This is a genomic window from Paenibacillus lemnae, assembly GCF_012933385.1.
Classification (GTDB): domain Bacteria; phylum Bacillota; class Bacilli; order Paenibacillales; family Paenibacillaceae; genus Paenibacillus_AQ; species Paenibacillus_AQ lemnae.
The window spans coordinates 1-54,813 of sequence record NZ_JABBPN010000024.1 but is presented as its reverse complement, the minus strand read 5'-3'; the positions used below and the strand labels follow the sequence as shown (position 1 = coordinate 54,813).

Here is a 54,813-nt window from a genome sequence, read left to right as displayed (position 1 = left end):
CCACGGCTTCATCCTCATCTGGCGAACCGAGGGACGTATGTCCCGAAGCGAAAATGTAATGTTATGCGTTGTTACTGCCTTCTTTGAGCTACTTAAACTTCCTTCATCGATTCACTACTCAAACCATGCTCTTCATCCGCGCCGCGAGCATCTTCGAATCCACTTCATAACCATGCTCTTTAACCGCGCCGCGAGCATCTCCGAGTTCACTTCGTAACCATGCCCTTTAACCGCGCCGCGAGCATCTCCGAGTTCACTTCGTAACCATGCTCTTCATCCGCGCCGCGAACATCTTCGAGTTCACTTCGTAACCATGCTCTTCATCCGCGCCGCGAACATCTCCGAATTCACTTCAAAACCATGCTCTTTATCCGCGCCGCGAACATCTTCGAATTCACTTCGTAAAAATGCTCTTTAACCGCGCCGCGAGCATCTTCGAATCCACTTCATAACCATGCTCTTTAACCGCGCCGCGAGCATCTCCGAGTTCACTTCATAACCATGCTCTTTAACCGCGCCGCGAGCATCTCCGAGTTCACTTCGTAACCATGCCCTTTATCCGCGCCGCGAACATCTTCGAATTCACTTCGTAAAAATGCTCTTTAACCGCGCCGCGAACATCTTCGAATTCACTTCGTATGTAGTATTATATCGGTATTTGACTTAATAGGATTGAGAAAGTTCATCATTGCCCTGCAGTAATTACGCATAACGTTCTCGCATTTACGAACCCGAAAGGCTTAAGGCGCGAATGCGCCGGGTGGCTCCGCCACTTAGCCTTGCAGGGTTGTTCGCCTGAATCCACCCGCGGCTTTACCTCTTCTGGCGAACCGAGGGACGCATGTCCTGAAGCGAAAATGTAATGTTATGTGATGTCTCTCCTACTTCTTCGCAAATCGCTTTTATCTTTATGTATCCCAGGCTGCTGGCTATGTCTCATTCCTTGAAGGAATCCTTACCAGACGTCGCTGCCCCTCAACCCTTATTTAACCCTTCCTTGCTGGAGAGATTTCACATAACGTTTCTGCATTTACGAACCCGAAAGGCTTAAGGCGCGAAAGCGCCGGGTGGCTTCGCCACTTAGCCTTGCAGGGTTGTTCGCCTGAATATACCCACGGCTTAACCTCATCTGGCGAACCAAGGGACGCATGTCCCGCAGCGAAAATGTATTGTTATGCGTTGTTACTGCCTTCTTTGAGCTACTATACTTCCTTCATCGATTCACTTCATAACCATGTCTTTACACCGCGCTGCGATCATCCTTGAATTCACTTCGAAACCATGCTCTTTACCGCGCCGCGAACATCTCCGAATTCACTTCAAAACCATGCTCTTTATCCGCGCCGCGAACATCTTCGAATTCACTTCGAAACCATGCTCTTTACCGTGCCGCGAACATCTCCGAATTCACTTCAAATCCGTGCTCTTTATCCGCGCCGCGAACATCTCCGAATTCACTTCAAAACCGTGCTCTTTATGCGCGCCGCGAACATCTTCGAGTTCACTTCGTGTATAGTATTATATCGGTATTTGACTTAATAGGATTGAGAAAGTTCATCATTGCCCTGCAGTAATTACGCATAACGTTCTCGCATTTACGAACCCGAAAGGCTTAAGGCGCGAATGCGCCGGGTGGCTTCGCCACTTAGCCTTGCAGGGTTGTTCGCCTGAATATCCTCACGGCTTTACCTCGTCTGGCGAACCAAGGGACGTATGTCCCGAAGCGAAAATGTAATGTTATAAGATGTCGGCGCTTCTTCGAATTGCTTACAAATCCGGCTCGATGGGTTTCCATCCGATTTTTTGACTCCATGAATTAGCCTTCTTTATAATATCCCAAACGATTTCAGTCTTGGCTTCTACATATTGTTCTCTTTGGTCTCTATACCGGTTTGCTAATTCATATTTCTTCCTAGCATATTGATCTCTATCTTCTTCTTGAGTTCTTAAATAATCTCGAAATAATAAATTGAATTGTTCCGACCAGCTACCTGCTTGCCTTACATGAATATGGGTTCTTCTTGTCCCTGGTGCTTCTCTGAAATATCTCTTCGTCAAATCATCATTATCTGAACGATAATGATATCCTAAAGATGCAAGTCCCGATATCAATGTCTCTATTTTGTTTAAATCTCTTACAGATATCTGAATATCAATAATGGGCTTAGCTGCTAAACCCGCTACTGCCGTCGATCCAATATGATCAATTCTATATGCATCAGAGCCAATTTTCGTTATGATTTGGGCTCTTAATTCGTTATAGAGACTTGGCCAAATGTCGCTGTACGGTTAATAATCACTGGATCCTTCATCGAGATCACCAACTTTAATGATTTTGTAACGCTCTTCGCCGATTTCTTATAACGTTCGTGCATTCACGAACCCTCACTGCCTTAAGTGACCAAAGGGAACGGCCGCGACGCGGTTAGGCAGTGCAGGGTTGTCCGGCTGAGTAATCTTCCCTGCTACTGAATCCACTTCTTCGAAACCTCTTCTTCCAGCTTCGGCCGGACCCAGGAGCGATAGCGACGCAGCGTGAATGTTGTGTTATCTGCTGTTCCTGCCTTCTTCGACTATTCTCCAAAAAGTTAACTAAAAGTCTTTAAGATCTTTTCATCCTTAATCTCTTTAGACGATCTCTTCAAAATGTTCCACTGTCGGAAATGGATCATAGAAATGATGTAATAAGTGTTTCCATTCTTGGTATTCCTCTGATCCCCGAAATCCTAGCGTGTGATCCTCAAGGGTTTCCCATCGCACTAATAAAATGTATTTGTTTCTATCCTCCATGCACTTCTGTAATTCATGATTTATATAGCCTTTCATTTTGGAGATGATTTGAGATGCCTTTTTAAAATTGATTTCAAAATCGTTTGTCATTCCAGCTTTCACTTGTAAAATTGCTACTTCAAGTATCATAGTCATTCCCTCTTTTTATTTTAGTTTTCATGCTCGAAGGGGCTTACAGAACTGCTCGCTGAAAGTATGGGTTTGCGTGTCGCGACTCGAAGGGGCTCACACTTGCCCTCGTTGTTGATTGCGACTAATTTGTAATGGATTTTAGGTTGTGAAGGATACAGTCTTTCAATGATTTTTAATCGCTTTGCAGGAATTGCAGATAACGTCTTATTCACGTACTTCGTGAACATCTCCATTTTACGCTATTATCTGCACTTGGTAAATAACTACAATTTCGCAGATTCTACCGTTCAAGTTGTATTTCCGAACTTCTTAAACCGTCTTTCGCATTCACGAACCCGAGAACCTTAAGGCACGAAGTGCCGGGTACGCTTGCGCAGTTAGGTTCGCAGGATTGTCCGTCTGACTCCGCTCCCCCTAATTTCATCCGGCGGACCAAGGGCCATCAGGACCAATGCGTGAGTAAGTTGTTATGTACTGTTCTACGCTTCTTCGAGTTTTCATCCACTATTCGTACTTCTCTTCTATTCTCCACGGAATGCTACTACTGAATTCCAATTGTAATATCGGTATCGGAAAATCTTCCGGTACACATGCAATATTATCGCTACCAAAAGCAAACTCGTAATTATCGATCTTGATTAAATTCATATGGTTCCATTTATCTGTTATTTTTGTTGGTCCAATTTTTATAACACCGACAATATGATAGAACCCCATATAATGCACTTCGCCATTATCATTTAGGCCAATATTCATAAACTCTCCTTCTTTTCTAGGATCAATTCTGAATCGATGGAAAAAGTGCATTAATTCTGAGCTCATGTACTCACAATTAACTCGATAATTATTGCATGCATTACAACTACAATCATCTTTGATATCATGCTCTGTGTAATACTGACCTGTCTTATGGAGATCGAGTTCAATAATCCAATCATTAAACTGAATTTCTTTTAACTTCAATGATTATCCCCTCACTTATTAAGTTTGCCGAACTTCGCGAACCAACCGCTTTCACCCACTCCCTCACAGACCACCTCATCCCCTCCTCAATCTAAACAAAAACCGCAGCAGCCCAGGCACAACAAAAAAGATACACAACGTGCGAAACAGCTGATAACTGGTGACCATGGACAGGTCGCCGTGCACTTCTTTTGCAATAATAGCCATTTGGTCCATGCCGCCTGGTGCAAGGCTGAGCATGGCGGTGGTCTCGGATATGGGATGCAGTCAGGTCAACAGCCAGCTGAGACCGAACGTGCTTAAGATGAGCAGTACTCCGCTGGCGACAGCCAGCAGCGAGATTTTTGTTTTATTCTTCAGGTTCTCAGGTTTAAGCAGCAGCCCGATATAGCCGCCCATCATCAACTGGGACATGTTCAGCAGGAGGGGTGGCAGCACTGGACCTGGAAACACGGTAAGATTCAAGGCAATGGTTCCAATCATCGGACCAAGAAGGTAAGCGGTGGGAAACTTGATTTTATCTCCTGCATAGGCCAGGATCGTACATACGACTGCAAAAATCAATAGATTCGGAAACAGCGCCACATCTCCAGCAGCCGATACGGCAGCCTCCACTCCAGAACCTTCATAACCGCCACTTGAAAATAGAGGGCTGAAGATCAGAAACGGCACACAGAAGATAATCATCATCAATCGCGATACCTGCAGATACGTTACTACTGTCAGATCGGTACCCTTTACCTCTTCAGCCAGGGTGATCATCTGACTTAATCCTCCGGGGATGCTTCCCATCAACGCCGTAGAGAATGGGAGCTTTGCAAGTACAGATAATCCGTAGGCTATCAAGCCGGAGCAAATCAGCAGCAGGGCCGTAAAGATCAGCATACTGGGGAGCTGTCTTCCAATCTGCTGAAATGTGGAAGCGGTAAAAGACAATCCCATCGCATACCCGATAATGATCATCCCGGTATTCCGGAAGGACTTCGGCCAGAATAGGGAAATGCTTGTCACCCATTTTGAGCCGATAAGCACAAAAATCATGGAACCCAGCAGCCACGGTATAGGCGTGTTCAGCAGGCTGAATACAAACCCGCCGAGCACGGCAAGGATACAGGTTACGATCCATTGAACCCATTTGTTATGTTTATATAGTTTCACATTCATCACATCTTTTCATTTCTCTAGTTAGTCTGGGCTATGATTTGTCCTGTCTATAAGCATACCATAATCTACATATCAAAATATTTCATAGAGTAAGCCCACCATTCCTCCCTTTCAACACACAATACAGAAAAAAGACAGACCGCACTTTCGCGGGCTGCCTCTGTCATTCCTATTTTTAAAGTACTTTATCCAAAAAGCTGATCGTACGCTCATGCTGCGGGCTGCCGAAGACCTGCTCCGGCGGACCTTCTTCGACGATGTACCCACCATCCATGAATATGACCCGATCAGCCACCTCACGAGCAAAGCCCATCTCATGGGTCACGATCATCATCGTCATGCCCTCTCTAGCCAAGTCGTTCATGACACCCAGCACTTCTCCGACCATTTCGGGATCCAGTGCCGAAGTCGGCTCATCGAAGAGCATGATGTCCGGGTTCATGGCGAGCGCACGCGCAATCGCTACACGCTGCTTCTGACCCCCGGAGAGCTGGCTTGGATAGGCATTTGCCTTATCCGAAAGCCCGACTCGATCCAATAGAGCCAGCGCATTTTCACGCGCTTCTTTCTCGGACTGCTTTCCAAGCTCCATCGGTGCGAACATGATGTTCTTCAACACATTGAAATGTGGGAACAGGTTGAAATGCTGAAATACCATGCCGATATTTTCACGCACTTTGTTAATGTCGGTCTTGGGATCATTAATGTTGTATTCATCGACAATGACTTTCCCGCCCGTAATATCATCTAGTCGGTTGATGCAGCGGAGGAATGTACTTTTACCGGAACCGGATGGTCCGATAACACATACAACCTCTCCTTCATTCACACTCACATCTATGCCTTTGAGTACTTCGTTTTTGCCGAAACTTTTCTTAAGTCCTTCAACGATGATTTTACCCATTGTGACCCACCTTTCTCTCCAGACGGTTCGCAATTCTCGTCAGTACCGTAATGACAACCAGATACATGATCGCTACCACCAGCCAGATGTCAAAAGACGAGAACGTCCTGGCAATGATGATTTTACCAGACTGCGTCAGCTCCACGAGACCGATAACGGACAGAATCGATGTATCCTTCAGCGTAATGACAAACTGGTTGATAAACGATGGAACCATCACTTTCACTGCTTGTGGAATGATAATCTTGAGCATCGCTTTCCGGTACGGAATACCCAGGGAACGAGCCGCTTCCATTTGTCCCCGATCGATGGACTGAATACCACCGCGGATAATTTCGGTCACATAAGCAGCTGCATTCAGCGTCAGTGTAAGCACCGCAGCCAGGAACAGCGGCATCGTAAAGCCGAAGGCTTGCGGAATCCCGAAATAGATGAAGAAGGCGAGTACAATCAAAGGTATCCCCCGGAATACATCGACAAATACGGTAGCAATACCGCGCAGCCATGGATTCCGTCCGACCTTCATAAAGCCGAAAATTAATCCGACAATAAAAGCAAAGATCAAGGAGATCAATGTATAAAATAAGGTGTTACCCAAACCTTTCAATAGAGATGGAAGAGAGACTTTGACTAACTCCCAGCGAGATAGGCTTGCTGATGTTTCCGCATTTTCACCCAGATATTTCGCTTTAATCTCTTCATATTGGCCGCTGGCCCGGAGGTTCGTCAAGCCGTCATTGAACATCTTCAGCAGTTCCTGATTCTGGCCCTTTCGGACAGCAAAGCCGTAAGATGCACCAGGTTCAGGATCTGTGACAACTTTCAATCCGTTATTCTGCTCTGTACCATATTTCAGAACGGCAAAATCATCGAAGCAGGCAGCCGAGTTACCAGTCACCACATCCTGATACATTTGCGCGGAATCATCAAAAGGTACGACGGTATAGCCGTATTTGGCAGCATTAGCTTCTGCGAAGCTGTAGCCTTCAGTTCCTGTCTTGACAGCAACTTTCTTCCCTTTTAAGTCCTCATAGCTCTTGATGTCATCGTTATCGTTACGGATCCCCATAACAACACCAGATTCAAAGTAACCTTCTGAAAAATCAAATTTCTGTTTGCGTTCATCGGTAATACTCATGCCGGCGATGACACCGTCAACCTGGTTGGCTTCCAGTGCCTGAACCGCTGCATTAAAGCCCATAGGCTTGATTTCATACTGGAATCCCTGATCTTCAGCAATCGCTTTGATCAAATCCATATCAATCCCGACAAATTCACCGTTTACATCCTCAAATTCGAATGGAGCAAACGTTACATCTGTCCCGATTTGATACACTTTGCCACCAGCTGGTGCAGCCGATGCGTAATTCTGGGTGTTTGGCAGACTGGTTGTTCCCAGCAGCAGAACACACATAAACACTAACAATCCCCTAAGTAATTTCATCGTAGACCTCCTCTATGTAGTATGTAAGAAACGTATTTAATTAGTTACCCATAACACACCAAAATCTAACATTCATCTGTCGTGATCATCCATTTGAGCCCTTATATAGGATTGACCATTTTGTCTTCAGGAATCCATATTAATGTACCACAATAGAAGAAATGTATTAAGGAACAAAATTTGGTTCTGCCATTACACAAAAAAAACCGCTGAAGCACATTCAGCGGAATGAGAAATTTCCTATTATTTTCGCATAAACAATCGGCGTATTCGCTCCGCAAACTCCGGGAGATTCATATTGGCAGGGTCCAGCCTGTAATATCCGTTCTTCACAGCCTCCAATACCCACAGCGGCAGCTTCTTTCCTTCGATCAACGGATAGACATGATCATACGCCCACATCAGATGCTCCCATCTCTGATCATTGCCTTCCTGGATATACTCCGATACATCCAGGACTTTCCCACGCCCGTCTTGCAGCAGCACGTTTTTTAAGTGGATGTCCCTAGGGTTTAAGCCCTGTTCACGGACATAAGAGCGGGCTTCTTCCACATCTTGGGTGACTTGGCGCGGAATCGAAATACCATACAGCAGACAATCATAGAGATTCATTCCGCTTTCGTGACTGATCACAACATAGCGTTCTCCATGTCCGTAATACACGGGAAAGAAAGGACTGCCTTTCAAAGCCTGGTACACTGTTACTTCTGCCTGGATTTTAGGAATTGCCTCGGTCGCATACAGTTTATACGCATAAAGTGGAAACGGATCATATAAAAATACAGCAGCATCTGTTCCGATACCAATGCACTGCAGGTCTTCCGCCTCTCCTTCAATCAGTACGGGATCATTGGTCCCCTGCTTAATAATTTGAATCGCAGACAATGCTTGTTCCGCCTGCTTCCACTCCTCATTTCTCATTCATTGACCTCTATGAACTTTCCTACATCTTCAGAGCGGATGTCCACGCGCTGTCCGGATGCGTCCATTAAATAAATATAGTCAGGCTCCTTCTGAACACTTTTTCCTCCGATAAGTAATGAATATTCTTTTTCGAGATCGTATTGACGTATATACAAACCTGAGCCCATCTCTTGGTAGGTGAACTGCTGAAAATCATCCCACGAGAGCGTCTTGCCAGCTTCCGATAATTCTGCAACCTTTTCTAACGTAAGTCCTTGAGAATCAGAGGATTCCTGCGTCTTCTGACATCCTGTTGTGAGAAGCAGTACGGTTAAGCACAGTAACATCATTTTTTTCATAAACGATTTCCTCCAAAAACTTGCTTAAAGTAGAGATGAATCCAAAAAACCGCGGAAAACCCGCGGCTTTTTGAATTTCACTTCCATCACCTAGTATCATCTTAGAACATTTATTGTCTTGCTGCCACAGGTTCAGGTCCTTCCAGCTCATCCTGAATGTCTCCAACAATCTCTTCAAGAATATCTTCCATGGTGACCATACCAATGGTTGCTCCTTTAGAATCGGTAACAGCCGCCATATGAATCCGGTTCTGCTGCATCTTGATCAGAATATCCTGGATCAAAGCTCCCTCCGGATAACGCGGCATTTCATGAATAAAATCATCCATTTTATACGTTCGGCCTGCTGCGAGATGCGTCAGGATTTCTTTGGTGTTGATCACACCGAGGTAGTGTCCGCCTTTCCCCGTCTGTTCGATCGGGTAACGAGTGTACACATAATCCTCTAACGCTTCGATCAGATCATTCATAGAAGTGTTCTTCTCAAATGTTGTAATCCGTGAACGCGGGATCATAATATCTTTGAGTGTCCGCTCATCAAAAGCAAAAATGTTTTTCAGGTAATCCAGCTCGGTCTGATTGATTTCGCCGCCTTCATAGCTCTGGGTCACAATCAGCTTGATCTCCTCTTCAGAGTGAGCGGAGTCGTGGCCGGCCGGTTTCACACCGAACATCTTTAACAAAAGACGGGCAGAACCATTCAGCGCATAAATGAAAGGATACATCAGTTTACCAAACCAATACAGCGGTGGTGCCAGCAGCAGTGTCATGCGCTCAGCAAATTGAATGGCCAGCGTCTTGGGTGCCAATTCACCAATAACGACATGAAGGAATGTAATGATCGACAGCGCAATGGCATAGGAAAGTACGGTTGAAAGTGCTGCTGAAACCTCAAAACGTTCAAACAGTGGATGTAGCAGCTTCTCCACCGTCGGCTCTCCCAGTGCACCAAGCACCAGAGCTGTAATCGTAATGCCCAGCTGGCAGGCAGACAAGTAGTAATCCAGATCCTGTGTAACTTTCTTGGCCATCAGCGCTTTTTTGCTGCCTTCTGCAATCAACTGATCAATTCGAGTCATACGCACTTTCAGAATGGCAAACTCAGCTCCAACAAAAAAGGCCGTCAGTCCTATAAATACAGCTACTAAAAATAAATTAAGCGCAATAATTCCGTCCAATGATTTCCCTCAATAAAGAGGGATTCACCTCCACATATCATTCAGATTTGATCTTCAATTATTCAGCAGTTCGTTCGGGCAGATCCAGCAGCACCTGCTTGATTTGATAATTATCCGTTTCCGTTACGGTCCATATACAATCAGCATATTCCAGAACGTCTCCATCCTGTACGGCAGTGCCTTTACGGTACTGAATCCATCCGCCAAGCGTGTCCATATTCCCATCTTCTTCAAATTGAATCCCGAACTGCTTCTCCAGATCTTCTAGAAGAACTCGGCCGTTGATCATATATTGCTGCTCCGACACGGGCTGGATATCTTCCACTTCATCTTCATCAAATTCATCCCGGATTTCTCCGACGATCTCTTCCAGGATATCCTCCATGGTCAAGATCCCGGAGGTACCGCCATATTCATCAATGACCAGTGCCATATGAACATGATTCTGCTGCATTTTCAGCAGGGCATCCTGGATGCGCGTAAACTCCGTTACGGTAGGTAGATCATGGATAAAATCATTCAAGCGCGGCTTTTTGCCTCCAACAATAAAGGGAAGCATCTTTTTAACATTCACCAAGCCTGTAATCCGGTCCTTATCCCCTTCTTCGGTCACAGGATATCTGGAGTAATTGTGTTCGTCCAGAATACTTATGATCCCCTGCTCATCCGTATGCTGATCAATCGTTACCAGCTCCGTACGCGGCACCATGATATCCTTGGCTACACGTTCATCGAAGGAAAAGACATTTTCCATGTAAGCGAGCTTGGTTTGTTGAATTTCACCCGCCTGGTAGCTCTGTGTCATAATAATCTTCACTTCATCTTCGGAATACACCTGTTCATGACCTGCAGGCTTTACACCAAACAGGCGGAGCAGGACACGAGAAGCACCGTTTAGTGCCCAGATGAAGGGATACATGATTTTGCCGAACCAATACAATGATGGCGAAAGCATCAGGGTCATCTTCTCAGCGAACTGAATCGCCAGTGTTTTTGGGGCCATCTCGCCGACCACCACATGCAGGAAGGTAACCAGAATAAAGGCAATGGCATAAGAAGCTACAGCTGAATTGCTCTCAGATACATTTAATGCCTCAAAGACAGGAGACATCACTTGCTCAACCGCTGGTTTACCCAGCGCACCGAGTCCAAGTGCTGTGACGGTAATCCCTAACTGACAAGCCGAAAGATAATAATCCAGATCAGTTGTAACCTTTTTGGCCAGAACTGCCTTTTTATTTCCTTCATCAATCAGTTGATCCAGCCTGGAGCCGCGAATCTTAACCACAGCAAATTCAGACGCGACGAAAAAAGCGGTCAGAGCAAGAAGAATGACCAGTATGATTAAGTTGACAATCGTAATAATGTCCAATAATTTCCCTCTTCGAGGGATTCACCTCCGGTGTAATAAATAACATTAATTTAGTGAGTAATTAAACATCCGACGAGGGAGATCGTGATTTGGAACCTTTATATCAGCCAGCTGACATGCATACAGAATCGCCTTCCCAAGTGAACGACCTCCCTTCCATTTAAATTAGAATTAAGTATAACATAATTGCTCTCAAACCATCCAGTTTCACGTTATGGTTAACACAGCCGGGTTCACCTTTACGCTTCTGCTATCCATATTCTGTCCAATTTTAAAACGAAAAAAAAACCGCGATAAACGCGGTTTTCTTAGGATCGCTCACCTTCTGAACACGCTAGTGTTAGACGCTGTGCAGCATGCTGAAGCAAAAGACAGAAGGAACGGTTATGCCCGATCAAAAACGAAGAAACATCATACCTGCTTGTGAGAGGCTCAAACGTAATAAGCACTCGCTTTCTCATAACCTGCTCCAATATCGAAATCAACCGCTCGGCAGCCTCACTCTTATAAAAGGTTACGTAAGCGTAAAGGGAATGGTCGATCGGTTCATCGAGCAGACTGACTCCTGCACAAGAGTGTTCCGTCTTTATCCCCGCTTGCTGCAGCAGGTTCAATGCGTTGTAGAGCTCTTCATCTACATGTACCCCGTTCTGCAGTGGTACAGTCCGTTTGAAATGCCTTCGCAGTTTTGGTCTCTCTACCCATTCGCCAAGCTCCTGTCTGCGACGTATCCACTGCTCCCTCGTATGTGAACTGATTTGGATTTCCTGTTCGTTATCTTGCAGTTCCATGTTAACGAGTTTCGCGATGAAGAGTCATCCGTTTTAAGCGCGGGCTGTACTTACGAAGCTCCATCCGCTCGGGATGATTACGTTTATTCTTGGTTGTTGTATAGTTCCGGTCTCCGGTTTCAGTGCATGCCAAGGTAACAATAACTCTCATGTGTTAGAACCTCCTGTTTATCTAATAGTAATGTTTACGATTAAACAAATTGTAGTTCATATCACGTTTTATGTCAAACATTTTGCTATCTTAATCAAAAAACATCCAGATGGCGATAAATGCGATAATCGAGATTGCATAAATAATGACCAGCTTGATGATATTTGCCTTTGTCTTTTTTTCATATTGCGGATTTGATGTTTTATTTTCTTGAGATACACCGACCAGCAGCGTTGCGATGAAACCAAACACGATTAAAGAAATGACGATCACGTACATCCACATAAAGCGTTCACCCTCCTTTGAAATTCTCTATATACTAATTTCTACATATTACCAGAGTGACATATCAACTATAATGGGTAATTTTATAATGACTACATCGAAGGAGGCCGTTAAACATGAACAATCTATCAGGCAAAATTGCCATTGTTACCGGAGGAGCATCCGGCATTGGCTTGGCAACCGCCAAAGCTTTCGCTGACAAAGGTGCTAAGATCGTACTGGCGGATTACAATGAAGAAGGCGGCCGTGCTGCAGAAAGCCAGCTGAAATCCAGTGGTGCAGACGTCAAATTCATTTTTACCAATGTAGCAGAAGAGACCTCTGTTCAGAAGCTTGTAGCAGACACGGTGTCGGCTTATGGACGTGTTGACATTATGGTAAACAATGCAGGCGTAGGTGTCCTGAAAGATACACACGAACTGACAAGTGAAGAATATCATCGCGTGATATCCATTAACCAGGACGGCATTTTCTACGGTTCGAAGTATGCTGTTCGTGAGATGCTTAAGACTGGCGGAGGATGTATAGTCAATACTGCCTCCATACTCGGCTTTGTCGGCGAAGCCGGAGCTTTTGCATACAATGCAAGCAAAGGCGCTACCAACCTCATGACAAAATCTCTCGCTGTGGAATATGCCAAGAAGAATATCCGGGTGAATTCCGTATGTCCAGGATACATTGAATCTGGCATGGTAAGTAAGGAGGCACTGGGCGATTTTTACGATGGCCTTGTCGCCAAGCATCCTTTAGGCAGACTTGGACAGCCGGAAGAAATCGCACATGCCATTGTCTTCCTGTGTGAAAATGATTTTGTAACAGGAACAACCCTGCTGGTCGATGGCGGTTATACATCCTTGTAATCATCGAACGCTGCCTGCAGGTTATATATCGAGGTCAAACCCGCTTATGCCAGACGGCGATCATGCTGCCTGGCTTTTTCTTGTTCCGATGCAGCACATTAAACTCCTCAGCAAGCCGATATGCTCATGTCAAAACTCTATTTGTACAGCAGCGTTACAGCATCAGATAACCAATCCTGATCCATCTGGAGTTCTGCCAATTCAGCATGTAAAGCCACAGTCTGGCTCTTAAGCACCTCAGGTTGATCTGTACCGTTCAAATATCTTCTCAAGAAATGTAAAAACACATCGACTTTTCTCAGCTGCAGCAGAATTGGTAACGCATTCACTTCATCCTCCCGCAGCTTCAGCACTTCACCGAATCCCCGGCAATAACGCTCAATCAGCTCCTGCTTACCTTCATAACCCAGCAGATCCGATATGGTGACCGCTGGTTCCATGACCCGTATATCCAGTGTACAAAATTCGAAATCGAGCACGGCTGTAACGATATCCGGATGCTGTGAATCCACCAGGATATTCGAAGGATTGAGATCACCATGCACCAGCTGCTTCGGAAGCGAACTCAAAGGTTTTAACCGCTTAGCCACTTCCGCATATGCAGCATACAGTGACAGCAAAGACCCCTGCACATCCTGGAACGCAGCCGGAGGGCGCTCACAGAAATCCCGGACTGCTTGGGGCGTACACTCAGGATAAGAAGCAGTCAGTTCAAAATATGGCGGATATACCGGCTTACGCTTGAGATCCAGTTCTCCCAGTTCTTTGCTGAGCCCAGCTGCTGTCTTCCCGAGCGAGTAAGCTGCCCCGAAGCTGTCAGTTTCAGGCCCGGCACCAGGTATGTAATCAAACACACACAAGCAGCGGCCCATCTCATCCGGAAGACGGACAGCTGTTTCTCCATTCACAGTGGGGACGATTTTTGGCGTCATAAATGGCAGCGATCGTTGTTGGAGCTGCTCCAGCACATGATGTTCAAATTGAATTTTTTCCATATCCTGATGTGTATTGTAAATGCGGATCACAGATGAGAAGTTTTCATTATGCAAGTAACGGGTTGTATTATTCCACCCGCTTCTGCCTTCTGTTATCTCACCGTCACGCCCTGGCCAGTGCTTGGAGATTATCGAATGAAGCTGTTCCATATGCCAATCTCCTTTAGAAAAAGTCCATCAGCATGGGCTGTGCAGCCGGTATCATGGATTGCAGCAAATGCACCTTCTGCGGATCCCCATTCAGCTTCCCTATGGCAAGCAGGTCCACAGGCTGGCGGTATCCCATCAAAATAGCCGACAAAATTCCGATGTCTAATGTGATGTCCGCGTTAAAGTTGTCATCTTCACTGGTTGCCATCTGGCGGACTTCAACACTTTGCTCTGGAGCAACATTCACAATCCATATCCCGTTGTTCCATGGTGCTGCATCATCCTTGACCCGAATACTTACTTCGGCTGCACTATCGCATTTGAACGCATACTGTTTCAGGAATGCATCCACATCTACTATGCGTGCCATGAAGTAAGGCACGTTCTCCTGCTTAATCCGCGGATCCGGCAGCATAAACGGCAGCTGATCGTCACCAGGCACCATCGTCAGCGTCACTTGCTCAATCCGGGAGTCATGATTGGCAAAATACGTCCACAGCGCTAGGCGGGCCATCTCATTCAAATAGACGAACTCATCGCACACCAGCTCTTTGTCCTTTAATTCATACATAACATAACCTTCAGCTGCTCCCGATTCCGAATAATACATAGCAATATAGGTAGTGCCGTTTAACGTTTTGTTCCACCACTCCGTGTCTCTGACCAGCGTCCCGTTATAGTGTGAGGCAAACTGCGTATATACGTTGTCCAGCTGCTTGATGTCTCTAACTTCCCTCACCACGCTGCCGGGAACCGCTGTCTTGGGCGGAAATTGATTAACCGTAATGGTATATTTCTTGTAATCGGTAAACAGCTCCCATCCGAATTTACGATAAAACGGGATGGAAAACGGATGCAGGAAAGAGACGGTTTGTCCCTCATGTTTCATATGCTGAAGCGCATGTGTGAGCAATTTTGCGACGTGCCCCTTACGACGGTTCTCCGGCCAAGTGGCTACACCCGCGATCCCTCCCATATTCAGCTGTTTGCCATGAAGATGGATTTGACAAGGCAGAATGGTCAGCTTCGCCTGAAGCTGATTGTCTTCAAAGGCCCCCCAATATTGTTCAGGCTTAAAGTTCTTGCGCCCTTCCTCCTTCTGTTTCTCCGTCAGCGTATAATGAAATGCATATTCCGATAGACTTGAGCTCTTATCAAACTCGTCCATATGCAGATTTCTAATTACCATGTTTGCCTGCTCCTCCTCGCGTAAAATCATGAATAGATCATTCCATACCTCATTCTTATGCCAAGTCACGGTCTAAGTCAATGACAATCCAAAAAACTCCCCACCGCCAGCTCATTGAAAGCTGAAGATGGGGAGACGAGGATTCAACACTTAAGATTCAATATCCAGTTTCAATGGCACCTGTTTGCTCTGATTGTTGAGCTTGAATTTCACATGCACCACATGTTTTCTTTCCGGCAAAGAATCGAGGAATGTGCGGGTAAAGTCCACCCGTGCTTGATTTACCGTATAATCGATGCCTTCTTTAAGCTGCATGTTCTTATAACGGATTCCGCTAAATTCATAACCGTTCTGCTCCAGGAAGAACATCGTGGACGTGTTGCGATCCAGCGCACTCTTTGAGTAGCTTAGTGTGGAGATATCCAGTCCCGGCTTCATCGGTGTACGGTCGTACAGCTCCATTTCATTAAATGGCAGCGTTCCTTCGGCCCGCACAGATGTCACATTCATACGGAAGTACCTTCCTCTAACCTGGTCAAAATCGAGAACATAATCCCGAATACCGGCCAAGGTTCCGTTTTTCACTTCACTCCATGTTGTTCCATCAGTTGAATACTCCAGTGTGTAATTCTCGATCTTCGGCTCCTGCTGATGAATGACAAAGCGGCCGAAGTTCTTAGGAGATCCCAGATCAAAGGTTACAGAAGCCGGTTGTCCAGGAACTGGATCACCCTGCATCTGCCACCGGGTATCCAGATCCCCGTCAACCAGATGTTTATTGTTCTGACCTTCAACAGGGTTCGATGCTGAAACGTCTGAGGCATCCAGTTTAAGCAGCAAATTATCCGGGCGTGCATAGCTCAGCTGCGGCTGGTAGTCATAGATTTCCCGGTCTTCCGGTGCTGTATAGCTGCCGATCTGCACCTCATGGATCCCGATATCAATGCCGCCATCCCGATAGTTCGGATTCCCGTAGTAATCCTGCCCGCCGACCTGTGGCACGTAACGCCCTTTGTTAATCAATGGGGAGGTTTCCTTCAGCTTGTAGCTTTGGGTACCTTCATATAAGCCGGTGTCGTATTGCTGCGGATCACCCACAAACTGAGGGTCTTCCGTGATCTTATACAAATCTACCGGTTCATGCTCCCCTCTCTTGCCGCTTGCTTCATAAATCGCATTGTTCTGGAACACCATATTCTGCGTTCCCGGAATACCTCCCGATACCCGGCGAGCCCAAGTCGTCGGCGTTTCCGTATTGTAGTTATAGAATATATTATTGTAGAAATACATAGGCGATTTAATCTCTTCATCATGAACCTCAGCCAATGCTCCATCATAGATAAAGACGTTGTTTACGAAGTAGGCTGGTGTCCAGTTGACATGAAGCTGGTTTTTAATCAGAACACCATTGTCATTGACGCTCAGATTATAACGGGCGACATTGCCTGCGGCACGGCCCATGTAGGCCATCCAGCCGGCAGGATTGTCATGCGTGTAGTTGTATTGGTACACGACGTTCTTGCTTGTGAATTCAAAATCAAATGCCGTCCCGTCGTAAAATGCCGATGTTCCGCCATACACCTCATTATACTGATGAATGACATCCTGGCTGCACCAGGCATACAGTCCGGCCGAGATCGAGTCGTACCGCTGCAAAAACCCATTAACAACATTGTACTCCACCGTCATGTTTTTCGTATTGGCCAGCTGGATTGCACCTTGTCCGATGCTTTCCGCATAGTTGTGACCGATATAGACATCGCGGCTGTACATGTTTTTGCTCCAGATCCAGTCCTGTTCCCAATTTCCTTTGTCATTGAACCAGTTGAAGGCAAACTGAACAGCATGCAGCTCGGTTTTATAAAAATGGTTATTCTCAATTCTTACATCCTGGAAGTAGTATGCGTTATCTTCGTATTGATCATAGTCCTTGGCTCCGAAGACCTGGAAATTGACGCCGCCATAATGCATTCGCTGCCAGGTCGTCACGCCGTCAATGTCATGAATATAATTATCCGAAATCCGGAAATAGTTCATAACCTTGTCATCCTCGTCTTTCATCAGATCCGCATGAATGGAAATACTGATGCCATCTCTGACCACCTGGCGCTCCGTTCCCGGCACGTCAATGTCGTTCTCAAAATCATCATCATTGGAAATTTCCAAATTGCGGATTTCAAAATACTGCTGGTTAATCAGGACCACAGCTCCGGTTTTGCCCACCTTGTCATAGTCCTTCTTCCAGGTCGTCCCTTCCAGATATACCGGGGTCGGTACATTGCCGTTCACCGCGATGTACGGTTTGCCCAGCTCCGGGTCGCCATACCGGTCGATGATGATCGGCGCTCCTTCAGATCCGCTGCCTTTCGGCCACAGCTGCTGGTCCTCCCATACTTCGCCGCCTTTCAGAAGAATACGGTCCCCTGGTTTAAATACTTTCACATTCACCGGCTCAAAGGACTGCCATGCGCTGTCCGGTGATGTTCCTGCATTGCTGTCACTGCCGGAAGTAGCATCCACATAGTAATCTGTGCCAATCTGATTGACCGTCTGCACGGCCTGCTTCTGCGGCTTCTGCCCCTGCAGCGGTTCTCCGCTCACCGCTCCCGACGCACCGAACAGTGAAGTACTTACCAGGACCATGGTTAGCATGGTGCTTAAAGCTTTTTTCATTACATCAATCCCCTTTCCATACTGAGCTGAATGTGTTTTCCTGGACATCGATGCTTGCCGACTTCATGAGCTTCTGAATATACACCTCGTACTTTTCATCCACTGCACTTCTGCGAATGCTCTCCAGGTTATTCTCGTATCCATCACCTCCTTCATCACTGCGGCTGATGAGTTGTATAACATCCCAGCTCCCGCCGCTGTCCAGCGGCTCCGGATAGATTTCACCCGCTTCAAGCACCTGCAGTACGGCCAGAATATGATGCGAGGAGCGGATATCCTCTTTGTACGTATCAGGTGTAAACTGCTGGGTCATCAAATGTCCTGGACTGCTCCATGACGCCTTCGTCACAGACTTCTTTTCACGTTTCATTCGATTCATGTGCTGAACAGCTTCTTTAGCCTCCATCAGCTTCTTTTCCTGATCTTTGCTCCCGTCATACGAAAATGAAATCTTTACAATGGCCGTTTCCTCCAAACGGCCTGTCCATTTCGCTTCCTGGTCCTCATACTGCTGGCGCAGTTCCTCTTCACTGGTGTACAGCGGATCCTGAGATGTCTTGCTCAACATTTCTTTCAGCCGGATGCGAATATTACTTACCAGGTAGTTATAATACTCGTTTTCACTATAAGATTTCGGCCCATATATCACTTCACCACGGCTTACCGCTTCTTCTCTTCGCTGATTCTCTTCCTTCCAGGCCTGTAAGAAATCTTCATAAGATGAAAATGGAATCAATCCATGCTCCTGTGCCAGCTTCATCTCCAGATTTCGCCGGACCGTCTCCTGGAGCGCCCGGTCCAGCAGCATCTGGCGCGGCTGTTCACCCTGGTAGGTCTGTTCCCAGAAATCCGGGGATCCGGCTGACAAGCCTCGTTTGCTGAAATCATTCATGACCTCTGCTTTCAGACGGGTGATCTGAAGCTGAACTTCTCGTGCAGAGACCGGCTCTCCATTCACTGTGGCAACCACCTCCGGCTCTTGGGAGAAAGCTTTTGGCATCATCATGATCAGTCCTATGATCAGCAGCACGGAGAACAACCCCCAGATCACCAGCTGTCCCTTTCCACTCACACGGCGCAGGCTCATCCTTTCAGACCTCCCATATTCAGTCCGGCTGTAATCCGATTTTGCAGCAGTGCGTACACAATGAGGGTCGGAACCATGACCACCACGAGTCCTGCGAACAAGGCTCCCCAATCTGTAGCATACCGCTGCACTTCCATCAGATAAGCTAGACCCAGCGTTAACGTCCGTTTGCTCTCTGTCGTAATAAATGACAAGGCATAAATGTATTCGTTCCAGAAGTTCATCACATTAAAGATGGTAATCGTTATTATGCCTGGCTTCGCCATGGGTGCGATAATACGGAACAGGATTCCGAACAAGGAGCACCCGTCAATCTTCGCCGATTCTTCGTAGTCTTTAGGAATACTGGCCAGAAATCCCGTCAAGAGATAAATGGTGAACGGAATGGCGCTAACGGCATACACCAGGCTTAAACCAACCAGAGAATCCAGCAGGTGAATCCGGTTCAGCAGCATAAACAGCGGGACAATGCTGAAAGCGACCGGAAAGAACAAAGCTCCGATATAAAACCGCTTAAGCACCTGTAAAAAAGTAAAACGATAACGCGTAATGACATAGGCAGCTGCAAACCCTAATATGTTGCATACAGCCAGGGAAAGCACCGTAACGAAGATCGAGTTGATGAAGTAGTCTCCGATTTGGGCCCGCTCAAAAGCCTGCACATAGTTATCGAAATTCAGGCTTTGCGGCAGAGCAAACGGACTGGCATAGAACTCCTCGGTTGTTTTGAATGAGGAAATCAGAGTCCAAGTCAGGGGATACACGACAAGCACCCCATACCCCAGAAGTATCAGGACCGATAAGAAACGCCCGCTTCTGGCTGCAAATTGAGTCATGTTCATGTTTATCACCTAATATTCCACGGAATCGCGTTCCGTCAGTTTTTCGCTAAGTAAAGCCAGAGATATCGTAATCAGCAGCAGGAACACCCCGACCGCCATCGCATAACCAAAGTTCCCGTTGTTGAAAGCCTGGGAATACATATAAGTCATCAGTACCTCAGAACCGTGGTTCGGTCCCGCATTGGTCATCACCTTGATGTAGGCGAAGCTGCCGTTGAACACACCGATCAGGAAAAATACAATCGTAATCCGCATCACACTCCAGATGAGCGGGACAGTTAAACGTCTAAATTGTGTCACTCCTGAGGCCCCATCGATACTGGCGGCTTCATAGATATCTGCAGGAATGCCTTCAATCGCTGCAATGTAAATGATCATGTAATAGCCCACTGACTGCCATATCATCGGAAACGCGATGGCCCACAGTACGGTGCTGCTGTCACCCAGCCAGGCTCGTGTCCATTCCTGCAGCCCGATCATCTCGAGCAGGGAATTCAGAATACCGAAGGTTGGATGATATACGAATGACCAAAGTACGGAAATAACGACAATGGACAGTACATTAGGAAAAAAGAATACCGTACGATATATGCTCTTCCCCGTTAACCTCTTCTGAGTCAGCAATGCTGCAAACAGAAGCGAGATCGCCATCGTCAGAATTGGAACAACCAGCAGCAGAAAGATATTATTCTTCAAAGCCTGCCAGACAATATCATCCTGCCACAGTGTCCTGAAATTTTTGAGTCCGGTAAAAACCGGGTTCTCGCTGAGTCCGCTCCAGTCATAAAAGGCCATCACGACCGCTTTTCCGAACGGGTACAAGGTAAATGTGGCAAACAGCGCCAAGGCCGGCAGCGTACAAGCCGCTATGAATAGATTTCGTTCGCGGTGTTTCATGCTTACACTCCTATCGCTTGGCAGAAATGGTTCTGCTGTATGCTTATGGATTTAATAAATTTCTCAGCTTGCCTGAAGCCTGTTCCACCTTATCTCCCCATTGGTCGGCACTCATTTTTTTGTTCATGACGTCACTCAAGGGGTTAAACAGTTCGTCATTAATAATGACTTCTGACTTCGGCGTCTGTGTCCACTGAACCATCAGCGGCATGGTGCCTTCATCATAGACCTTAAACGCATTGTAAGCAGATTCTGGAATGTAATCTTTGGCAAGCTCGACGGCACCTTTTACCGCCACAACCCCTTTGGATTTTTCAGCGTTCAGCTTCACGATGTCATCATTGTATTGATAGCGCAGAAACTCTTTGGCGAGCTCCGGATTTTTAGCTTTTTTCGGGATATACATCGCTTCAAAGCTGGAAAGTACGTAAGGCTGGTCTCCTTCATTAAATACCGGCACACCCAGGAATCCGAATTCAAACCCGTCTTCTCTCGGCGCATCCTTCATCTCGCTTTCAAACCAGCTGCCATTCGGAATGAACAGGGCGTTGCCCTTCAGAAATTCTGTCTGTGCCTGGGTATGGTTCAGGGCAACCGTGCCTCTCATCAGATGATCTTCCCGGGCTATTCGTTCAAATACTCCCATTACCTGTTTAACTGGCTCCTGGGTAAAGCCGCCTTCCTGATAGGACAGTGCCTGCTCCATTGCCTCTGTACCGCCAGCTGCTGCGACAGCAGGCCAGAAGACGCTTTCATTGTAGCTTGGATAGATGCCCTGATAGGTGTACAGCGATCTGCCATCACTTTTCGCCGTTTCCCCTAAAGCAAAGAAATCATCCCATGTTTTTGGGGCTTCCCAGCCTTTTGTTTCAAACAGATTCTTGTTATACCAAAGTCCGAGTACTGACATATAGTTGGGTGCGTAATAGATTTTGCCGTCACGGTTCGGCTCCATGTATTCCAGCAGGCCGTCCGTAATCTTATCCTTTAACGGTGCATCCGTATCAAGCGCTTTGCCTTCAAACACATCATTCAGCTCCAGCAGCGCGCCTTCCTTGACAAGCGATTTGATCGTGCCTGTGTTCTCATCCGGACTGACGTAAATAAAATCCGGAGGATTGCCGGCGACGAGCTGCGGCTTGATGATATCCATGATCTTCGGGTTGGAGGTCATATTGATCTTCACACCGGGATAATCAGCTTCGAACTTCTCTGCAACCGCTTTCCAATACTCGTTGCCATAGCCCCCTTCAAAGACGGCAATGTTCAGCTCTTTATTATCGAATGTTTTGTCTCCCGGAGTTCCAGTACTTCCTGAATTTTCACCTGGTTCCTGTGCGTCTCCGTTTGTGCCGGGATCGCTGCTGCCGCCTGAGCAGCCTGCCAACATGAGTGTCAGTATGAGAATCCACAGCATCCATGAAGCTCTTCCTTGTTTGCCTGCAAGCCCTTTCATTTAACATACCACCTCATCTAATGAAATTGTCTTCCTCACATTATAGGGTACCTCACCGGGAGTGAACATGAACCTGATTTACATATCCATATCCTCTATTGATAATTTGTTTTACCTCTTTGCAGGATTTTGACATTTGCTATACTTGGAGAAACATCGACAGAACAGATCGGGGGAAATCCAGATGAGCAGACGTTTTGGCGCTTTCAGCAGATGGATCCGTAATATCAAGATCAGACACAGGCTCCTGTATTCCTTCCTCATTCTCGCCTTATTTCCGCTGATCACGATTGGCTTCTACTCCAGTTCCAAATCCGGAGACGCCTTGTTTACAAAAATGAATACATACTCTTCCCAAATGATGAATCTTCTTAAAGATAAAATTCGAGCTGAGAACCAGAAGTTCGTCCTATTGTCAGAACAACTGTCTTTGAATCCGGTCATTCAAACCGCCATGAAGGATTTTCTGTTATATGATGACAGTGCCAGAAGGAGCATTGCGATCAAGATCGACGCTATACTCCGTGAACAGCATGAAATGCTGAGTCATATGAAAAATGTTATTTTAACAACGGAAAGCGGCATTTCTGTATTTGATCTCGGGTATGATGCGGTTGATCCTGTTTATTTAGAGGCTCAGAACGCGATCATCAACAGCAACGGTAATGGTGGTTACATTCTCGGCCATGCCGTTACCAAAAAAGGAGTTCCCTGCATCATTCTCTCTCGGCCAGTAAACTCGGCTTCCGAGTGGTCCAACCGCCTGGGGTATCTGCATATTTTGATCGACGAGTCCATGTATTCTGAAAAGCTGTATCAGGATCTGGATTTGGGAGATGGATCGGTGACCATGATCATGAGCTCGTCCGGCCGAATACTATCCAGTGGAAGTCCTCTGCTTTCAGTTGGGCATACAGTCCCGGACAACCGGTTTATGACGGAGGCGATTAACAGCTCCAGGGAGCCTGGTATCGTGCATTCGGTAAATCTGGATTCAGCTCGTTATTTAGTCGCCTCCGCGTTCGATATTTTTTCCGACTGGTATGTGATCAGCTTGATTCCGTATTCCTATCTCAATAATGAGACCGATGAAATCCGGCTTGATATATTACTGGCCTGCCTGATCGTTCTCTTACTTGCCATTTATGCCTCATACTACTTGTCATCCAGTATATTAAGACCGCTGCAGCGTTTAATTTCATCTATGCGAAGAATTCAGGAGGGTGAGCTGTATGTGAAAACGAAGGATGACAGCCGGGATGAATTCGGGTATATTCAGCAGCGTTTTAATGAGATGGTGCACCAAATCCAGAAGCTGCTGATACAAACCGAGCAGGAGGAAAAAGCGAAGCGTGAGACGGAGCTTCAGATGCTGCAGGCTCAGATCAATCCGCATTTTCTGTTTAATACGCTGAATTCACTGAAATGGGCAGCCATGATGAGCCGGACAGGTGAAGGAGTCAGCCGGGGCCTGAGTGCACTTGCAGAGCTGCTGCGCAATACGATTGTAGACAAATCGGAGTTTGTAACCCTCCATGATGAGATTGAGAATCTGAAGAACTACATCACAATCCAGACCATTAAATATGGATCCGTGTTTGACGTCAGCTATGATATCGAACCGGATCTGCAGAACTATCAGGTGCTGAAATTTCTGCTGCAGCCGATTGTCGAGAACAGCATTATTCACGGGTTTGAGGATATTGAAGACGGCGGTCACCTTGCAATTACTGCACGGCAGACTGGAGGGAAAATTGAAATTGTCATCAACGATAACGGAGCGGGAATGAGCAAAGACCAGCTGCAGCGCTTGCAGCAGCCTTCCTATCAATCAGAAGGCAGGCTGGCGAATATCGGTATTCATAATGTAAAGGAACGGATTGTTCTTCATTTTGGAGAGGGATACGGATTACATCTGGAGAGCGAGGAAGGTATCGGGACGAAGGCGCTGATTACACTGCCGTTGTCCCGGACACTTATAGAATAGCGAAAACGAGATATGTATTACGTATGACAGGAGCCTTTATATTGGTTAGGGCTTTGTCCTACCCATTTCTTAAACAGGCGGCTGAAATAAAACGGGTTGCTGATTCCTACTTGTAATGAAATTTCCTTGATCGTGAGCTCTGTTGATGTGATCAGTTTCTTGGCCTCTTCAATCCGAAGCTCATTGAGGTATTCGAATATATTTTTGCCGGTCTCCTGTTTGAACAGGCGGCAGACATAGCTTTCATTCAGAGCGGCAACTCTTGAGATGTCCTCCAGCGTAATCTTGTCCTGAAGGTGCGCGGCCATATATTGAATCACATCCCGCACCTCCTTCCGGCTTGAACCCTGGTAATGCTCGCGGCTCCATTGAAGCAGCTGCTGCACGGCTTGAACCCAGCTAAATTTCAGCTTGTGCACATGATCGGCTTCATTCAGATTTACAATCATCGCGTCGGCATCCGCATGATCTGTCACATCGGGAAATAACCCTGACTGCAGTGTACTAATCGTCCAGCAGGCAAACTGCTTCACATCCTGTACCTGGATATGCCGCTCTGCTGCCTCCCTGCATATCTCGGTGATGTGAGCGGTCAATAATCCGGCATCCGGTGATTGCAGATAAGATTCAAACATATTTTTTTCAACTGTAAAATCGCTGGCTATAAATATCCGGTCATTTCCTTCAAGCACAAACTCATACCCCTGATAGAAGCTTAATTCTGCTGTCCGCAGACATGTCTGATATGCTTCTCGTAAACTGCTGAAATCCGGGATCACCCTGCTGGTCACCGCGCATGATTTTAACCCGGTAAACAGCCGTACATTATTCGTCAGCAGAGACGCTAGCTTTAGCCTCTCACTGTCATTCTGCCCAACAATAACAGGTATAACAATCAGCCATTGTATATGCGACAATTCGATCACTTCGGTATGTTTACGTTCTCCCAGCAGCTCAATGGCAATATTCTTAATATTCAGCGACTGCAGCTTCAGTTCTGATTCAGCGGCAGTAGAACTGGCAGAGACATCAGGATCGATGACCATATATATGACAAAGGATGGAGAATGTGCTGCTTCAATCTTTAAATCTTCCGCTTCTCGGAAGGCTGCCTGCTTCGTAATTTCCGGATTCAGCAGAAGTTCTTTGAAATAGTTGGTTTTCATTATTGCGCGCCGCTCGTGCAGGGAGATCTCCTGGCGAATGTTTTGCTCTGTTTGTTTTTTCTCGTCCCAGATGCGGTCCATTACTTTGTTCAGTACAGTGATAAGGTCCTCTGGATTGAGCGTAACTTTCAGAATATAATCACTCGCTCCAAGCACCATTGCTTCCCGGATCAGATCAAATTCGGCATGGTTGCTCAGGGCAATTACTTTTCCTTTATAACGCCGGAGATCCAGCTGACGAATCAGCTCCAAGCCATCCATTTGAGGCATTTTGAGGTCGGTGACTACAATATCAGGATCCAGCTCTTGAACCATTTCCAGCGCATGTATGCCGTTTTTGGCCGTTCCTACCAAGTGATAGCCGTGCCGGTTCCAGTCAATGATGGTCTTGAACCCGATTCGGACAATGCGTTCATCATCTACGACAAGCACTTTGTTCATCCTTGACTCCTCCTTTCTGTGTGGCTGCGGTGTCGAGTGTTCTTCCGACGATATGAAATTGCGGTTATTATAACATAGGTACACAAAAAAGCCGCACAGGTCCGCATCCCTTCCTGGATATCTCGACCTGCACAGCTTTTATTCAATTTAATCTTTTATTTCTCGCACGCTATACCATCTTTATCACGGTCTTTACCTTTGTTGGCCTCATACAGTGCTGCAGACACAAAGGGCTTGTACTTTGTTTTGCCGCCTTTGTTCTTAATGCCTGCACTTTTGGCTACGCCGCCTTTATAATCCTTATTTAACTCTGTGCAGTTCTTATACTTTATAACGGATTTCGCGTCGACTTCGGTAATACCAGCATGTACAGACAATCCAGTCAGGAATACAGTAGATAACAATATCATACCAAGCTTTTTCAAGGTGTTATGACCCTCCTATATAGAACTGTATATGATCATACCCAAGGACTCATAATCTGACAAGAAATATTTAACAATTCTCGGGTCTATACTCACTCAGTCTGCCCTCATAAAGCAGCTTCAGCTTGTCACACTGCCGGAAATCATCCGGAGTCACCAATGCGGGCAGCTTATCCCAGAGCTTAATCCCTGAACGCTGCAGGATTTCAGCCACAAACTGGGAGCAAAAATAGGAATTGCTGAATTCCACCGGCTCTTTCAAAGCAATGCCGATGATGCCTAGTATGTTATAGAGATATTTTCTCTGGCTGCGAATAAAGATATGAAGCACCCGTTTCATTTTTTCCTTTTCGCGTGATGTCACCTGCAGTTCATAAATCACACACGTCGTATTCGGATATTTGCTGAAGGTTCCTGTCTGGATATCCTCCTTCACGAATCCGCCATGAAGCGGGTTGCTGGGATGCTTCCTTCCAAAGCTGTACATATCCGACAGTTCTCTATTAAATGAAATGGAAGCATGGTTATATGGAGCTCGGGTATAGGTTTGGATCAGCTGCGTGAACAGTGTCCCCGTATTGGTCAAAAGAATATAAACATATTGGTCTGAAGCCATTTCAAAATTTCCCCTTATCAATTGGCAGCTATTCCTTCATAATAACATAGGATCCTTTTATTTTTGAAATTCAATAGACGACAAGTTGGTGATGGTGTTGAACAGTTCGATGTACACGTTGATTGTTATTTTAGCGGCCCTATCGGTCATACATATCGCATTTATGATTTTGGACAAAATCCAGCCGAATCACGACTACTCTCCAATCGGTCACCGGATTAACACCTGGTGGGGAATGTTTTTCGTATTCTGTCTTGCAGCGTTGTTAAATCCAATCGTATCTCTGCTCTCATTGATGACACTTTCTTTTTTTGCGCTGAAGGAATACTTCTCGATGATTCGTACCCGCAGGGCTGACCGAAGAATTTTTCTGTGGGCTTATCTGTCGATCCCCGTGCAGTACTACTGGATCTATATTGGATGGTATGGGATGTTCATCGTGTTCATTCCTGTGTATGTGTTTTTATTCCTTCCGATCCCCCGGTTGATCAATAAGGGCACGGTCGGATTCTTGAGAAGTGTGAGCTCGACGCAGTGGGGTTTAATGCTGATGGTGTTCGGGCTCAGCCATATGGCGTACTTTCAAGTCGCCACACCTGAGTTTGGTGCAGGACTGGTGCTCTTTCTCGTCATCATGACACAGTTGAACGATGTTGTTCACTATTTAGCCTCGATATACTTTGGCAGGAAAAAGATCGTGCCGACAGCGAATCCGTATCTGACCTGGGAGGGATTTGCTTGTTCCTTCGCCGTGTCTGCGGCTGCCGCCTTTTTCATTACGCCGTTTCTTACTCCATTTGAACCAACATTCGGCGTCATCTCAGGCATGCTGATCAGCCTCAGCGGATTTTTCGGAAGCCTGACTGTATCTGTTTTGAAGCGGGATTTATTAATTGGGGATGACGACAAATTTGAATCCTTGAAAAAAAGCTACATCAGCCGTATTGACAGCCTTGCGTATACGTCTCCTGTCTTTTTACATGTAACACGCTATTTTTTCGACTTTATGTAACGCTTTTGATGACGGCCATCTACAATAACAAAGACATGGCGGTGCCGGGGACTCTCTCCCTGATACCACCATGTCTTTTTGCTTTGATCAATGAGATGTTTCGTTTTATTTATCCTGTTTCAAAATAAATTGGGAGGTATTTCGCTCCAATTCGTTTGCAATGTGCTTGAGACGTACGGCCAGATCGGCTGTCTGCTCAATCGCCTCCGCCTGTCGGGATGCTCCCTGTGCCATTTCGGCGGAACTGGCCGCAGATCCTTGAGCGATCTGTGATACTTCCTCCAGTGAAGCACTGATTTCCTGCGTTCCGGCCGACATTTGTTCTGCAGCCAGGGAAATTTCGGACATTTGATTGTCAATGGAACGGGCTGAAGCAAGAAGTTCTTCAAAGATGGTATTTGTCTCCGTCATACGTTCAATGCCGCGGCTAACCTCATGCGAGCCTTCCTGAATGGAACGGACCGCGTTATTGTTTGACTCCTGGATCCGCATGATCAGATCCGAAATTTGCTCTGAGGATGCTCTGGACTCCTCTGACAGCTTGCGTATCTCAGAAGCAATAACTGAAAATCCCCTCCCATGCTCTCCCGCTTGTGCAGCTTCGATAGCTGCATTCAGTGCAAGCAAATGCGTTTGTGAAGACATGGCAGTAACAGATGCCGCTATTTCACCGATGCGCTCGGAATGTCTGCTTAACTGATGAATCGCTTGTTCAACAGCATCAGTAGCCTGGGTCACCATATTCATCTGCTCCACAGTTCGCTTCATGGACTGATGACCGTGCTCCGCCCCTTGATTCATCACACTGGAGGAGTGACTAACCGAACCTGCAAATTCTGCCACTCTCCTTACTCCACCAGCCAGTTCATCCATAGCTGCCGAGCTTTCGCGGATGGCCTGGGATTGAACTTCTGTTCCTTGAACCGTGTGATCCAGCGATTGCGTCATTTGTGAAGTTATTGAACGAGTATATTCAGCTGAACTCGCCAGTTGATCAGAACTTAAGGTAAGTTTCCCCGAGTAATTTCTGACCTTGCCAAGCAGATTTTCCAGCTTCTCAATAAAAAAGTTGACTTCGCCGGACAATTCGGCAAGCTCATCCTTACCTTTAACCGGGATACGGGAGGTCATATCCGCTTGTCCCGAATTCAGATTTCTGGCTGCTTTTAAAACCTGTCTTAGCTTTGATCCTACGATTAAGCGGTTTAATATGTATATTGCCAAAAGCACTGTCACAAAGAGAACGCAGTACTGAATGAGAACAGTTTGTTTTTGCACAGCGACTATCTGGTCCGACTTTTCTTTGGAAAGAGCGACACGTACACCACCCCAATGCTGTCCATCGATCATCAAAGGATATGAGATATCCCACGTTTCTACAGTTACTCCACCAATGACTCTTGGATACTTCTGCAAATTCACCTTGGACGTATCCTGATAAGCTGCTGCCTGGTAACCGGTTAGGTCATTGAATACCCGGTTCGCACGGTACTTCTGACTGAGCAGGCCCGTGTCTCCCCAATCATCTTTCGATCCTTCGTCTGTGGGTGAATAGGTGGTATTGTGTGTAGCAATATAACCTGCAAACAAGGGATTCTCAGAATAGGCTGCCGGGATTGCGAATACAACACTGCTGTCCACAAGGAAGCTGTCGATCACGGACTGCCATTTGTCGTCGGTATACAGATCATACGCACTGCTGTACTTTAATTCATACTGCCACAACGGAATCTCATCGCCATTGAACAACTTCTGAGGTTTCTCCATTGCTTCAGGATTTGCCTCTAACCTTTTCCGTGCAGATTCTTCACTCTCAGGAATAACCGTCAGCTGGTCATTAAACAGCCGCTCCTTAAGTTCAGCTCCTGTGATTTGTTCTCCGCTGCTTAGCGTAACCCCTTGACGAATATCATCTTCGGTTATAGCTTGCAAAGATTTTGATAACGAGATGACCAAAGCACTGCCCTTTTCCAGCAGCTGTTCTTCGACATCACTCTCCATCTGCTGCCACTGACGGTAGCCAAAGAAAAACATAACAATAAACAGTACAACTGCCATAATAATAATAAACTTAGCACTTAACGAATGAAGCCATCGAATGATAAAACTCTCCCTTCACTTCTCCAAAATATTCCGACAACTTAAACAGTTTAAATCTTTGTGATTAATTGTACAAGAAAAAAACAAAAACCTTTGTCATGACTTTCGGTGTCATAACAAAGGTTTTGTTATCTTATTTAACGATCATCACCGGACATTGTGCTCTTTTGACGACTTTATGGCTGACGCTGCCCAGGACCATCTCCTGAAGTGCATTTAATCCTCGGCTGCCGATCACCAACAGCTCTACCTTCTCTTGATTTGCATAGTCTACAATAGCAGGTCCTGGTTCGCCGTGCAGTATTTTGACACGATAGGAAATGTTATTGGTTTGAAGAAGCTCTTCAACAGGAGCCAGTATCTTCCGGCGTTTTAATTCCAATTCGCTGCTGCTCACTGCATGAAGAATATCATATCTGGATTTATCGTAATCAGCGACCATGACCACCTCAACGGTACATTGCGGAAAAGCCGCTGCCAGCTTGATTGTCTCTTTCGCTGCCCTCAGCGAATTCTGTGAACCGTCAGCTGCTAATAAAATGTGTTGATACATGTCAGTCACTCCTAACCTCATTTAATGGGTAGAGATTTTTCCATTCGCATCATGATAAACCGCCAGCTTTTCGATGATATTTTTGCTGGCAGAATTTAAACCGGTTATAGTTACATGATTTCGGTTTTCTCTGTATTTCATAACGACCTTGTCAATCGCGCCGACCGCTGAATCATCCCAGACATGAGCGTTGGAGAAATCAATCACGATCTGCTGGTCACGAACAGAAACATCAAATTTATGCACAAAACTGTCCACGGATGCAAAAAACAGCTGTCCTTCTACATCAAATGTAGTTTTCCCCTTGTCTTTGGACTCGGTTACCTTAATTTTCGAAATCTTGGCTGCAAACAATATTGCACTTAAGAGGACTCCGGCTATGACCCCTTTAGACAAATCATGTGTAGCGACCACAATAATAACCGTTACGAGCATTACTGCTGCATCCCCTCGAGGTGCTTTTACAACATATTTGAAGGAAGACCAGTCAAAGGTGCCGATACATACCATAATCATAATACCCGCGAGCACGGGCATAGGAATCTGAACGACTAACTCCCCGAGAACAAGGATGAGTATAATGAGAAACCCGCCCGCGACGAATGTCGATAATCTTCCCCGGCCTCCCGATTTAACATTAATTACAGATTGTCCAATCATTGCGCAGCCAGCCATACCGCCAAAAAAACCGGTGACAAAGTTTGCAATTCCCTGACCCCTTGCTTCACGATTTTTGTTGCTTCCCGTATCTGTCATGTCATCGACAATCTGCGCAGTGAGGAGCGATTCCAGCAGGCCAACAATAGCCAAAGCAATCGAGTAAGGCAGTATAATTTGTAGTGTTTCCAGATTAAATGGAACATCAGGAATGAAGAATGAAGGCAGTGTTTGTGTAATATTACCCAGCTGCCCCACTGTGCCCAAATTCACGTCCATAAGAATAGCAGCTGTTGAGAGAACCACAATGGCTATCAGTGGCGCAGGAATTGCCTTGAAAAACCTTGGCACTGTATAGACGATTAGTAAAGTCAGTGCGACAAAAACATAAGTCATCGTTGAAATTCCCCAGAAATGAGGTACCTGTGCCATAAAGATCAGTATGGCCAGAGCGTTAACAAACCCGATCATGACCGCCCTGGGTATAAATCTCATAAGCCTGGCGACTTTAAAATAGCCGAGTATCATTTGAATAATGCCTGTCAGTATCGTTGCAGCAAGAAGATAATTCAGTCCATACTCCTTCACGAGCGGAACCATTACGAGGGCCATGGCTCCAGTTGCTGCCGAGATCATCGCCGGCCGGCCGCCGACAAATGATATAATGATGGCGATACAAAAGCTGGCGTAAAGTCCAACCATCGGATCCACGCCTGCGATGATCGAAAAGGCTATTGCTTCAGGAATGAGAGCCAGTGCAACAACAATACCTGATAAAATATCTCCTTTTACATTTCCAAACCATTCTGTTCTAAGTCTCTCTGACACTTGTACTTCCACCCCATTGTTTATTTGGCTGCAGATGATCTAGCCTGTATAATAAATACAGTCTATCATCATTAGTGCCGAAATGGAACCTTTTTGGGACTGATATTTTATAAGCCAGTATAGCGGATAGGAGCCTGTACATGATTATTGGATATATGCGACCTTATCAGGAAGATTCACAATGTGAGGACCAGCAAGAAATGCTCAAGAAATTTCCTTGCGATGAGATCATCCAGGAGCCTCATTGTTCCCCCAAAAGGAGATCGGAGCTTTATCAGTTAATGGACAACCTTCAACAAGGAGATCACCTTGTTGTTACCAAGCTGTTCGCTTGGGCAGACACCACGCGTCATTTGGTTGATCTGCTGGAACAGCTTGAACAAAAACATGCCATACTGATTTCCCTTCAGGAAGGCATTCGTACTGATTCTGCGGCAGCATATTCATTCCAGAAGATTGTGGGAAGTCTGGCGGAATTCCAAAGTGACTCCATTCGCGAGACCACGCTGCAAGGCTTAATGCATGCCAAAGAAAAGGGTAACCTGCCCGGCCGGCCGAGAAAACCGGATGAAAATGTTCGCCGTGCCATTGAAATGTACCAGAGCAAACAGTATTCACTGGCAGATATAAAAGAAACGACCGGCATCAGTAAATCCACGTTGTACCGTTATTTAGAAAGCTAACCCTTGCAGCACGCCTATTGGACAACATGGGCGTGCTGCCGTTTCCTGCTGCATAGTTTAAGTGATTCGATGACGAAAGATTGTTGATGCTTGGACCTTATTCCAATTTTATGTTTTATTATTGTGAATTTTTCATATGTTGTATTTTTCATCAGTTGGTGTTTACATCGTCATATCGTTGTTGCAACCTGCTGTTTCGCACAAAAAAACAGGCCCTTGTAAGGGCCTGTTTGCGTTCAGCTGATTATTTTGCAGGCATTTGTGTGAACAGCAGGTTAACCGGCAGGTTGCTTCCCGGTGCTGCAGTCAGAATAATTTCCACTCTCTGTTCATATTCTCCAGTCCGGTAAAGAACAGCCTGCTCGTCCGGCGCACTAACCTGACCTTTGGAGTAAATCGCGGTAATAGCTCCGTTCACCATCGCGTAACCGGAATATTTGCCGCCACGAGGATTAAATGAAATCAGGGTATTCGGTGCAACACGATCCAATCTGATTTTGTACAGCACACCGAAATTACCTGCATTGTCCGTCTCACTTCCATACATCGGATCAGTTCCGATAAGGTTCGGATCATCTCCATTATCTCCAAGCAGAAGGCGCTGTGAGACATTTCCGACGAGATCAGAATATTGGATCATCCGTGTAGAATTCGGGTAGGTTCCCCGGTTATGAACGCCGTCCTTGTCCAGCAGCGGCAGGTCTTTCCACACTTTCAGCGGATCTGCCTTTTCATCTATCATAATCACATCAAACTGGATAGGCAGATCGCTGTACATATCCGAGAACAAAGAAATTACATCCCCTTGCTTCATTCTCGTCTTGCTCAGTTCTGTCATTACAAGCTGACTCTCTCCCGGAGCCAGTGTAATACTCGATTGCTTGGAGCCATCCTGCATGGATTCGAAGTAATTCAGTACAGATTTCTTACCAGCTGCGGTAGCAATATAGGTCGGACCAGCAAACCCCAGATGATCTGTTCTTACTACTGCCGGAAAGGCATTATTGTTCGTTGCAATGACATACATCTTGACGTTTTTATTCACATTATTCACGTGATGAATCATGAAACGCATATCTCCATAAGCCGTTTCCCGGTACACATTGCCGAGGGTGTTCACGGTTTCCGGACTATTGCTGCGGATCAGTGTGCTTGTCTCATCCTGATAAGTGTAACTGACTTTTGGACGTGACGTTACTTCAGATCCGTTAAACGAGAACTTTTCACCTGCCGGGATAAACAGCTTATTAAAGTCATCTTCCGCATACAGAATTTCATCTGTAATATTGATCGTATGCGAGACGGTTGAAGTCAATCCTTTATTATCTGTCACCGTCAGCTGAATAGTTTTAGGTCCTGGTGTGAAGAATGCATAGGCATTATTTTCCCATTGGTGGGATTTGATCTCCACATCATCATAACTTTGATCACTGTATGTAATCCACTCGCCCATTTTATATTCGCTTTTATCGGTAGTGAATGCAGCGACCGGAGGCTGATTCGGCTGAATAACTTGGATGGTCTGCTGGTACGGATCACTCCAGGTCCCCGATTCGTCTTGAACGGCATAACTGACTACATACGCTCCAGGTGTGGCAAAAATTTCCTCTCTGCCTTCCCAGCGTTCATTGATAATCGGCAGTCCAAGCGGCGAATTCACTTCCGTTTTATAAGTAACTAGTGTCTCACCGGCATAAATCTCTTTCGGTTCAACGGTAAACTTCGCGGTTGGTTTGAGCTCCAGATTCATAATCACTCGCTTGCCTACATTATCCACTTTGTATTTGATGTCCAGAGCCTGGGTAATTGAAGTTAAAGGAACCATGAATGTGTTTTGGGTTTGATACGATGCTCCCTTCATCGGCTTCGAAACACCGTTCACCAGATAATTGGCACTGTCTGTTTTAAACCTTAACTCTGTATCACCTTTGGTGATGACCGTTTCTTTGGTCTTTGCCTCATACTTCACTTTAAAACCAACCCGGTCTACGAGCGTACGAATCGGTACATAAGAGACACCCTTTTTAACCTGCATTGGTTGTGGTGCCTCAAACACCTGACCTCCCTGCTCCAGCTTGGTACTGTTAAAATAAAAAATGAGTTCGTTGATGTTCACAGGTACAGCTGGTTCAGGATCTATTACAACGGGAGGATTGGGCACTTCAGTTCCTGGCTGATCCGGCTCCTCAATCACTTCGCCCTCCACGGATCCGTCCACCACGGGTTCGCTGCCATCTGTTTCTTCCTGCAGTGTATTTGCATCATATACTTCCTGGGTCACCGTTCCTTGTGTAGTTTCTGCACTTACCGGTTCTGCCCCTGCCGGCATAACAGCAGCTGCTTGAACGACAACAAGCAGAGCCAGAATACTTAATTTCTTCAGCTTCATTCTCAAACTCCTTCTATATCTCGTATTATTTTTCCAGCATGATCATAGTATTAAACGCACAAGTTGGTAAAAAGTTCTTGTCTAAATTGTTAAATCAACGTTTTTTGATGAAATATTTGTCATGATATGTATAAAGTGAGATAAGCCGCTGCCCTTGAAGAGATCAAGTCACAGCGGCTTTCGCGTCTCGCAACTATGGAAAAATAAGAACCGATTTTTTGCTGCTCATATACTCAACTGAAGCATTTAGCTGCTCAGATACAAAGCGTACCGGGACAAACGTCGTCCCCTTTTTCAGCATCAGCGGTGCATCGTACTTGATGACTTTATCATTTACTCTAACCTGATGGTTACCAACGGTCCATTGTATTATTTTGCCGTCTTTTGTAATCGTAACGGCTTGTTGTCCTTTACTCCATTTCACAGCAGCGCCCTGCTGTTCGGAAATGAACCGGATCGGTACATATGTACGACTGGAATGAATATAGGGTGCTTCTAGTAATGTAAAAGAGGATTCACCTGCATATGCGGTTTTGCTTCCGATTACCAGACGCTGATATTGACCTTGATGCAGTCTGCCGTAAGGATCCGCATTTAGAGCTGTAAACAGGCGGTTCGACTTTGTACCCTGCTTGAGGTCCAGAACATTGTGGTCCAGCTGCAGTCCGTAACGGGGAGCTCCTGTGTCATAATGAAAATCCGGCTTCATGTGTTCAATCGGTGACAAATCCCAGATCCGGTTTCGGTTTAAGTAAAGATAACTCAGTTTATTCAGATTTCTTAATGGTTCGAGATCATAAATTTGATTGGATGCAAGATTCAACTGGTATAATTTCGTCATCTTGGCAAGCGGCTTAATATCTTTGATCTGATTATTCGCAGCGCCGAGTGTTCCAAGTACTGTCATGCCGGCCAGCGGCCCTAAATCTGAAATCTGATTTCCGCCTAATCCGAGTCCTGTTAAACCGGTTAAGTCTTTTAAAGGAGAAACATCCTTGATTTTATTAAAGCTTAAGTCCAGGCTTCTAAGTGCATTCAGCTTGCTTAAAGGCTGCAGCCGTTCAATCTGGTTGGCGCTCAATCTCAAAAAATCCAGATTAACCATTTTGCTTAATATAGAAATATCAGAAATTTGATTTTGATCTGCTGTGAAGGTGTTCAGCAGCGGAAAATGTCTCAGTACATCGATCGACGTGATCTGATTATTTGAAATATCCAGGGATTTCAAGTTTTTCATCTCTGACAGATTTTGAAGATCTGTTACCGTATTGTGAGAAAGATGCAGTTCCTGAATGTTAGTCAATCCCCGCAAAGGCTGGAGATCTGATATTTTATTACGGTTAAGGTCCAGGATCTTGATGTTGGTCCCATACTCCAGGCCGCTCAAATCTGTAATCCCTAGATCACGAAGCTCTACTACCTCTAAAGCCTCCATATCCTGTATCGAAATGGACTCCTCTTCACTTTTTTGCATAATCGCTTTTAACGCCCTTTCCAGCTTTAAGTCCTCAAACTGAGGCTCTGAAGCCAGATCAGCCGCTGAGGTCCATCCAGCCATGCTCACACTTAGTATGCACATGAACATGAATCCGGCTAACCATCTTCTCATATTCTCCATCCTTTCGTAAATCAGCTAACATAACAGACGTGATTTATCCCAGGATGTTGCTTAAAGTTTGTATTCTTTGCGCTGCAAGTAGATCACTACCGAGAATCCGGTCTGAAAGAGCCAGAAGATCAGAGCCGCCAAGGCCGCTTGAGGAAAAAGATACAGGCTGCGGAACGTCATTCCGACAAGCTGACCACCAATCCCACAAACCAAAATATAGATCAGCATTGAAGTGATAACCCCTGTCCATATCCCGAAATTTCTAATTTGATTAATAATCCATTGAACGATTCCGTCCGCAAGAAATGATAAAGGCAGGATGAGGAATAAAGAAACCGTCAGAATGATCAGAAAGCCGATAACAAACGAATAACCAAAAGAATAATAATACGTGTTCGGCATCCGGTCATGCACGGTAACAACATTCTGAATCGTCATAAACAATGACATGGCCAGAGGTGAGACGAAAGCCGACAACCACTTTGAAGCCGGATGACTCCACCGGAACGCTTTGGCTTGGATCATACAGATCATCCTCTCTCTCATTGGATACAAATACTATATCACAAATGAAGACTATAATGTGAAATACATCACAAAGATTTAGTAAAATTTGGTTTACTAACTTCCATCTTTTATAATGGAGGAGATACTCAATCAGTTTCAAGAGAGGAGTACATCATGCATAATTCTGAAGAAGCTGCTAAGAACACCTTATTCTCAAAGCCATTTACCGAAAATCCCTATCCTGCTTATACATCATTAAGGGAATCCGAACCTGTGGTGAAACTGCGTTTCCCAGATGGTCAGAACGGCTGGCTGGTTACCCGCTATGAGGACGGATTAACCGTTCTGAAAAACCCTGTCTTCATCAAAGATATGAAAAAGGTTTATGGCAGCGATACCGGAAGTGTATTTACAAGCAATATGCTGTTCTCGGATCCTCCTGATCATAAAAGACTTCGCGGTCTGGTTCAAAAAAGCTTCACACCCCATAAGATTGCCGGCATGCGAAGTCGCATTCAAGCCATTGCCGATGAGCTGCTGGACCAGACTTCAGGCAGAGAAGAAATGAATTTGATTGATGATTATGCTTTCCCGCTTCCGATTATTGTCATAAGCGAAATGCTGGGCGTGCCCTTAGAGGACCGGGATAAGTTCCGCATCTGGTCCAACTCCATCATTGGTGCCTCCAATCAGGAGAGCGATGCCAGTGTGGGACAGCATATGCAGGAGTTCATTCAGTATTTAAAAGAATGGTTTGCCAACGTTCGGGAACACCCGGGTGATGACATGATCAGTCAGCTGGTTCAGTCCGAGGAACAAGGCGACCGGCTGAGTGAACAGGAACTATACGGTGTAGTAACGCTCATGATCATTGCAGGGCATGAAACCACCGTGAACCTGATCGGCAATGGCCTGCTCGCTCTGCTGAGTCACCGTGATCAGCTTTCTCTGCTTATGGAGAATCCGTCTCTAATTCACAATACTATTGAGGAAATGCTCCGTTATAACGGACCGGTCGAGTTCAGCACCTCACGCTGGGCAAGCGAAGACATTGAACTAAACGGTCAAACCATTCACAAAGGTGAACTCGTCGTGGTGGCCCTGAACTCCGCCAATCGTGATGAAAGCCAGTTTAAAGATCCCGATCTTTTTGACATAACGAGAGAAAAAAGCCCTCACCTCGCTTTCGGTCAAGGCATCCATCATTGTCTTGGTGCTCCACTGGCTCGATTGGAGGGTGAGATCGCCATTCTATCACTGCTTCAGCGTTATCCAAATCTAAAACTTCGAGGGGAATGGAGTGAATTGAAGTGGAGACCCGGCATGATTGTCCGGGGTGTGGAGGAAGTACCTTTGTCCATTAAGTAAAGTTACACCCAGCAAGATTCGTTAATAACACAAACAGGCGGTGTATGGGATATCATCCCATCACCGCCTGTTTGTGTTGTACTGTGGTATGTGGAAAACCACATACATTGGGCCACATAGGCGATGGTTAAGCGTCATGCCACATACCGGAATAATCTGCATAAGTTTGGAGACCTTACTACTAAGAACAACCTGGCGAAAGCAGGTGATACAGGTGAATGCATCCAGTCAAGAAATGTTTGATACCAACAAGCAGAACGTATCCTTTCTCCAGCAAGCTCTTCAGCATTCAGACGATCTGCTCGTCCGTGAGATCACCCGTGATGGGAATGCTGGCGTACTGGTCTATATCGAATCGCTCACCGATGCCAGTCAGTTGGAGAAGCACGTACTCGATCCTTTATCTCAGAGTAATCCAACCGAGCTAAGCACCTTGTTTACAACGATCCAGGCCAAGGAGAGTATCGACCTGCAGCAGGGCATCAAATCTTTGTTAAACGGGTATACGCTGTACTTTGAAGACGGTATACGCCGGTTCTATCTACTTGAAACTCCGTCCCATTACGAGCGGAGCATTACTGAGCCTGAGAATGAGAGCATCATCCGCGGAACACATAACGGCTTCATTGAGAGCCTGAGTGTCAATCTGCATCTCATCCGGAAGCAGGTCAATTCGCCGGAACTAACCGTTCGATATTATGAACTTGGCAAGACCACAACTCGAAAAGCCGCAGTCATTTACATGCATAACCAGGCAGAAGAAGAGGTTGTTCGAAAGGTCATTTCACGAATTCAGCGCATTACGCTGGACCATATCATGTTTACCGGATTCGTTCAGGAAATGATTGAGGACAATCCATATTCTCTTTTTCCGCAGCATTTGATGACAGAACGCCCGGATCACACCAACGCCTATCTCATGAATGGACATGTTGCCATTATGCTGGACGGAGATCCGACCGCTTTAATCCTGCCCGTCAGTTTTTTTGCTTTTTACAAAACACCTGATGACTATAATAACCGCTGGATGGTTGCATCCTTTACACGGCTTACCAGAATGCTCAGTTTTATTCTGGCATTTCAGCTGCCGGCTATATATATCGCTACTGTGTCATTTCATTCCAGCATTCTGCCGCTTAAACTATTTTTCACGGTACAAGGCTCATTAACCCGAGTTCCATTTCCCCCATTAATAGAAGCTTTGCTGCTGGAACTCATTTTCGAACTCCTGCGTGAAGCAGGCCTTCGCCTTCCGAGCAGGGTTGGTCAGACGATAGGAATCGTTGGCGGTTTGGTAATTGGAGATGCCATTGTCAAGGCGGGACTGGTATCCTATCCGATGATTATCGTCGTAGCACTAACCGCCATCTCATCTTTTCTGATTCCATCATATGAAATGGGATCCGCTGTGCGTCTTCTGCGCTTTCCATTGATGATTGCGGCTTCCTTATTCGGTTTTTTGGGCATATCATTCGGCCTTGCCATTCTGTTCATGCATTTGTGCAAGCTGGAATCGTACGGAAAACCATACTTTGAACCACTTGCACCCCTAACGTTAAAAGGATGGAAAGATACTTTTGTGCGTTTTCCTGTGTGGACACTCCGGCAAAAAACAAAGAGATCCAATACCAGGCGTGAATAACGAAACGAGGTAATTACAGCAGTAAAGGGTGACGCATCATGGCCAAGATGGAAAAAACAATAACAGCCAGACAGCTCTTCTTCTTAGTCATTCAGACCCAAATCGGTGTCAGTGTGTTAAAAATCCCGCACAAAGTGAATGAGATTGCTAGAGGGGGCTCAGGGATCTCCATCATCATTGCCGGGCTAATCACCCAAGCGCTGATCCTAATGATGTGGCTGCTGTTAAAAAAATATCCCGGCAAAAATCTGTATCAGATTCTGCTCGGCATGGCAGGTCCGATTTTCGGCAGGATTCTTATTGTAAGTTACGCGGCACATTTCATTCTGCTTGGGGCCAATATCATGATCAGTGCAACGGATATCATTCATCGTTGGCTGCTTGTCTCTACCCCAAAATGGGTACTGCTCGCCCTCTTTTCATATCTCGCTTATTTTTTAGCTAGAGAAAAACTAAGCGTACTGGCTCGATTTGATACGCTCGCCTGTCTGTTATTTATACCGCTTGTGCTGTTCGTCGGATATGGTTTAAATGAAGCACACATCGAGAATATGCTGCCATTGTTAGAACAGGGATACTTTAAAATATTTACAGGGGCTAAAGATGTGACCCTCGCCATATACGGATTCGAAATATTATTGGTTGTGTATCCCTTTATCAAAGCTGACAATAAACAAATACTATGGTCCATGACGGCAGCAAACAGCTTTACAACCTTTTTTTATTTATTTGTCGTCGAAGTCTGTCTCCTGGCATTCAGCCATGATCAGCTTAAACTGATGCCAGAACCTGTGATCTACTTGATGAAATCTATGAATTTTTACATATTCGACCGTGCTGACATTGTGTTTGTGCCCATCTGGTCGATCACAACAATATGTTCGCTAGTCAGTTATGTTTACAGCGCGGCCTTGGGTTTCAGTGATATCTTTAAAAAAAGCAATCACCACCTCTTTTCCGCGTTATCCGTCACCATATCTTTTGCCATTGCATTCGTGCCCGTTACTCCATCAGCCATGGAAAAACTGGATAAGATAGCCGAGTATATGGCCTATGTATTTATCGCATTGATACCACTCGTCTTGTTGTTGATTTCACTCATCAGCTTAAAGAAGAAAGAAGGACGGTAAGCATGAACAAACTAAAATTTGCACAACTGGGTATGCTCATGGTCATGCTGTTTACCGTATCGGGCTGTTGGGATCACGAGTATTTGAAGGATATCAATCTCGCATACAGCGTAGCATTTGACTTGAGTGAAGACGGGAACATTCTTGAAACGGTTGAGATCATCGTTCCGGCAGAGAGTGAGCAATCCTCTCCCAAGAACGAAATTCATCACAGCACAGGATTGACTCCACGAAATGCGAGCACCAATATGAGAAACATTATTCGTGGAAATATGAGATTCATTAAGTTTGGCGTTCAAATGGTCGGCACAGAACTGGCCAAAAAAGGTTTAAAAACCGTTCTGGATGTGAATTTCAGAGATCCTTCCAATCCGACAGCAGACCCCCGTTTTGTCGTTGCAGACGGGCTCGCTTCAGATATCATTTCTAAAAAACTGGTGGGTGAGATCAAAATCGGAGAGTTTCTTCAACAAAAGATACGAAGCCTCGAGCGAATGGGGATCTTTTATCCACCCGAAACGATCAATTCTGTCTTTCTCGCTACCACAAATCCTGGCAAAGACTTTGTTCTGCCTTATTTAGGAATCGAAAATGAAGAAGTGGTTGCCAAGGGGGTCGCTTTATTTGATGATGAGTATTTTACGGGGACCTTGGATACAAACCAATCGACCCTGCTCGTTCTCATGAGTGGAGAGATGGGAGATAATGCCCGGATGACTCGTAAACTGCATATCACTGAACCATATCTAGTCCAAGGAGATATCAGTTTTAACCTGGCTAAAAAGAAACCGAAACGAAAATTCAAAATTCATGTTCATCGTAACGGAGAAGTATCGGTAGATCTCCATTTAAAGACATATGCAGTTATAGAAGAGTTCACAGGTGACCAGCAATTAAAAGTTGAAATTCTGCCTGATATTCAAAAAAGACTTTCGGAAATGCTCACGGAAGAAGCCGATTCCATCATCAGCACATTAAAACAATCCAACTGTGATCTATTTGGTGTCGGCAGACATTTAATTGCTTATCACAACAAGCTGTGGCAGACAAAAAACTGGGATGAGGAATACAGAACACTGCAGTTCAATACAACGATAGATGTCGAAATCATCAGCACAGGTGTGTTGATATAGTAAGAATGCAAAGAAGCGGTTCTTGGCAGACGATCTGCCAAGAACCGCTTCTTTATTTGCATCCTATGAATTTTGACTGTTGACGATTTCCACATTCAGCACATGCAGTGCCTTGCTGGCTGTCGCTCTGGCTTGCTCTACAGTTTCAGCTGCGGATAAAGCAACGGCCATTCTTCTTCCTGTTTTCGTAACAGGCTTGCGGAAAATTCTCAGCTGTGTGCGCGGCAGAGAAAGGGCCTCCTCTGCTCCCGTGATTCGGTAGTGGTCCATCTCCTGTACGGCCTTAAGGGGACGGCTTGCACCCGGTGAAAGAAGTTCAATCTCCGGTATCGGATATCCAAGAATAGCCCGGACATGAAGAGCAAACTCTGACAACTGCTGTGTCACAAGGGTAACGAGTCCGGTATCATGCGGCCGTGGGGACACCTCGCTGAAATAAACACGATCTTCCGCCAGGAACAGCTCAACGCCGAACAACCCGTATCCGCCAAGCTCATCAGTAATGGTTTTGGCTATAAATTTGGCTTCTTCCAGCTGGGCTTCACTCATGTAATGCGGCTGCCAGGATTCGATATAGTCTCCATTCTCCTGCATGTGCCCGATTGGAGGACAAAAACTCGTTCCGCTTACCGAACGAACGGTGAGCAGCGTAATTTCTGATTGAAAAGAAATGAACTCTTCGATAATTACCCTGCCGTTCTTCACCCGGCCGCCAGCCATCGCTGTTTCCCAGCATCCGGCAATATCATCTTTGCTTCGGCATACACTTTGTCCCTTACCAGATGAACTCATCAGCGGTTTAATGACACAAGGATATCCGGTTTCCTGGACAGCTGCTTTAAATTGTTCATAATCTTCAGCAAAACGGTATCCCGCTGTCGGCAGACCCAGCTGTTCGGATGCGAGGCGCCGAATGCCTTCCCGATCCATGGTCAGCCTTGCAGCACGAGCAGTAGGGATGACACGATGACCCTCCGATTCCAGCTTTTCAAGCTCCGCCGTGGCCAAAGCTTCGATTTCCGGAACAATCAGATCCGGTTTTTCGGATTCAATGACTTCCCTTAATTTTGCTGCATCCATCATATCGATCACATAATGCCGGTGAGCCACCTGCATGGCAGGAGCATCTTCATAACGATCGACCGCAATGGTTTCAATCCCAAGCCGCTGTGCTTCGATAATAACTTCTTTCCCCAGCTCTCCAGATCCCAATAGCAGCATTTTTGCAGTATGCAGCATACACATTCCCTCACTTTGTATGAAATAGATGAGATATAAAAAAGAGGCAAGGAGAAAAAAACTCCTTACCTCTGCCCAGGCGTACGGCCGATTCCTGCTCCGGTGCTCCACCATGGTTCCCCATGCTACGCCAGTCACACCACAGCATTAACTTGTCTACCCTATCATACTGAATTGCTGCCGGTATCGCAAGACAACATTGGTCTACTCTTCGAACTCTACGTTGTGATACACCTGCTGCACATCTTCCAGGTCTTCCAGCGCATCGATCAGCTTCTCGAACTGAGCAACGGAATCTTCAGGAAGACTGACATACGTCTGTGGAAGCATGGTCAGTTCAGCGACCGTAAAGTCTGTAATCCCCACATTCTTGAACGCTTCCTGAACTTCATGATATTGGTCAGGCTCAGCATATACAATGATTGCATCATCTTCTTCAACAATGTCGCGCACTTCCACGTCAGCTTCCATCAGCAGTTCGAATACCTCGTCCAGACTCTTGCCAGTTACACCGAATACAGCTGCTGCATCAAACATGTACGCTACAGAACCACTCACACCCATATTGCCGCCATTTTTGTTAAAGGCAGAGCGAACATCGGGGGCGGTACGATTCACATTATTAGTCAATGTATCGACGATCACCATAGCTCCGTTAGGTCCGAACCCTTCGTACCGAAGCTCACTGTACGTTTCTTCTGCACTGCCTTTTGCTTTATCCAGTGCACGGTCGATAATCGCTTTCGGCACATTAAACGTTTTCGCACGCTCCAGAACGACCTTTAATGCCCGGTTGGATTCGGGATCCGGCTCGCCTTTCTTCGCAGCTACATAAATCTCAACGCCGAATTTAGCGTAAACTCTACTTGTGTTTGCATCTTTAGAAGCTTTCTTTTCCTTGATATTATTCCATTTACGACCCATGATGCTCCCGCTTTCTATATCAGATTCATTCTATTATAACATTCCCGGAAGAACATATCATCTTCCCAAGTCCCGATATCTTCTCCGGTAAGAATCAATTGATACAAGCGGGTTGAATCTGCAATATCTTTGTACAGTACGGCTCCGATTACGCGCCTGCCTTGAATGAGCACCTTTTTATAAACTCTGTTCTTCTCATCCAGTCTCTGTACGACACGTATACCTGGAGCTTCCGAGATGACGCCTGCTGAAAACATATCCACCCCGTATATATTGATTCTGGCCGAGGTGACCGATCCAGTATAAGGAATAGAATCGACTCCAGCCAGCCGTCTGGCGAGCAGCATCCCCTGTTCGAACAGCGGGGCTTCCATCCCATAAGTCGTACCTCGATGCTCTGCACATTCTCCAAGAGCATAAACATCAGGCATACTGGTTTCCATATAATCATTGATTAATATTCCCCGGTGTACGGCCAAGGGACTATTACGGACAAAGCCGACATTCGGCTTGATTCCTACAGCCATCACCACGAGATCAGCCTGGAGCTCTTCTCCGTCATGAAATCGGACTCCTTCAGCCCTTCTGCGTCCGGTAATCGATACACATTTTTTGTTCAGTTGAAAAGTAATGCCCTGTTCCTCCAAGTCTTTCTGCAGCAAATCACCTGCGGCCGCATCGAGCTGCCGATTCATCAAGTGTGAATGTTCATGGACTACAGTAACATCCAGCTTAAGATCCATCAGTTCTTTTGCCGCTTCCAAACCCAGCATGCCGCCGCCAATGACCACCGCTTTACGGAAGATCGGTGAGGTTTCCAGCATCGTTTTCAAATTTCGAATATCTCGAAACCCGATCACGCCAACCTTATCTACTCCAGGCATAGGCAGCATAAACGGCAGCGAGCCTGTTGCAAGAATCAGAATATCGTAGACGAAATGCTCCCCTTTGTCTGTCTGCACCTTTTTGGCAGCATAATCAATATGAACTACCTGGTGTCCTGCATATAGTGTGATTTCATGCTCCTGATACCAGGTGTAGGACGAATAAGGATTCCATTCCTTTTCTTGTTCTGAAAGCTTCCCGAGGTTTGAAGAAGTCATTCGTATCCGATTATAAGGGGGATGAGGATCACTGCCTATGATCGTTATTTCATACATGTCAGCGTTCAGCTTCATGAGCTGTTCAATGCAATACACGCCAGCCATACCGTTACCGACAAGCAGCAGCTTCTTTTTCATGGTTGTCTGAACCTCCCCTGTTCCATAGCAATATTTTATATGTAATGTAATATAATATAACATCAAATTTCATTCGTAAAACTTTTTTAATGTAATTTCAATTTTTGTGTTAATTTTCATAACGTAAAATGACATTGAATATGTTGAAGCTCACAAAATTACCTCTTTGTCCAATCCATGTGATTTACTTTGCATACATTACATCAAAAACATGTTATTGAGGTGAATATAATGGCTTGCGGATGTAGAGGCGGATGCTGTCCGGATGTTGGCGGTGATGGAAGTCTATGCGACTGCTGTGTCACCCCGATGCAGAATATTCTCGAACAAATTCCCGCCGGTACCAGAATAACATTGGGAACGGTTGATAATACGTCAGGCAATCTGCAGAACGTTGACTTTGAGTCCGTTTCCGATTATATTGCCATCGTATTGGAAGGTGCGAACCGAATTGCAGTTCCGGTATGCAAAGTTACGGGCATCTCTGGTGAACGTTTGTAGAACCACAAAGTATTGCAAAATTCCCACAAAACTCATCTGTTACAATATCCCCTTGCGGGTTAGTATCTGGGCAACAACAGCATCCCATCATTTCACCCCCTTAGCAAAATTATATTCATTTTTAACCTATATGTGTAAATTTTGTAAGCTAAGAATGTTTGATACTTCCTGAACATAAATATTTAGATACATTCTCCGGTGAAGGGAGGGCAGAAATTTGAGTTCAGCATTACGCGATGAATTCTGCGGCAATTTTTTGATAACTCCTCAGGAGCGATCAGTAGCCCTCTGGAGATTAACCAAACCTCTGGTCGACTGGTACCATTAATACAGGTACCGTCAGCATTTATACCTCAAGCCGAAATATGAGCCATTGCGAAGCGGTGCTGACGACGGCACACGATGTCATTGTTTTACCACTTAAAACAGGAAACACCTTATCTGTAACCGCGGCGGAATTAGTTTCTCTTGAGATTCACTGCCGTGAAGGAGTACCATTGAACACCAGCATCAGCGGAAAGTACTGTATTTCGCTGCACTACCTGCTCCCCGTGATTGTCGAAGATGAAGAATAGCATGATATGATATGACATAACATCAAAAAAACGTGCAAGTCTCCATGTGAGACTCGCACGTTTTCTCAATCAAACGAATAGGTCCAAAAGCTTTCCGTACCAAACCTTTGACGGATCTTATCCTTCGACGCCTTCTTGTCCCCGATCAATTCCGGAATCTGAAACTGCGATCGATGAGCGGTTATAGACTTCAACTTCTGATCCAAATATTCAGTGACGTCTTGAAATACATCCGGTTCCCCGATCCATTCCCGGCATCCGTTCGAGAAGGCCAGGCAGTGAACCACTGGACGCTGGTCCACCGGCATCCTTTGTATCGTACGGACAACAGAAGCCCCGGTAGCATCATGATCAGGGTGCACACTGTAGCCCGGATAGAATGTAATGACAAGGGAAGGCTGCAGTTCATCCAGCAGCTTCTGCATTACTTCATCAATGACCTCTGGCTCTTCAAACTCCACCATTTTATCATGGAATCCAAGCATTCTAACATCCTGTATTCCTATGGACCGGCAGGATTCCTCCAGCTCAAGCTTACGGATTTCAGGAAGAGTAATGCGATTGGCGAACGGTGGAACACCCATATTGCGGCCCATCTCACCGAGTGTCAGGCAGGCATAAGTAACCTCCCAGCCTTCATCAATCATTTTCGCCAGTGTCCCAGACGTACCGAATGCTTCGTCGTCCGGATGCGGAAACACAACCAGCGCCCTTTTTTTCAACATATCTGTCATCTCCTGTTCTTAAAAAGGCTCCCGGCTGAGCTGCAGAGCTACAACCAATTTGCCTTGGGTATCATGACCCGCCATAATCAGGCGTTCTTTATCGCTCTCCTCGTAGTGCGTGAGCCCTTCCGCATAGACCCAGCCCTGCTCGGTTTTCAAACCAACCCGATAAGGTCCTGCACCAGAAATCTTTCCACTGGTATAGCAAACCTTGGCATTTGTTATAAAATTAGCCGCAGGATGTCTTGAGCTGTCCACATGAGACGCATAAGCACCTGTGGTCAGTTCCAGATGGATATACAGCTCTTGTTCCTGCAGCTTGTTCAGCATTTGCTGTACTTCCGATAAATTAATAATCTCCATGCTCAACCTCCGGCTCATCCAATGAAATCGTAATAAAATGCGAATATGAATATTCTATCACATTTCCTTGAAGATGAGAAAAGGCACTTAAATAGCAGGCATGATATTACCGCCGCAGACTGGAATGTACGCACCGGTCGTAAAGGAAGCAAGATCTGAAGCCAGAAACGCTACCATATTAGCAATTTCCTGATCCGTTCCTCGGCGTCCTAAAGGCACACTCGCTTCATAGGAAGCATTGTGCTCGGAGCCCTGATCCCGGTCCCGGTCGCTTACCGTCCATCCGGGTGCAACCTGGTTGACTGTGATTCCATGCTCGCCAACTTCCTTGGCCAGAACACGGTACACACCGTCCATACCCCTTTTTCCAGCTACATAAGCGGACTGTCCCGGATGGTTTTGCATTGAGCATTCGGTATTGATGCCAATAAACCGTCCATACTTTCGCTCGACCATTGCCGGTACAAATGCCTTGGCAAGGTACACGCTCTGCATGACACAGGTTTCGAACTGGCTTTGATAATCTTTAGGATCCTGTTCCAGTACCGATGTCCACTCATACTGCTCTACAGCATTAGCTACCGTAATCTCAGGGAGTCTGCCAAAATGCGATTGAATCTGCTCCTTCATTTGCATGACCGATTCCAGGCTGGCAATATCCGCTTGAACAATCATAACCTTGTTCCCCGTCTGCTTCACTTCATTCCTCAGTTCTTCTGCTTTAGCTGCACTGCTGCGGTAATGGATGATGACATCTGCGCCGCACTCGGCCAAGGATCTTACCATCACTCTGCCAAGCTGACCTGCCCCGCCTGTGACGAGCGCTAATTTCCCATTCAAATCTATATTCATGTTTGTTTCGCTCCTTCTGCTTTATTGTGAACTCATTAGGCATCCACGGACTGCACGCTTCTGCTATATTCGCCACACCCGGACATAGTCCTTTTTTAAATTGAATGAGACATACCCTCATTAGAAAAAGTCCCGCTCCGGCTTACCGCCATAATCGGGACTTTGTCTGTTATTTTACACTTACGGTTATCGTTACAGTCTTGGAATCCAGCTTGGCTTTAATCCTGGCAGTTCCTTTACCTGACACTTCGATTTTACCTGCATTCACTTTTGCAACCGACGGGTTGCTGCTGGTCCACAACGCGCTGTCCGTAACAATGCCCGTGGTGCCTGTATCATATGCAGCTGTAAGGGTTACTGTCTTTGTGTCACCTGGCTGCAAATTCAGCTTTTTCTCACTGGCCGTTAATCCGGTAAGCTTGGGAACAACGCTGACACGAACCTTGACCTCTTTCCCTTGATAAGTACCTGTGACTTCAGCTGTCCCTTCCGAGACAGCCTTCACGGATGAGCTGCCTGAGATCACTGCAACTTCAGGATTGGAAGAGCTCCAGTTCATTTTGGAGGATAAGGTTACGTACTTACCGTTAGCGTAGTATCCTTTGACTTTTATTGCTTTTGATTTCTTGATATTCAATTCAATGGTTTCAGGTTCTACTACGAATTTGACGATCTCTTGTTCAACCGAAGCCTTGATTTTAATCTTTTCATTCAGATAGATTCCTTCTAACACCGCCGTGCCTGCGATCAGGCCTTTCATCGTATTATCTTTAATAACCGCTGCCTTACCGGAAATTGTCCATATTATTTCTGAGGTTATATCCTCTTCAGCGCCATTTTCAAAAACAGCATTCACAGCAGGAAGCTCCACGGACGTACCCGTAATCAGCTGATATTCCTCAACTGAAGGAAGCAGCAGCAGGACTCTTTCCTGCACCTTTACCGATATTTGTGCAGCTTCTCTGCTGCCAATTGTTCCGGTAACTATCGTTTCGCCTTCCCCTTTTGCCTTGATTTTGCCATTCTCGATGACAACGACTTCCTCATTCCCGGTTGCCCATGTAACTTGGCTGCTAAAATCGTGAGTTTCATCATCCAGCAGCACTCCCTTAACTACGGGTACGGACACGGATTCTCCGCGCAGCAGTTCAAGGATATCTTTCTCGATCTGAAATTTAGCTACGGTCGGGTACACAGTCACTTTAAATTCTTTGCTAATGCCCCGGTATGACACCTTAATGGTCGAAGTTCCAGCAGCACGTGCCTTGAGAATGCCTTGATCCACCGTAACCGCCAGCGGATTGGAGGAACTCCACTCTGCAGTTACAGGAATTGATTCTGTCGCCACATTACGGACGCTTGTTTCAATCTTCACTTCATCCTTTATAAACAGGACAGGATTCTTTATAAAAGACGGCTCACTCAGAATCAGCGCTTCATAAGGATTACGAACATAGACATCAACCGATGTGCTCGTTCCCAAATAAGAGGCTGTGATGACTGCTTTACCCAGACCTACAGGCACAAGCTTACCGTCTTTGATCTCAATCACTGAATTATGGGAAGATTTGAATTCAGCAAGGTTCGTCACTTCGACTGGCTGACTGTCTACCCCTGCTTGTGCGTACACTTGCAGCTGCTGGGGATCGTCGCCTACGAGCATTTCCAGATTCTCACCCGGTGATATACTCAGCTTCTCATAAGGGGACACAACTTTAACTTTGAAGGAAGCCTCCAGGCCTTTGTACGCCGCCTTAATCACAGCAGTACCTTTACCGACCAGTTTCAATGTGCCCTCCGTTACCGTCACGACTGTGTTATCCGATGTACTCCATGCTGCATCTGAAGTGACATCCACTGTTCCGTCCGCAAGCGCCTTTATTGGCACATCCGCTGATCCCAGCTTGTATTCCACTTGTGATGGCTGATTGATCTCAAGCTTATCGGCAGCAAATTTAGAAGTAACTTTAATCGTCGTCAGCGATGTTTTGTACTTAGCGGTAATGGTTACTGTTCCTTTATCTAAAGGTGTCAGCAGCCCGCCTTCAACTTTCACGATCTTACTGCTGGATGACGTCCAGCTGGCTTCATTCGTAATATCCTTTTTGGTGGACAAGCCTTCATATGATGCCAATACCCGCAGCTGCTTCGTGCTTTCAGCTACTGTCAATTCAATTTCCGCTTCCTCGCGTCTAGGGATATAGAGGTCAGATCTCCGTCTGCTGCCCGTACAGCTGCCGGAAATAGTACAGCTGCCATGAGCAGGATGCTCAGCAGCAAGCTGGCCGTCTTTCTGGTCATCATCATGTTTTCTCTCCTTTACATCCATCCGAACTTCTTTATATTCTTCTATCTATTTGTTTATCGGCCATTTGTATGATGGATGTTACCCGCAGCTCCATAATTAGGAAAAAAGTAACAAATTCCACACGTTTTACATGCATGATGACTTCAATATTCTGCTGGATGATCCGATATAAAAAAAGTACATACACGTGGTGAATTAAATAGGTAAAGGAGATTATTGGGTTTGAAGAAAAGTATGAAGACATGGAGTTTGATATTAGCTTTCACCCTGCTGATCATCAGCATTCCGATGAATGAGGCGGATGCAGCGGTGCCTAAAATGACCGTTATTGTTGATGAAAACAATCAGTCGTTTATACCTGTAGGGCTGGTGAAAAGCTATACGGGAGTAAAGGCTAGTTTTACAGCCTCTCAAAAAAAGATTCAACTACAAGATGACAACAGGACCATCATTATGATACTCGGTCAGAAAAGTTTCTCGGTTAATCAAGAAAAGAAGTCTCTGGATGCAGCGCCTTTTCGGGATTCCAGCGGCGCCGTTTATATTCCGCTTAAAATTGCCGTACAATATTTGAATTTTGATATCGAATGGGAGAAGGAAATTTCGGGTATTCGTATAAGCCGGGATCAAAAATCTATAGTTTTACCGGTCGTCTCCGGTAAGGCAGGCGCTTCTTCTTCCAAGCCTGTGACAAGCACTCGAAAATCTTTTAAGGTCGGTTCTCGCAGCCTCAGTGCCAATATGGTCACAATTTCGCTCCTGCATCCCAAGACAGAGCTCGATGTGGTGCTTGCACATAACAAGATCGGCCGGGTTGAAGACCTTAGAAGCATGGCCCGACGCAACCAAGCAGTCGCAGCGATCAACGGAACCTTTTTTGATGCTTATACAGCTGGTTCTTTTAAAGCGCCTTATGGTTATATCTTCAGCGGTGGTCAAATGCTGAAGAACAGTCCAGCTGACCGGCGGACCGTATTTTCGTTTAACCAAAACTATCTGTCTCAGCTGATCCCCGGCCTGGAATTTAAAAACCATTACAATAATCATGACGTTCTTGGCGCTCTTCAGGCAGGGCCACTGCTGGTTGTGAATGGTAAAGTCTCGCTTGATTTTACCGGCTTCAGGGATCCGAAGATCCGGACCGGCGGCGGTGCACGCAGTGCCTTAGGTATTACTAAGGACCATAAACTGATCCTGATGACCACCGGAGGAGCAACCATTGCCCAGCTTGCTGAAATGATGCGTCAGGCAGGAGCTTATCAGGCGATGAATCTGGATGGCGGAGCATCCAGCGGTCTTTACTACAATGGAGCTTATGTTACCACGCCCGGCCGACAGATCAGCAATGCTTTGGTCGTACGTTTGAAATAAAAAAAGAGGAGGACGAGATCAGTTACTGACCTTGTCCTCCTTCTTCTGTTGGTTCTCTATTTCATCAATGGTAGTCTGGATGATGATCTCCAAACCCTTCAGCATCGTTTCATGACTGAGTGAAGGCATGCCCGGCTTGTCAGCCGCCATATCTGTGGAAGCTGGAAAATGAACAAACCCCCCAAGGATCTTACGATCGTACTGACGGATATCGTTCAAAACAGCATACATTGTATTATTACAAATAAAAGTTCCTGCCGAGTAAGATATGGCGGCCGGGATTCCTGCCTCTTTCATCTGCTGTACCATACGGCGAACCGGCAGCTTTGTAAATAACCCGTCTGGTCCTTCCGGATCTATGGGTTCATCCTGCGGCCTTGCTCCCCGATTATCCGGGTAAGGCGCATCTGCAGCAATATCTTTCAGATTAACCGCGATACGTTCGGGAGTAATGGCCGTTCGTCCAGCCGCGACCCCACAGGCAATGACAGCATCCGGCTGCCAAGTGCGAATCTCGCTCAACAGCAGGTCTGCGCATTCATCAAAATGTACCGGCAGCAGTATGATGCGAATCTCCGCATTCGCAAACGCCATCTTTTGAAGATCACGGATTAATCCTTCGGTCGGGTTTATTAGACTTCCGCCAAAGGGTTCAAACCCGGAAACTAATAGTTTCATATTCCCTCTCACCTTTCTTAAGATCCATGTGATTGAAGATCCCGCCATACTTTTTTATTGCTGTATTCCTTGGATTGACTGATATCCTGTCCAAACCAGGAAGGAGGGCAAAAGTGTTCAGCCTCTTCCAGAGATGAAAATTCAATCTCCAGAACAAGCAGGTTGAGCTGGGTGTAATCATCAATTTCCACAATGCGCCCCTCCCACTCGGCAGTAATTCTTGTTTTAATAAGCGGAACCGCTTGGTGAGCCTCGATCATTTGTTCATATAGCCCTTCGGATATTGAATATTCTACCTCCTCTCTGGCGAGTCCCCATCCCTTCTTAAATGTATGAGTATATTCAAGCACCCCAGTCTGTACATTCTTTAATTTACGAACACGAAGTTCTTGATCTCCATCCAGAGCCAAATAGGTTTGTTCGATAAGCTGCTTCTTGTTTAAACGTAACGTGCCATCCTGCAGCAGTAAAAGTGGATCTGCTTCTAACAAGTATTTTCTTTCAATTTCTAAAGCCATAATTCAGGCACCCCCATTCTATATTGACTAAAGTTAACAGTTACCGTTCTGGATGGCTGCGAGGCAGGTGATCTTACGACCGCTGCCGCATCTACCGAATCACTTGTCACCTCCGCTGAAGGTCACCTTCATAGAGCATCTTGAATGACGAGTGTTTTAGGCCAACTCTAACGGGCACTCAGGCTGTAACATTATAGTTTCTTCAGAGCTTGAATCACAAACAAAATTTAAAAGAGCCCCCTGCGAATTGCAGGGGACCCTTGAGCGGGAAACGCCTATAGTTTTACCGGGCAATCAATTTGCTTAAGATTTTCACCTTTGTCCTTTGCTGAAGTAACGTTAGTCACTCCAAAGCTGTCTGGTCCATCGGAATCAAATCCTTTCGGAATAAAAAGACTGTCAGTTCTCAACTTGCTCCATTGGAATCAAACCCTTTCGGTATTCTAACCGTCAGATCGTCAACTGCTCCATCGGAATCAAATCCTTTCGAGATTCAACACATTCAGATCCATTTAACTTCCGCTTCAGGCAATATCTTCAACCGTTTCCCGCTTGTTTTATATTTACCACACAGGAGAGGAATGAAACACATTTTTATATTTGACAGATTGTCAAGCTAAGCGCGACACCTCGTCCATGAACGATTGGTGAGAAGACTTCCAGCCGAGGCATTTCCTAGGGCGGTTG

Annotated in this window: 50 protein-coding genes, 1 pseudogene and 1 riboswitch; of the genes and pseudogenes, 12 read left to right on the top strand and 39 right to left on the bottom strand. The window is 45.9% G+C overall.

Annotation, left to right across the window (positions count from 1 at the left end):
- On the top strand, positions 1 to 217 hold a 217-nt coding region (locus HII30_RS21465), incomplete at its 5' end, for a hypothetical protein (protein WP_211184688.1).
- Between the two features lie 1,550 nt (positions 218 to 1,767).
- On the opposite strand, the gene HII30_RS19140 is transcribed toward HII30_RS21465, so the two are convergent.
- The 13 genes and pseudogenes from HII30_RS19140 to HII30_RS19080 all read right to left on the bottom strand — a co-directional run bounded on the left by HII30_RS19140 (position 1,768) and on the right by HII30_RS19080 (position 12,436).
- The gene (locus HII30_RS19140) at positions 1,768 to 2,229 is read right to left on the bottom strand and encodes a GrpB family protein (protein ID WP_343045133.1); all 462 of its coding nucleotides are present in this window, start codon (positions 2,227 to 2,229) and stop codon (positions 1,768 to 1,770) included.
- A gap of 399 nt (positions 2,230 to 2,628) precedes the next feature.
- On the bottom strand, positions 2,629 to 2,919 hold the full coding sequence (locus tag HII30_RS19135; protein WP_169506648.1) for an antibiotic biosynthesis monooxygenase family protein: 291 nt from the start codon (positions 2,917 to 2,919) through the stop codon (positions 2,629 to 2,631).
- Positions 2,920 to 3,426: 507 nt separating this feature from the next.
- On the bottom strand, positions 3,427 to 3,885 hold the full coding sequence (locus HII30_RS19130) for a hypothetical protein (RefSeq protein ID WP_169506647.1): 459 nt from the start codon (positions 3,883 to 3,885) through the stop codon (positions 3,427 to 3,429).
- Between the two features lie 75 nt (positions 3,886 to 3,960).
- Positions 3,961 to 5,049: pseudogene (locus HII30_RS19125) on the bottom strand (AbrB family transcriptional regulator).
- Positions 5,050 to 5,224: 175 nt separating this feature from the next.
- Entirely contained in the window at positions 5,225 to 5,953 is a 729-nt protein-coding gene (locus HII30_RS19120; RefSeq protein ID WP_169506646.1) for an amino acid ABC transporter ATP-binding protein, read from the bottom strand.
- The gene (locus HII30_RS19115; RefSeq protein WP_425496010.1) at positions 5,946 to 7,367 is read right to left on the bottom strand and encodes an amino acid ABC transporter substrate-binding protein/permease; all 1,422 of its coding nucleotides are present in this window, start codon (positions 7,365 to 7,367) and stop codon (positions 5,946 to 5,948) included. The genes HII30_RS19120 and HII30_RS19115 overlap by 8 nt, the downstream gene beginning before the upstream one ends.
- A 273-nt stretch (positions 7,368 to 7,640) precedes the next feature.
- Positions 7,641 to 8,318, bottom strand: coding sequence for a protein kinase family protein (locus HII30_RS19110; protein ID WP_169506644.1), 678 nt, complete (start codon positions 8,316 to 8,318; stop codon positions 7,641 to 7,643).
- Positions 8,315 to 8,659 (bottom strand): hypothetical protein, encoded by a 345-nt coding sequence (locus HII30_RS19105; RefSeq protein ID WP_169506643.1) that lies wholly within the window; start codon positions 8,657 to 8,659, stop codon positions 8,315 to 8,317. Before HII30_RS19105 ends, HII30_RS19110 begins: the two co-directional genes overlap by 4 nt.
- 110 nt (positions 8,660 to 8,769) lie before the next feature.
- Positions 8,770 to 9,837 (bottom strand): hemolysin family protein, encoded by a 1,068-nt coding sequence (locus HII30_RS19100; RefSeq protein ID WP_169506642.1) that lies wholly within the window; start codon positions 9,835 to 9,837, stop codon positions 8,770 to 8,772.
- A 58-nt stretch (positions 9,838 to 9,895) separates the two neighbouring features.
- Positions 9,896 to 11,209 carry a hemolysin family protein gene (locus tag HII30_RS19095; RefSeq protein ID WP_169506641.1) on the bottom strand — a complete coding sequence of 438 codons (1,314 nt, stop codon included), beginning with the start codon at positions 11,207 to 11,209 and terminating at the stop codon, positions 9,896 to 9,898.
- A 308-nt stretch (positions 11,210 to 11,517) separates the two neighbouring features.
- Positions 11,518 to 12,000: a hypothetical protein gene (locus HII30_RS19090; RefSeq protein WP_169506640.1), complete on the bottom strand. Its 483-nt coding sequence runs from the start codon at positions 11,998 to 12,000 to the stop codon at positions 11,518 to 11,520.
- 1 nt (position 12,001) lies between these two features.
- Complete coding sequence (rpmG, locus tag HII30_RS19085; RefSeq protein WP_169506639.1) at positions 12,002 to 12,151, bottom strand: 50S ribosomal protein L33; 150 nt, start codon at positions 12,149 to 12,151, stop codon at positions 12,002 to 12,004.
- Between the two features lie 90 nt (positions 12,152 to 12,241).
- Complete coding sequence (locus tag HII30_RS19080; protein ID WP_169506638.1) at positions 12,242 to 12,436, bottom strand: hypothetical protein; 195 nt, start codon at positions 12,434 to 12,436, stop codon at positions 12,242 to 12,244.
- Between the two features lie 116 nt (positions 12,437 to 12,552).
- Here HII30_RS19080 and HII30_RS19075 point away from each other — a divergent pair, with 116 nt between their 5' ends.
- On the top strand, positions 12,553 to 13,296 hold the full coding sequence (locus HII30_RS19075; RefSeq protein ID WP_169506637.1) for an SDR family NAD(P)-dependent oxidoreductase: 744 nt from the start codon (positions 12,553 to 12,555) through the stop codon (positions 13,294 to 13,296).
- A 137-nt stretch (positions 13,297 to 13,433) separates the two neighbouring features.
- On the opposite strand, the gene HII30_RS19070 is transcribed toward HII30_RS19075, so the two are convergent.
- The 7 genes from HII30_RS19070 to HII30_RS19040 all read right to left on the bottom strand — a co-directional run bounded on the left by HII30_RS19070 (position 13,434) and on the right by HII30_RS19040 (position 22,585).
- Positions 13,434 to 14,441, bottom strand: coding sequence for a phosphotransferase (locus HII30_RS19070; protein ID WP_169506636.1), 1,008 nt, complete (start codon positions 14,439 to 14,441; stop codon positions 13,434 to 13,436).
- 13 nt (positions 14,442 to 14,454) lie between these two features.
- Positions 14,455 to 15,630, bottom strand: coding sequence for a GNAT family N-acetyltransferase (locus HII30_RS19065; protein WP_169506635.1), 1,176 nt, complete (start codon positions 15,628 to 15,630; stop codon positions 14,455 to 14,457).
- A 150-nt stretch (positions 15,631 to 15,780) separates the two neighbouring features.
- Positions 15,781 to 18,282 carry a discoidin domain-containing protein gene (locus HII30_RS19060; RefSeq protein ID WP_169506634.1) on the bottom strand — a complete coding sequence of 834 codons (2,502 nt, stop codon included), beginning with the start codon at positions 18,280 to 18,282 and terminating at the stop codon, positions 15,781 to 15,783.
- A 25-nt stretch (positions 18,283 to 18,307) separates the two neighbouring features.
- On the bottom strand, positions 18,308 to 19,390 hold the full coding sequence (locus tag HII30_RS19055) for a hypothetical protein (protein WP_169506633.1): 1,083 nt from the start codon (positions 19,388 to 19,390) through the stop codon (positions 18,308 to 18,310).
- Positions 19,387 to 20,232, bottom strand: coding sequence for a carbohydrate ABC transporter permease (locus HII30_RS19050; RefSeq protein ID WP_169506632.1), 846 nt, complete (start codon positions 20,230 to 20,232; stop codon positions 19,387 to 19,389). The genes HII30_RS19055 and HII30_RS19050 overlap by 4 nt, the downstream gene beginning before the upstream one ends.
- Positions 20,233 to 20,241: 9 nt before the next feature.
- A complete protein-coding gene (locus HII30_RS19045) occupies positions 20,242 to 21,129 on the bottom strand; it encodes a carbohydrate ABC transporter permease (protein ID WP_169506631.1) in 888 nt (295 codons plus the stop codon).
- 43 nt (positions 21,130 to 21,172) lie between these two features.
- Positions 21,173 to 22,585, bottom strand: a complete 1,413-nt coding sequence (locus tag HII30_RS19040) for a carbohydrate ABC transporter substrate-binding protein (RefSeq protein ID WP_246246716.1) — start codon at positions 22,583 to 22,585, stop codon at positions 21,173 to 21,175.
- A 184-nt stretch (positions 22,586 to 22,769) separates the two neighbouring features.
- Between HII30_RS19040 and HII30_RS19035 the strand changes: the two genes are divergently transcribed.
- Complete coding sequence (locus HII30_RS19035) at positions 22,770 to 24,572, top strand: cache domain-containing sensor histidine kinase (RefSeq protein WP_169506630.1); 1,803 nt, start codon at positions 22,770 to 22,772, stop codon at positions 24,570 to 24,572.
- Positions 24,573 to 24,589: 17 nt separating this feature from the next.
- Here the strand turns inward: HII30_RS19035 and HII30_RS19030 are convergent, their stop codons facing one another.
- The 3 genes from HII30_RS19030 to HII30_RS19020 all read right to left on the bottom strand — a co-directional run bounded on the left by HII30_RS19030 (position 24,590) and on the right by HII30_RS19020 (position 27,220).
- Positions 24,590 to 26,179 (bottom strand): response regulator transcription factor, encoded by a 1,590-nt coding sequence (locus HII30_RS19030; RefSeq protein WP_169506629.1) that lies wholly within the window; start codon positions 26,177 to 26,179, stop codon positions 24,590 to 24,592.
- 155 nt (positions 26,180 to 26,334) lie between these two features.
- Positions 26,335 to 26,604 (bottom strand): excalibur calcium-binding domain-containing protein, encoded by a 270-nt coding sequence (locus HII30_RS19025; RefSeq protein ID WP_425496009.1) that lies wholly within the window; start codon positions 26,602 to 26,604, stop codon positions 26,335 to 26,337.
- 70 nt (positions 26,605 to 26,674) lie between these two features.
- Complete coding sequence (locus HII30_RS19020) at positions 26,675 to 27,220, bottom strand: C40 family peptidase (protein ID WP_169506628.1); 546 nt, start codon at positions 27,218 to 27,220, stop codon at positions 26,675 to 26,677.
- A gap of 97 nt (positions 27,221 to 27,317) precedes the next feature.
- Between HII30_RS19020 and HII30_RS19015 the strand changes: the two genes are divergently transcribed.
- A complete protein-coding gene (locus tag HII30_RS19015) occupies positions 27,318 to 28,232 on the top strand; it encodes a phosphatidate cytidylyltransferase (protein ID WP_169506627.1) in 915 nt (304 codons plus the stop codon).
- Between the two features lie 105 nt (positions 28,233 to 28,337).
- Here HII30_RS19015 and HII30_RS19010 read toward each other — a convergent pair whose 3' ends face one another.
- The 3 genes from HII30_RS19010 to HII30_RS19000 all read right to left on the bottom strand — a co-directional run bounded on the left by HII30_RS19010 (position 28,338) and on the right by HII30_RS19000 (position 32,370).
- Entirely contained in the window at positions 28,338 to 30,290 is a 1,953-nt protein-coding gene (locus tag HII30_RS19010; RefSeq protein WP_169506626.1) for a methyl-accepting chemotaxis protein, read from the bottom strand.
- 175 nt (positions 30,291 to 30,465) lie between these two features.
- A complete protein-coding gene (locus HII30_RS19005; protein WP_169506625.1) occupies positions 30,466 to 30,885 on the bottom strand; it encodes a universal stress protein in 420 nt (139 codons plus the stop codon).
- A gap of 21 nt (positions 30,886 to 30,906) precedes the next feature.
- A complete protein-coding gene (locus tag HII30_RS19000; protein WP_169506624.1) occupies positions 30,907 to 32,370 on the bottom strand; it encodes a SulP family inorganic anion transporter in 1,464 nt (487 codons plus the stop codon).
- A 140-nt stretch (positions 32,371 to 32,510) separates the two neighbouring features.
- On the opposite strand from HII30_RS19000, the gene HII30_RS18995 reads away from it, so the two are divergent.
- A complete protein-coding gene (locus HII30_RS18995; RefSeq protein WP_169506623.1) occupies positions 32,511 to 33,053 on the top strand; it encodes a recombinase family protein in 543 nt (180 codons plus the stop codon).
- 244 nt (positions 33,054 to 33,297) lie between these two features.
- Here the strand turns inward: HII30_RS18995 and HII30_RS18990 are convergent, their stop codons facing one another.
- The 3 genes from HII30_RS18990 to HII30_RS18980 form a co-directional block, all read right to left on the bottom strand.
- Positions 33,298 to 35,442 carry a stalk domain-containing protein gene (locus tag HII30_RS18990; RefSeq protein WP_169506622.1) on the bottom strand — a complete coding sequence of 715 codons (2,145 nt, stop codon included), beginning with the start codon at positions 35,440 to 35,442 and terminating at the stop codon, positions 33,298 to 33,300.
- A gap of 193 nt (positions 35,443 to 35,635) precedes the next feature.
- Positions 35,636 to 37,051 carry a leucine-rich repeat domain-containing protein gene (locus HII30_RS18985; protein ID WP_169506621.1) on the bottom strand — a complete coding sequence of 472 codons (1,416 nt, stop codon included), beginning with the start codon at positions 37,049 to 37,051 and terminating at the stop codon, positions 35,636 to 35,638.
- A gap of 60 nt (positions 37,052 to 37,111) precedes the next feature.
- Positions 37,112 to 37,576, bottom strand: coding sequence for a hypothetical protein (locus HII30_RS18980; RefSeq protein ID WP_169506620.1), 465 nt, complete (start codon positions 37,574 to 37,576; stop codon positions 37,112 to 37,114).
- Between the two features lie 156 nt (positions 37,577 to 37,732).
- Here HII30_RS18980 and HII30_RS18975 point away from each other — a divergent pair, with 156 nt between their 5' ends.
- The 4 genes from HII30_RS18975 to HII30_RS18960 all read left to right on the top strand — a co-directional run bounded on the left by HII30_RS18975 (position 37,733) and on the right by HII30_RS18960 (position 42,831).
- Positions 37,733 to 38,926, top strand: coding sequence for a cytochrome P450 family protein (locus HII30_RS18975; protein ID WP_169506619.1), 1,194 nt, complete (start codon positions 37,733 to 37,735; stop codon positions 38,924 to 38,926).
- Positions 38,927 to 39,161: 235 nt separating this feature from the next.
- Complete coding sequence (locus tag HII30_RS18970) at positions 39,162 to 40,568, top strand: spore germination protein (protein WP_169506651.1); 1,407 nt, start codon at positions 39,162 to 39,164, stop codon at positions 40,566 to 40,568.
- Between the two features lie 38 nt (positions 40,569 to 40,606).
- Positions 40,607 to 41,698 carry a GerAB/ArcD/ProY family transporter gene (locus HII30_RS18965; protein WP_169506618.1) on the top strand — a complete coding sequence of 364 codons (1,092 nt, stop codon included), beginning with the start codon at positions 40,607 to 40,609 and terminating at the stop codon, positions 41,696 to 41,698.
- A gap of 2 nt (positions 41,699 to 41,700) precedes the next feature.
- The gene (locus HII30_RS18960) at positions 41,701 to 42,831 is read left to right on the top strand and encodes a Ger(x)C family spore germination protein (RefSeq protein ID WP_169506617.1); all 1,131 of its coding nucleotides are present in this window, start codon (positions 41,701 to 41,703) and stop codon (positions 42,829 to 42,831) included.
- Between the two features lie 63 nt (positions 42,832 to 42,894).
- Here the strand turns inward: HII30_RS18960 and purT are convergent, their stop codons facing one another.
- The 3 genes from purT to HII30_RS18945 all read right to left on the bottom strand — a co-directional run bounded on the left by purT (position 42,895) and on the right by HII30_RS18945 (position 46,235).
- On the bottom strand, positions 42,895 to 44,070 hold the full coding sequence (gene purT, locus HII30_RS18955) for a formate-dependent phosphoribosylglycinamide formyltransferase (protein ID WP_169506616.1): 1,176 nt from the start codon (positions 44,068 to 44,070) through the stop codon (positions 42,895 to 42,897).
- A 66-nt stretch (positions 44,071 to 44,136) separates the two neighbouring features.
- Positions 44,137 to 44,218: riboswitch (ZMP/ZTP riboswitch) on the bottom strand.
- A gap of 56 nt (positions 44,219 to 44,274) precedes the next feature.
- Complete coding sequence (locus HII30_RS18950) at positions 44,275 to 44,994, bottom strand: YebC/PmpR family DNA-binding transcriptional regulator (protein ID WP_169506615.1); 720 nt, start codon at positions 44,992 to 44,994, stop codon at positions 44,275 to 44,277.
- A gap of 14 nt (positions 44,995 to 45,008) precedes the next feature.
- Complete coding sequence (locus HII30_RS18945; protein ID WP_169506614.1) at positions 45,009 to 46,235, bottom strand: NAD(P)/FAD-dependent oxidoreductase; 1,227 nt, start codon at positions 46,233 to 46,235, stop codon at positions 45,009 to 45,011.
- Positions 46,236 to 46,544: 309 nt separating this feature from the next.
- Between HII30_RS18945 and HII30_RS18940 the strand changes: the two genes are divergently transcribed.
- Both HII30_RS18940 and HII30_RS18935 read left to right on the top strand, forming a co-directional pair.
- A complete protein-coding gene (locus HII30_RS18940; RefSeq protein ID WP_169506613.1) occupies positions 46,545 to 46,736 on the top strand; it encodes a hypothetical protein in 192 nt (63 codons plus the stop codon).
- 323 nt (positions 46,737 to 47,059) lie between these two features.
- Positions 47,060 to 47,311: an S-Ena type endospore appendage gene (locus HII30_RS18935; protein WP_343045132.1), complete on the top strand. Its 252-nt coding sequence runs from the start codon at positions 47,060 to 47,062 to the stop codon at positions 47,309 to 47,311.
- Positions 47,312 to 47,376: 65 nt separating this feature from the next.
- Here the strand turns inward: HII30_RS18935 and bshB2 are convergent, their stop codons facing one another.
- The 5 genes from bshB2 to HII30_RS21730 form a co-directional block, all read right to left on the bottom strand.
- Complete coding sequence (gene bshB2 / locus HII30_RS18930; RefSeq protein WP_169506650.1) at positions 47,377 to 48,033, bottom strand: bacillithiol biosynthesis deacetylase BshB2; 657 nt, start codon at positions 48,031 to 48,033, stop codon at positions 47,377 to 47,379.
- 21 nt (positions 48,034 to 48,054) lie between these two features.
- On the bottom strand, positions 48,055 to 48,399 hold the full coding sequence (locus tag HII30_RS18925) for a YojF family protein (RefSeq protein WP_169506611.1): 345 nt from the start codon (positions 48,397 to 48,399) through the stop codon (positions 48,055 to 48,057).
- A gap of 87 nt (positions 48,400 to 48,486) precedes the next feature.
- Positions 48,487 to 49,251, bottom strand: a complete 765-nt coding sequence (locus tag HII30_RS18920; RefSeq protein WP_169506610.1) for an SDR family NAD(P)-dependent oxidoreductase — start codon at positions 49,249 to 49,251, stop codon at positions 48,487 to 48,489.
- A 169-nt stretch (positions 49,252 to 49,420) separates the two neighbouring features.
- A complete protein-coding gene (locus HII30_RS18915) occupies positions 49,421 to 51,421 on the bottom strand; it encodes an Ig-like domain-containing protein (RefSeq protein WP_246246714.1) in 2,001 nt (666 codons plus the stop codon).
- Positions 51,418 to 51,558, bottom strand: coding sequence for a hypothetical protein (locus tag HII30_RS21730; protein ID WP_246246713.1), 141 nt, complete (start codon positions 51,556 to 51,558; stop codon positions 51,418 to 51,420). Before HII30_RS21730 ends, HII30_RS18915 begins: the two co-directional genes overlap by 4 nt.
- A gap of 235 nt (positions 51,559 to 51,793) precedes the next feature.
- Between HII30_RS21730 and HII30_RS18910 the strand changes: the two genes are divergently transcribed.
- Positions 51,794 to 52,930, top strand: coding sequence for a phosphodiester glycosidase family protein (locus HII30_RS18910; protein ID WP_169506649.1), 1,137 nt, complete (start codon positions 51,794 to 51,796; stop codon positions 52,928 to 52,930).
- Positions 52,931 to 52,948: 18 nt separating this feature from the next.
- Here the strand turns inward: HII30_RS18910 and pcp are convergent, their stop codons facing one another.
- Positions 52,949 to 53,608 (bottom strand): pyroglutamyl-peptidase I, encoded by a 660-nt coding sequence (pcp, locus tag HII30_RS18905; protein WP_169506609.1) that lies wholly within the window; start codon positions 53,606 to 53,608, stop codon positions 52,949 to 52,951.
- Positions 53,609 to 53,625: 17 nt separating this feature from the next.
- Positions 53,626 to 54,126 (bottom strand): CYTH domain-containing protein, encoded by a 501-nt coding sequence (locus HII30_RS18900; protein WP_169506608.1) that lies wholly within the window; start codon positions 54,124 to 54,126, stop codon positions 53,626 to 53,628.
- Positions 54,127 to 54,813: the final 687 nt, after the last annotated feature.

What these genes read in the sequence shown, in the direction of transcription:
- HII30_RS19135 (WP_169506648.1), bottom strand. Translation starts at nt 2,919, where the DNA reads ATGATACTTGAAGTAGCAATTTTACAAGTGAAAGCTGGAATGACAAAC.
- HII30_RS19120 (WP_169506646.1), bottom strand. Translation starts at nt 5,953, where the DNA reads ATGGGTAAAATCATCGTTGAAGGACTTAAGAAAAGTTTCGGCAAAAAC.
- HII30_RS19115 (WP_425496010.1), bottom strand. Translation starts at nt 7,367, where the DNA reads ATGTGTGTTCTGCTGCTGGGAACAACCAGTCTGCCAAACACCCAGAAT.
- HII30_RS19110 (WP_169506644.1), bottom strand. Translation starts at nt 8,318, where the DNA reads ATGAGAAATGAGGAGTGGAAGCAGGCGGAACAAGCATTGTCTGCGATT.
- HII30_RS19105 (WP_169506643.1), bottom strand. Translation starts at nt 8,659, where the DNA reads ATGAAAAAAATGATGTTACTGTGCTTAACCGTACTGCTTCTCACAACA.
- HII30_RS19090 (WP_169506640.1), bottom strand. Translation starts at nt 12,000, where the DNA reads ATGGAACTGCAAGATAACGAACAGGAAATCCAAATCAGTTCACATACG.
- rpmG (WP_169506639.1), bottom strand. Translation starts at nt 12,151, where the DNA reads ATGAGAGTTATTGTTACCTTGGCATGCACTGAAACCGGAGACCGGAAC.
- HII30_RS19080 (WP_169506638.1), bottom strand. Translation starts at nt 12,436, where the DNA reads ATGTGGATGTACGTGATCGTCATTTCTTTAATCGTGTTTGGTTTCATC.
- HII30_RS19075 (WP_169506637.1), top strand. Translation starts at nt 12,553, where the DNA reads ATGAACAATCTATCAGGCAAAATTGCCATTGTTACCGGAGGAGCATCC.
- HII30_RS19070 (WP_169506636.1), bottom strand. Translation starts at nt 14,441, where the DNA reads ATGGAACAGCTTCATTCGATAATCTCCAAGCACTGGCCAGGGCGTGAC.
- HII30_RS19065 (WP_169506635.1), bottom strand. Translation starts at nt 15,630, where the DNA reads ATGGTAATTAGAAATCTGCATATGGACGAGTTTGATAAGAGCTCAAGT.
- HII30_RS19060 (WP_169506634.1), bottom strand. Translation starts at nt 18,282, where the DNA reads ATGCTAACCATGGTCCTGGTAAGTACTTCACTGTTCGGTGCGTCGGGA.
- HII30_RS19055 (WP_169506633.1), bottom strand. Translation starts at nt 19,390, where the DNA reads ATGAGCCTGCGCCGTGTGAGTGGAAAGGGACAGCTGGTGATCTGGGGG.
- HII30_RS19050 (WP_169506632.1), bottom strand. Translation starts at nt 20,232, where the DNA reads ATGAACATGACTCAATTTGCAGCCAGAAGCGGGCGTTTCTTATCGGTC.
- HII30_RS19045 (WP_169506631.1), bottom strand. Translation starts at nt 21,129, where the DNA reads ATGAAACACCGCGAACGAAATCTATTCATAGCGGCTTGTACGCTGCCG.
- HII30_RS19040 (WP_246246716.1), bottom strand. Translation starts at nt 22,585, where the DNA reads ATGAAAGGGCTTGCAGGCAAACAAGGAAGAGCTTCATGGATGCTGTGG.
- HII30_RS19035 (WP_169506630.1), top strand. Translation starts at nt 22,770, where the DNA reads ATGAGCAGACGTTTTGGCGCTTTCAGCAGATGGATCCGTAATATCAAG.
- HII30_RS19030 (WP_169506629.1), bottom strand. Translation starts at nt 26,179, where the DNA reads ATGAACAAAGTGCTTGTCGTAGATGATGAACGCATTGTCCGAATCGGG.
- HII30_RS19020 (WP_169506628.1), bottom strand. Translation starts at nt 27,220, where the DNA reads ATGGCTTCAGACCAATATGTTTATATTCTTTTGACCAATACGGGGACA.
- HII30_RS19010 (WP_169506626.1), bottom strand. Translation starts at nt 30,290, where the DNA reads ATGGCAGTTGTACTGTTTATTGTTATGTTTTTCTTTGGCTACCGTCAG.
- HII30_RS19005 (WP_169506625.1), bottom strand. Translation starts at nt 30,885, where the DNA reads ATGTATCAACACATTTTATTAGCAGCTGACGGTTCACAGAATTCGCTG.
- HII30_RS18995 (WP_169506623.1), top strand. Translation starts at nt 32,511, where the DNA reads ATGATTATTGGATATATGCGACCTTATCAGGAAGATTCACAATGTGAG.
- HII30_RS18990 (WP_169506622.1), bottom strand. Translation starts at nt 35,442, where the DNA reads ATGAAGCTGAAGAAATTAAGTATTCTGGCTCTGCTTGTTGTCGTTCAA.
- HII30_RS18985 (WP_169506621.1), bottom strand. Translation starts at nt 37,051, where the DNA reads ATGAGAAGATGGTTAGCCGGATTCATGTTCATGTGCATACTAAGTGTG.
- HII30_RS18980 (WP_169506620.1), bottom strand. Translation starts at nt 37,576, where the DNA reads ATGATCCAAGCCAAAGCGTTCCGGTGGAGTCATCCGGCTTCAAAGTGG.
- HII30_RS18975 (WP_169506619.1), top strand. Translation starts at nt 37,733, where the DNA reads ATGCATAATTCTGAAGAAGCTGCTAAGAACACCTTATTCTCAAAGCCA.
- HII30_RS18970 (WP_169506651.1), top strand. Translation starts at nt 39,162, where the DNA reads ATGTTTGATACCAACAAGCAGAACGTATCCTTTCTCCAGCAAGCTCTT.
- HII30_RS18965 (WP_169506618.1), top strand. Translation starts at nt 40,607, where the DNA reads ATGGCCAAGATGGAAAAAACAATAACAGCCAGACAGCTCTTCTTCTTA.
- HII30_RS18960 (WP_169506617.1), top strand. Translation starts at nt 41,701, where the DNA reads ATGAACAAACTAAAATTTGCACAACTGGGTATGCTCATGGTCATGCTG.
- purT (WP_169506616.1), bottom strand. Translation starts at nt 44,070, where the DNA reads ATGCTGCATACTGCAAAAATGCTGCTATTGGGATCTGGAGAGCTGGGG.
- HII30_RS18950 (WP_169506615.1), bottom strand. Translation starts at nt 44,994, where the DNA reads ATGGGTCGTAAATGGAATAATATCAAGGAAAAGAAAGCTTCTAAAGAT.
- HII30_RS18945 (WP_169506614.1), bottom strand. Translation starts at nt 46,235, where the DNA reads ATGAAAAAGAAGCTGCTGCTTGTCGGTAACGGTATGGCTGGCGTGTAT.
- HII30_RS18940 (WP_169506613.1), top strand. Translation starts at nt 46,545, where the DNA reads ATGCAGAATATTCTCGAACAAATTCCCGCCGGTACCAGAATAACATTG.
- HII30_RS18925 (WP_169506611.1), bottom strand. Translation starts at nt 48,399, where the DNA reads ATGGAGATTATTAATTTATCGGAAGTACAGCAAATGCTGAACAAGCTG.
- HII30_RS18920 (WP_169506610.1), bottom strand. Translation starts at nt 49,251, where the DNA reads ATGAATATAGATTTGAATGGGAAATTAGCGCTCGTCACAGGCGGGGCA.
- HII30_RS21730 (WP_246246713.1), bottom strand. Translation starts at nt 51,558, where the DNA reads ATGATGATGACCAGAAAGACGGCCAGCTTGCTGCTGAGCATCCTGCTC.
- HII30_RS18910 (WP_169506649.1), top strand. Translation starts at nt 51,794, where the DNA reads ATGAAGACATGGAGTTTGATATTAGCTTTCACCCTGCTGATCATCAGC.
- pcp (WP_169506609.1), bottom strand. Translation starts at nt 53,608, where the DNA reads ATGAAACTATTAGTTTCCGGGTTTGAACCCTTTGGCGGAAGTCTAATA.
- HII30_RS18900 (WP_169506608.1), bottom strand. Translation starts at nt 54,126, where the DNA reads ATGGCTTTAGAAATTGAAAGAAAATACTTGTTAGAAGCAGATCCACTT.